The organism is Acinetobacter sp. WC-743, from assembly GCF_000335555.1.
In the GTDB taxonomy this organism is placed as follows: Bacteria; Pseudomonadota; Gammaproteobacteria; order Pseudomonadales; family Moraxellaceae; genus Acinetobacter; species Acinetobacter bereziniae.
Genome location: NZ_AMFQ01000018.1, coordinates 1 through 57671 on the forward strand (window position 1 = coordinate 1; position 57671 = coordinate 57671).

The 57671-nt window shown below is 38.7% G+C and carries 54 protein-coding genes, 2 tRNA genes and 3 rRNA genes (1 of these 59 running past the window's edge); 33 read left to right on the plus strand and 26 right to left on the minus strand.

The features are described 5' to 3' along the window. Positions 1-161 precede the first annotated feature (161 nt). The 6 genes from ACINWC743_RS02570 to ACINWC743_RS02595 all read left to right on the plus strand — a co-directional run bounded on the left by ACINWC743_RS02570 (position 162) and on the right by ACINWC743_RS02595 (position 6219). Positions 162-1699: ribosomal RNA gene (locus tag ACINWC743_RS02570) — 16S ribosomal RNA — on the plus strand. Positions 1700-1758: 59 nt separating this feature from the next. Next, a tRNA-Ile gene (locus ACINWC743_RS02575) sits at positions 1759-1835 on the plus strand. Positions 1836-1879: 44 nt separating this feature from the next. Next, positions 1880-1955 (plus strand) — tRNA-Ala (locus ACINWC743_RS02580). A 358-nt stretch (positions 1956-2313) separates the two neighbouring features. Continuing rightward, positions 2314-5204, plus strand: a 23S ribosomal RNA gene (locus ACINWC743_RS02585). A 237-nt stretch (positions 5205-5441) separates the two neighbouring features. Beyond that, positions 5442-5556, plus strand: a 5S ribosomal RNA gene (rrf, locus tag ACINWC743_RS02590). Together the 16S, 23S and 5S rRNA genes with 2 tRNA genes alongside form the textbook arrangement of a ribosomal RNA operon. Positions 5557-5907: 351 nt before the next feature. After that, a complete protein-coding gene (locus ACINWC743_RS02595; RefSeq protein WP_009584326.1) occupies positions 5908-6219 on the plus strand; it encodes an ankyrin repeat domain-containing protein in 312 nt (103 codons plus the stop codon). Positions 6220-6460: 241 nt separating this feature from the next. On the opposite strand, the gene ACINWC743_RS02600 is transcribed toward ACINWC743_RS02595, so the two are convergent. From ACINWC743_RS02600 to tssH, 6 genes are read right to left on the minus strand one after another with little or no spacing between them, the layout of a single operon-like run. Beyond that, complete coding sequence (locus ACINWC743_RS02600; protein WP_004832269.1) at positions 6461-7444, minus strand: M15 family metallopeptidase; 984 nt, start codon at positions 7442-7444, stop codon at positions 6461-6463. Beyond that, positions 7441-8019, minus strand: coding sequence for a hypothetical protein (locus tag ACINWC743_RS02605; protein WP_009584306.1), 579 nt, complete (start codon positions 8017-8019; stop codon positions 7441-7443). Before ACINWC743_RS02605 ends, ACINWC743_RS02600 begins: the two co-directional genes overlap by 4 nt. 10 nt (positions 8020-8029) lie before the next feature. Next, positions 8030-8833 carry a type IVB secretion system protein IcmH/DotU gene (gene icmH / locus ACINWC743_RS02610; protein WP_004832265.1) on the minus strand — a complete coding sequence of 268 codons (804 nt, stop codon included), beginning with the start codon at positions 8831-8833 and terminating at the stop codon, positions 8030-8032. A gap of 12 nt (positions 8834-8845) precedes the next feature. Further along, on the minus strand, positions 8846-10210 hold the full coding sequence (gene tssK, locus ACINWC743_RS02615; RefSeq protein WP_004832262.1) for a type VI secretion system baseplate subunit TssK: 1365 nt from the start codon (positions 10208-10210) through the stop codon (positions 8846-8848). A gap of 6 nt (positions 10211-10216) precedes the next feature. Beyond that, entirely contained in the window at positions 10217-11326 is a 1110-nt protein-coding gene (gene tssA / locus ACINWC743_RS02620) for a type VI secretion system protein TssA (RefSeq protein ID WP_009584296.1), read from the minus strand. A gap of 17 nt (positions 11327-11343) precedes the next feature. Continuing rightward, entirely contained in the window at positions 11344-14022 is a 2679-nt protein-coding gene (gene tssH, locus ACINWC743_RS02625; protein ID WP_009584272.1) for a type VI secretion system ATPase TssH, read from the minus strand. Between the two features lie 475 nt (positions 14023-14497). Here tssH and ACINWC743_RS02630 point away from each other — a divergent pair, with 475 nt between their 5' ends. The 20 genes from ACINWC743_RS02630 (at position 14498) to ACINWC743_RS02720 (ending at position 32593) form a co-directional block, all read left to right on the plus strand. Further along, the gene (locus tag ACINWC743_RS02630) at positions 14498-15040 is read left to right on the plus strand and encodes a hypothetical protein (RefSeq protein WP_009584290.1); all 543 of its coding nucleotides are present in this window, start codon (positions 14498-14500) and stop codon (positions 15038-15040) included. A gap of 30 nt (positions 15041-15070) precedes the next feature. After that, a complete protein-coding gene (gene tssB / locus ACINWC743_RS02635; protein WP_004832255.1) occupies positions 15071-15580 on the plus strand; it encodes a type VI secretion system contractile sheath small subunit in 510 nt (169 codons plus the stop codon). Then, positions 15573-17054 (plus strand): type VI secretion system contractile sheath large subunit, encoded by a 1482-nt coding sequence (gene tssC / locus ACINWC743_RS02640; RefSeq protein WP_004832253.1) that lies wholly within the window; start codon positions 15573-15575, stop codon positions 17052-17054. The genes tssB and tssC overlap by 8 nt, the downstream gene beginning before the upstream one ends. 47 nt (positions 17055-17101) lie before the next feature. Then, on the plus strand, positions 17102-17605 hold the full coding sequence (locus ACINWC743_RS02645; RefSeq protein ID WP_004723558.1) for an Hcp family type VI secretion system effector: 504 nt from the start codon (positions 17102-17104) through the stop codon (positions 17603-17605). 65 nt (positions 17606-17670) lie between these two features. Next, positions 17671-18144: a type VI secretion system baseplate subunit TssE gene (gene tssE, locus ACINWC743_RS02650; protein ID WP_004832251.1), complete on the plus strand. Its 474-nt coding sequence runs from the start codon at positions 17671-17673 to the stop codon at positions 18142-18144. 15 nt (positions 18145-18159) lie between these two features. Further along, positions 18160-19968, plus strand: a complete 1809-nt coding sequence (gene tssF / locus ACINWC743_RS02655; RefSeq protein ID WP_009584292.1) for a type VI secretion system baseplate subunit TssF — start codon at positions 18160-18162, stop codon at positions 19966-19968. Beyond that, positions 19932-20924 (plus strand): type VI secretion system baseplate subunit TssG, encoded by a 993-nt coding sequence (gene tssG / locus ACINWC743_RS02660; protein ID WP_004832247.1) that lies wholly within the window; start codon positions 19932-19934, stop codon positions 20922-20924. Before tssF ends, tssG begins: the two co-directional genes overlap by 37 nt. Continuing rightward, the gene (locus ACINWC743_RS02665) at positions 20925-22310 is read left to right on the plus strand and encodes a hypothetical protein (RefSeq protein WP_009584316.1); all 1386 of its coding nucleotides are present in this window, start codon (positions 20925-20927) and stop codon (positions 22308-22310) included. It abuts the gene before it with no gap. Between the two features lie 34 nt (positions 22311-22344). Next, positions 22345-26214, plus strand: a complete 3870-nt coding sequence (gene tssM / locus ACINWC743_RS02670) for a type VI secretion system membrane subunit TssM (RefSeq protein ID WP_009584318.1) — start codon at positions 22345-22347, stop codon at positions 26212-26214. Between the two features lie 34 nt (positions 26215-26248). Beyond that, complete coding sequence (gene tagF / locus ACINWC743_RS02675) at positions 26249-27208, plus strand: type VI secretion system-associated protein TagF (protein WP_004832239.1); 960 nt, start codon at positions 26249-26251, stop codon at positions 27206-27208. A gap of 4 nt (positions 27209-27212) precedes the next feature. Continuing rightward, positions 27213-27977 (plus strand): OmpA family protein, encoded by a 765-nt coding sequence (locus tag ACINWC743_RS02680; RefSeq protein ID WP_009584266.1) that lies wholly within the window; start codon positions 27213-27215, stop codon positions 27975-27977. A gap of 39 nt (positions 27978-28016) precedes the next feature. Then, entirely contained in the window at positions 28017-28283 is a 267-nt protein-coding gene (locus ACINWC743_RS02685; RefSeq protein WP_004832234.1) for a PAAR domain-containing protein, read from the plus strand. Between the two features lie 308 nt (positions 28284-28591). Beyond that, a complete protein-coding gene (locus ACINWC743_RS25170) occupies positions 28592-28939 on the plus strand; it encodes a PAAR domain-containing protein (RefSeq protein ID WP_080972005.1) in 348 nt (115 codons plus the stop codon). Beyond that, positions 28857-29165, plus strand: coding sequence for a hypothetical protein (locus tag ACINWC743_RS25175; RefSeq protein ID WP_171064855.1), 309 nt, complete (start codon positions 28857-28859; stop codon positions 29163-29165). Before ACINWC743_RS25170 ends, ACINWC743_RS25175 begins: the two co-directional genes overlap by 83 nt. Positions 29166-29183: 18 nt before the next feature. Further along, on the plus strand, positions 29184-29900 hold the full coding sequence (locus ACINWC743_RS24430) for a hypothetical protein (protein WP_009584288.1): 717 nt from the start codon (positions 29184-29186) through the stop codon (positions 29898-29900). A 4-nt stretch (positions 29901-29904) separates the two neighbouring features. Further along, positions 29905-30447: a hypothetical protein gene (locus ACINWC743_RS02700; RefSeq protein WP_009584276.1), complete on the plus strand. Its 543-nt coding sequence runs from the start codon at positions 29905-29907 to the stop codon at positions 30445-30447. Between the two features lie 24 nt (positions 30448-30471). Next, a complete protein-coding gene (locus ACINWC743_RS02705) occupies positions 30472-30912 on the plus strand; it encodes an NF045616 family extracytoplasmic (lipo)protein (protein ID WP_035300104.1) in 441 nt (146 codons plus the stop codon). 63 nt (positions 30913-30975) lie between these two features. Further along, positions 30976-31407, plus strand: a complete 432-nt coding sequence (locus ACINWC743_RS02710) for a hypothetical protein (RefSeq protein WP_009584273.1) — start codon at positions 30976-30978, stop codon at positions 31405-31407. Positions 31408-31518: 111 nt separating this feature from the next. Then, a complete protein-coding gene (locus ACINWC743_RS02715; RefSeq protein WP_009584282.1) occupies positions 31519-31974 on the plus strand; it encodes an NF045616 family extracytoplasmic (lipo)protein in 456 nt (151 codons plus the stop codon). Between the two features lie 88 nt (positions 31975-32062). After that, the gene (locus ACINWC743_RS02720; RefSeq protein ID WP_049044486.1) at positions 32063-32593 is read left to right on the plus strand and encodes an NF045616 family extracytoplasmic (lipo)protein; all 531 of its coding nucleotides are present in this window, start codon (positions 32063-32065) and stop codon (positions 32591-32593) included. Positions 32594-32873: 280 nt separating this feature from the next. Here the strand turns inward: ACINWC743_RS02720 and ACINWC743_RS02725 are convergent, their stop codons facing one another. Beyond that, the gene (locus tag ACINWC743_RS02725; protein WP_009584269.1) at positions 32874-33416 is read right to left on the minus strand and encodes an NADPH-dependent FMN reductase; all 543 of its coding nucleotides are present in this window, start codon (positions 33414-33416) and stop codon (positions 32874-32876) included. 177 nt (positions 33417-33593) lie between these two features. Between ACINWC743_RS02725 and ACINWC743_RS02730 the strand changes: the two genes are divergently transcribed. Further along, positions 33594-34160, plus strand: coding sequence for a 5'-nucleosidase (locus tag ACINWC743_RS02730; RefSeq protein WP_005034771.1), 567 nt, complete (start codon positions 33594-33596; stop codon positions 34158-34160). 103 nt (positions 34161-34263) lie between these two features. Here the strand turns inward: ACINWC743_RS02730 and ACINWC743_RS02735 are convergent, their stop codons facing one another. The 14 genes from ACINWC743_RS02735 to ubiG form a co-directional block, all read right to left on the minus strand. Next, positions 34264-34878, minus strand: coding sequence for a TetR/AcrR family transcriptional regulator (locus tag ACINWC743_RS02735; protein ID WP_004832227.1), 615 nt, complete (start codon positions 34876-34878; stop codon positions 34264-34266). Positions 34879-35377: 499 nt separating this feature from the next. Beyond that, the gene (locus tag ACINWC743_RS02740; RefSeq protein ID WP_009584298.1) at positions 35378-36175 is read right to left on the minus strand and encodes an ATP-binding cassette domain-containing protein; all 798 of its coding nucleotides are present in this window, start codon (positions 36173-36175) and stop codon (positions 35378-35380) included. A gap of 9 nt (positions 36176-36184) precedes the next feature. After that, a complete protein-coding gene (gene ssuC, locus ACINWC743_RS02745) occupies positions 36185-37006 on the minus strand; it encodes an aliphatic sulfonate ABC transporter permease SsuC (protein WP_009584278.1) in 822 nt (273 codons plus the stop codon). Next, positions 37003-38172, minus strand: coding sequence for an FMNH2-dependent alkanesulfonate monooxygenase (gene ssuD, locus ACINWC743_RS02750; protein ID WP_004832221.1), 1170 nt, complete (start codon positions 38170-38172; stop codon positions 37003-37005). The genes ssuC and ssuD overlap by 4 nt, the downstream gene beginning before the upstream one ends. A gap of 28 nt (positions 38173-38200) precedes the next feature. Further along, positions 38201-39133, minus strand: coding sequence for a sulfonate ABC transporter substrate-binding protein (locus ACINWC743_RS02755; protein ID WP_085947549.1), 933 nt, complete (start codon positions 39131-39133; stop codon positions 38201-38203). Positions 39134-39226: 93 nt separating this feature from the next. Further along, positions 39227-40186, minus strand: a complete 960-nt coding sequence (locus ACINWC743_RS02760; RefSeq protein ID WP_005034761.1) for a sulfonate ABC transporter substrate-binding protein — start codon at positions 40184-40186, stop codon at positions 39227-39229. 329 nt (positions 40187-40515) lie between these two features. Continuing rightward, on the minus strand, positions 40516-41871 hold the full coding sequence (gene argA, locus ACINWC743_RS02765; RefSeq protein ID WP_009584284.1) for an amino-acid N-acetyltransferase: 1356 nt from the start codon (positions 41869-41871) through the stop codon (positions 40516-40518). 376 nt (positions 41872-42247) lie between these two features. Beyond that, a complete protein-coding gene (locus ACINWC743_RS02770; protein ID WP_009584329.1) occupies positions 42248-42610 on the minus strand; it encodes an RcnB family protein in 363 nt (120 codons plus the stop codon). Between the two features lie 366 nt (positions 42611-42976). Then, positions 42977-43273 (minus strand): RcnB family protein, encoded by a 297-nt coding sequence (locus tag ACINWC743_RS02775; RefSeq protein WP_009584277.1) that lies wholly within the window; start codon positions 43271-43273, stop codon positions 42977-42979. A 218-nt stretch (positions 43274-43491) separates the two neighbouring features. Then, on the minus strand, positions 43492-43887 hold the full coding sequence (locus tag ACINWC743_RS02780; RefSeq protein WP_004832208.1) for an RcnB family protein: 396 nt from the start codon (positions 43885-43887) through the stop codon (positions 43492-43494). Positions 43888-44166: 279 nt separating this feature from the next. After that, the gene (locus ACINWC743_RS24435; protein WP_004832203.1) at positions 44167-44322 is read right to left on the minus strand and encodes a hypothetical protein; all 156 of its coding nucleotides are present in this window, start codon (positions 44320-44322) and stop codon (positions 44167-44169) included. A gap of 204 nt (positions 44323-44526) precedes the next feature. Next, positions 44527-45273, minus strand: coding sequence for a YciK family oxidoreductase (locus ACINWC743_RS02785; RefSeq protein WP_004832201.1), 747 nt, complete (start codon positions 45271-45273; stop codon positions 44527-44529). Positions 45274-45400: 127 nt separating this feature from the next. Further along, positions 45401-46075, minus strand: coding sequence for an HAD family hydrolase (locus ACINWC743_RS02790; RefSeq protein WP_171064857.1), 675 nt, complete (start codon positions 46073-46075; stop codon positions 45401-45403). Continuing rightward, a complete protein-coding gene (ubiG, locus tag ACINWC743_RS02795) occupies positions 46072-46785 on the minus strand; it encodes a bifunctional 2-polyprenyl-6-hydroxyphenol methylase/3-demethylubiquinol 3-O-methyltransferase UbiG (protein ID WP_009584275.1) in 714 nt (237 codons plus the stop codon). Before ubiG ends, ACINWC743_RS02790 begins: the two co-directional genes overlap by 4 nt. 449 nt (positions 46786-47234) lie before the next feature. On the opposite strand from ubiG, the gene ACINWC743_RS02800 reads away from it, so the two are divergent. Then, complete coding sequence (locus ACINWC743_RS02800) at positions 47235-47852, plus strand: thiol:disulfide interchange protein DsbA/DsbL (RefSeq protein WP_009584327.1); 618 nt, start codon at positions 47235-47237, stop codon at positions 47850-47852. A gap of 67 nt (positions 47853-47919) precedes the next feature. On the opposite strand, the gene ACINWC743_RS02805 is transcribed toward ACINWC743_RS02800, so the two are convergent. From ACINWC743_RS02805 to ACINWC743_RS02815, 3 genes are all read right to left on the minus strand, one after another. After that, positions 47920-49131 (minus strand): MFS transporter, encoded by a 1212-nt coding sequence (locus ACINWC743_RS02805; protein ID WP_009584270.1) that lies wholly within the window; start codon positions 49129-49131, stop codon positions 47920-47922. Between the two features lie 258 nt (positions 49132-49389). Further along, positions 49390-49971: a TetR/AcrR family transcriptional regulator gene (locus ACINWC743_RS02810; protein WP_009584304.1), complete on the minus strand. Its 582-nt coding sequence runs from the start codon at positions 49969-49971 to the stop codon at positions 49390-49392. 90 nt (positions 49972-50061) lie between these two features. Next, the gene (locus ACINWC743_RS02815; RefSeq protein ID WP_004832185.1) at positions 50062-50706 is read right to left on the minus strand and encodes a TetR family transcriptional regulator; all 645 of its coding nucleotides are present in this window, start codon (positions 50704-50706) and stop codon (positions 50062-50064) included. A 174-nt stretch (positions 50707-50880) separates the two neighbouring features. Between ACINWC743_RS02815 and ACINWC743_RS02820 the strand changes: the two genes are divergently transcribed. After that, positions 50881-51903, plus strand: coding sequence for a ferredoxin reductase (locus ACINWC743_RS02820; protein WP_009584300.1), 1023 nt, complete (start codon positions 50881-50883; stop codon positions 51901-51903). 119 nt (positions 51904-52022) lie between these two features. Continuing rightward, complete coding sequence (locus ACINWC743_RS02825) at positions 52023-53162, plus strand: fatty acid desaturase family protein (protein ID WP_009584314.1); 1140 nt, start codon at positions 52023-52025, stop codon at positions 53160-53162. A 119-nt stretch (positions 53163-53281) separates the two neighbouring features. Here ACINWC743_RS02825 and ACINWC743_RS02830 read toward each other — a convergent pair whose 3' ends face one another. Continuing rightward, positions 53282-54052, minus strand: a complete 771-nt coding sequence (locus tag ACINWC743_RS02830; RefSeq protein WP_009584279.1) for an AraC family transcriptional regulator — start codon at positions 54050-54052, stop codon at positions 53282-53284. Positions 54053-54155: 103 nt separating this feature from the next. Between ACINWC743_RS02830 and ACINWC743_RS02835 the strand changes: the two genes are divergently transcribed. Together ACINWC743_RS02835 and rph are read left to right on the plus strand one after the other, a co-directional pair. After that, positions 54156-55292 (plus strand): Bcr/CflA family efflux MFS transporter, encoded by a 1137-nt coding sequence (locus ACINWC743_RS02835; protein ID WP_009584268.1) that lies wholly within the window; start codon positions 54156-54158, stop codon positions 55290-55292. 184 nt (positions 55293-55476) lie between these two features. After that, the gene (gene rph / locus ACINWC743_RS02840; RefSeq protein WP_009584291.1) at positions 55477-56193 is read left to right on the plus strand and encodes a ribonuclease PH; all 717 of its coding nucleotides are present in this window, start codon (positions 55477-55479) and stop codon (positions 56191-56193) included. Positions 56194-56342: 149 nt separating this feature from the next. On the opposite strand, the gene ACINWC743_RS24245 is transcribed toward rph, so the two are convergent. Then, positions 56343-56513 (minus strand): hypothetical protein, encoded by a 171-nt coding sequence (locus ACINWC743_RS24245; RefSeq protein WP_157432063.1) that lies wholly within the window; start codon positions 56511-56513, stop codon positions 56343-56345. Between ACINWC743_RS24245 and ACINWC743_RS02845 the strand changes: the two genes are divergently transcribed. Next, positions 56512-57671: the 5' portion of a phosphocholine-specific phospholipase C gene (locus ACINWC743_RS02845; RefSeq protein WP_009584307.1), read on the plus strand. 1021 nt of this gene lie beyond the right edge of the window; only the first 1160 of its 2181 coding nucleotides appear in the window; the start codon lies at positions 56512-56514; the stop codon falls past the right edge of the window. The two genes, ACINWC743_RS24245 and ACINWC743_RS02845, sit on opposite strands and share 2 nt — an antisense overlap.

A 57671-nucleotide genomic window follows, 5' to 3' on the forward strand; every position in this document is an offset into this window, starting at 1 on the left:
TGATCATTAAGAGAATATGAAGAACAACTTGTGTGGATTTTTACTGATTGATTGATCGAAATATTATCATTGATTGTTGGTTTAAATTACTCGAAGTTTATTTGAGAGAATTTGTCAGTAATTGATGAGCCAGAATTGTGACCTTAAGTCACTAATGATTTTAACTGAAGAGTTTGATCATGGCTCAGATTGAACGCTGGCGGCAGGCTTAACACATGCAAGTCGAGCGGGGGAGATTGCTTCGGTAATTGACCTAGCGGCGGACGGGTGAGTAATACTTAGGAATCTGCCTATTAATGGGGGACAACATCTCGAAAGGGATGCTAATACCGCATACGCCCTACGGGGGAAAGCAGGGGATCACTTGTGACCTTGCGTTAATAGATGAGCCTAAGTCGGATTAGCTAGTTGGTGGGGTAAAGGCCTACCAAGGCGACGATCTGTAGCGGGTCTGAGAGGATGATCCGCCACACTGGGACTGAGACACGGCCCAGACTCCTACGGGAGGCAGCAGTGGGGAATATTGGACAATGGGGGGAACCCTGATCCAGCCATGCCGCGTGTGTGAAGAAGGCCTTATGGTTGTAAAGCACTTTAAGCGAGGAGGAGGCTCTTTTGGTTAATACCCAAGATGAGTGGACGTTACTCGCAGAATAAGCACCGGCTAACTCTGTGCCAGCAGCCGCGGTAATACAGAGGGTGCGAGCGTTAATCGGATTTACTGGGCGTAAAGCGTGCGTAGGCGGCTTTTTAAGTCGGATGTGAAATCCCCGAGCTTAACTTGGGAATTGCATTCGATACTGGGAGCTAGAGTATGGGAGAGGATGGTAGAATTCCAGGTGTAGCGGTGAAATGCGTAGAGATCTGGAGGAATACCGATGGCGAAGGCAGCCATCTGGCCTAATACTGACGCTGAGGTACGAAAGCATGGGGAGCAAACAGGATTAGATACCCTGGTAGTCCATGCCGTAAACGATGTCTACTAGCCGTTGGGGTCTTTGAGACTTTAGTGGCGCAGCTAACGCGATAAGTAGACCGCCTGGGGAGTACGGTCGCAAGACTAAAACTCAAATGAATTGACGGGGGCCCGCACAAGCGGTGGAGCATGTGGTTTAATTCGATGCAACGCGAAGAACCTTACCTGGTCTTGACATAGTAAGAACTTTCCAGAGATGGATTGGTGCCTTCGGGAACTTACATACAGGTGCTGCATGGCTGTCGTCAGCTCGTGTCGTGAGATGTTGGGTTAAGTCCCGCAACGAGCGCAACCCTTTTCCTTACTTGCCAGCATTTCGGATGGGAACTTTAAGGATACTGCCAGTGACAAACTGGAGGAAGGCGGGGACGACGTCAAGTCATCATGGCCCTTACGACCAGGGCTACACACGTGCTACAATGGTCGGTACAAAGGGTTGCTACCTAGCGATAGGATGCTAATCTCAAAAAGCCGATCGTAGTCCGGATTGGAGTCTGCAACTCGACTCCATGAAGTCGGAATCGCTAGTAATCGCGGATCAGAATGCCGCGGTGAATACGTTCCCGGGCCTTGTACACACCGCCCGTCACACCATGGGAGTTTGTTGCACCAGAAGTAGGTAGTCTAACCGTAAGGAGGACGCTTACCACGGTGTGGCCGATGACTGGGGTGAAGTCGTAACAAGGTAGCCGTAGGGGAACCTGCGGCTGGATCACCTCCTTAACGAAAGATTGACGATTGGTAAGAATCCACAACAAGTTGTTCTTCATTGATGTATCTGAGGGTCTGTAGCTCAGTTGGTTAGAGCACACGCTTGATAAGCGTGGGGTCACAAGTTCAAGTCTTGTCAGACCCACCAAGTCTACTGAACACAGAAGAGCAGATATATTAAGATCTTAAGCTGGGGACTTAGCTTAGTTGGTAGAGCGCCTGCTTTGCACGCAGGAGGTCAGGAGTTCGACTCTCCTAGTCTCCACCACTACTACGCAGTTACCTGATTAAAAAAAGATTGATTATAGAAATTAATGAACTGAAGTTTATAGAGTTTATTAACTTCTGTGATTTATCACAGTGAACTACTCGCTGACGAGGCGGTAGAGAATCATTAACAGAATATATTTGAGTTGAAATAATTGTTTAACTCGTTTTATGAAGCTTAACAAGCAATTGTTAAAGCGGAATGAAATGAGAACTAGCGATAAAACTGAATCAAGCGTTTTGGTATATGAATTAAATTGAAGCTGTACAGTGATTAAGTTCACAGGCAACAAATAGAAGTGGTTAAATCCACATTGTTGATCCTCCTTGTAGGGATTAACGACTGTTTGGGGTTGTATAGTCAAGTAATTAAGTGCATGTGGTGGATGCCTTGGCAGTCAGAGGCGATGAAAGACGTAATAGCCTGCGATAAGCTTCGGGGAGGCGGCAAATATCCTGTGATCCGGAGATTTCTGAATGGGGAAACCCACTTACCATAAGGTAGGTATCGCATGATGAATACATAGTCATGCGAGGCGAACGAGGGGAAGTGAAACATCTCAGTACCCTTAGGAAAAGAAATCAATTGAGATTCCCTCAGTAGCGGCGAGCGAACGGGGATCAGCCCATTAAGTTATATGTGTATTAGCGGAAAGCTCTGGGAAGTGCTACCGTAGAGGGTGATAGTCCCGTACACGAAAGTGCACATATAATGATGACGAGTAGGGCGAGGCACGTGAAACCTTGTCTGAATATGGGGGGACCATCCTCCAAGGCTAAATACTCCTGACTGACCGATAGTGAACCAGTACCGTGAGGGAAAGGCGAAAAGAACCCCTGTGAGGGGAGTGAAATAGATCCTGAAACCGCATGCATACAAGCAGTGGGAGCCGACTTGTTCGGTGACTGCGTACCTTTTGTATAATGGGTCAGCGACTTATATTCAGTAGCAAGGTTAACCGTATAGGGGAGCCGTAGAGAAATCGAGTCTTAATAGGGCGTTTAGTTGCTGGGTATAGACCCGAAACCGGGTGATCTATCCATGAGCAGGTTGAAGGTTGGGTAACACTAACTGGAGGACCGAACCCACTGTCGTTGAAAAGCCAGGGGATGACTTGTGGATAGGGGTGAAAGGCTAATCAAACTCGGTGATAGCTGGTTCTCCCCGAAAGCTATTTAGGTAGCGCCTCGGACGAATACCATAGGGGGTAGAGCACTGTTTCGGCTAGGGGGTCATCCCGACTTACCAAACCGATGCAAACTCCGAATACCTATGAGTACTATCCGGGAGACAGACTGCGGGTGCTAACGTCCGTAGTCAAGAGGAAAACAATCCAGACCGCCAGCTAAGGCCCCAAAATTATAGTTAAGTGGGAAACGATGTGGGAAGGCATAGACAGCTAGGAGGTTGGCTTAGAAGCAGCCACCCTTTAAAGAAAGCGTAATAGCTCACTAGTCGAGTCGGCCTGCGCGGAAGATGTAACGGGGCTAAAACTATATGCCGAAGCTGCGGATGTATACATTGTATACGTGGTAGGGGAGCGTTCTGTAAGCCGATGAAGGTGTGTTGAGAAGCATGCTGGAGGTATCAGAAGTGCGAATGCTGACGTGAGTAACGACAAAACGGGTGAAAAACCCGTTCGCTGAAAGACCAAGGGTTCCAGTCCAACGTTAATCGGGGCTGGGTGAGTCGACCCCTAAGGCGAGGCCGAGAGGCGTAGTCGATGGGAAATTGGTTAATATTCCAATACTTCTGTGTAATGCGATGAGAGGACGGAGAAAGTTAAGTCAGCCTGGCGTTGGTTGTCCAGGTGAAAGGTTGTAGGCATGCATCTTAGGCAAATCCGGGGTGCTCTATGCTGAGAACTGATAGCAAGCGAGTTTACTCGTGAAGTGGCTGATACTATGCTTCCAGGAAAAGTCTCTAAGCTTCAGTTACACAGGAATCGTACCCGAAACCGACACAGGTGGTCAGGTCGAGTAGACCAAAGCGCTTGAGAGAACTCTGCTGAAGGAACTAGGCAAAATGGTACCGTAACTTCGGGAGAAGGTACGCTGCTGACGGTGATAGGACTTGCTCCTTGAGCTATTGGCAGCCACAGAAACCAGGCCCCTGCAACTGTTTATTAAAAACATAGCACTCTGCAAACACGAAAGTGGACGTATAGGGTGTGATGCCTGCCCGGTGCTGGAAGGTTAATTGATGGGGTTAGCGTAAGCGAAGCTCTTGATCGAAGCCCCAGTAAACGGCGGCCGTAACTATAACGGTCCTAAGGTAGCGAAATTCCTTGTCGGGTAAGTTCCGACCTGCACGAATGGCATAATGATGGGGGCGCTGTCTCCAGCAGAGGCTCAGTGAAATCGAAATCGCCGTGAAGATGCGGTGTACCCGCGGCTAGACGGAAAGACCCCGTGAACCTTTACTGCAGCTTGACATTGAACTTTGATCTTACTTGTGTAGGATAGGTGGGAGGCTTAGAAGTAGCGACGCCAGTTGCTATGGAGCCATCCTTGAAATACCACCCTGGTAATATTGAGGTTCTAACTCTGTCCCGTTATCCGGGACGAGGACCATGTCTGGTGGGTAGTTTGACTGGGGCGGTCTCCTCCTAAAGAGTAACGGAGGAGTACGAAGGTGCGCTCAGCGTGGTCGGAAATCACGCGTAGAGTATAAAGGCAAAAGCGCGCTTAACTGCGAGACCCACAAGTCGAGCAGGTACGAAAGTAGGTCTTAGTGATCCGGTGGTTCTGTATGGAAGGGCCATCGCTCAACGGATAAAAGGTACTCTGGGGATAACAGGCTGATACCGCCCAAGAGTTCATATCGACGGCGGTGTTTGGCACCTCGATGTCGGCTCATCTCATCCTGGGGCTGAAGCAGGTCCCAAGGGTATGGCTGTTCGCCATTTAAAGAGGTACGCGAGCTGGGTTTAGAACGTCGTGAGACAGTTCGGTCCCTATCTACCGTGGGCGTTGGAAATTTGAGAGGATCTGCTCCTAGTACGAGAGGACCAGAGTGGACGAACCTCTGGTGTACCGGTTGTGACGCCAGTCGCATCGCCGGGTAGCTATGTTCGGAAGGGATAACCGCTGAAAGCATCTAAGCGGGAAGCCTACCTCAAGATAAGATTTCCCTAGGACTTTATGTCCTCTAAAGAGCCGTTGAAGACTACGACGTTGATAGGTTGGATGTGGAAGTGCGGTGACGCATGAAGCTGACCAATACTAATTGCTCGTGAGGCTTGACTATACAACACCCAAGCAGTTGTATTGAAGCATCATTTGATTCATAAAAGATCAAAGAAACTTGATTTAGTTGTAAAGCTAGTTACATGAGCGAGGAATAAACAAACATTAATTATGTTTGTCCGAGCGCAAGACATAAAGCTATGCTTTATGTTAAAATCAACTCAAATGTTCTTCTGTTAAACTCATTTGGAACAAAGTAAGGCATACCCATAAGACCCGAAAAAGTCCATAACAGTTTGCTGGCGACAATAGCAAGAGTGAACCACCTGATCCCTTCCCGAACTCAGAAGTGAAACCTCTTAGCGCTGATGGTAGTGTGGGGTTACCCATGTGAGAGTAAGTCATCGCCAGCTTTTAATTCTTAAAACACCCTCAACTAAAATGTTGAGGGTGTTTTTTTATGCGTAAAGAAAAGTGAAAAAGTCCCATAAAAGAATAATATAACTTGAGTTCAATGTAATCATATATTTAACTTATTGAAAATAATAAAGCTCTGCAGAGCCTTATAGAAGTAGTCCTGCCTCAAACAGTTGCGGATGACGTTTCCGAGTATCATGTTTTATCAAGATTTTTATATCGAACTCAGGTTAATATAGGATGAAAATGATAAGTCTGTGAGGGTTTACTTCCTATAGCACAGAAAATTAACATCTAATGCAAATAGTTTGATTACAATAGCCGAATACAAAGTATCAGGTGATCTTATGAAACTGAACTCATTCTCTCCCATTTCTAATGATGATGAAGAACTTTATCTTCCTGAACTGGTGTTTGCTGCTTCACTTGGCGATATTGAACAAGTCGAACAGCTTTTATCACAAGGGATTGATGCCAATCAAATGGATGAAGAAGGTTATAGTGCATTACACGCTGCTGCTGAAAATGATCATTTAGAAATTGTAAAGTTATTAGTGAGTCAGGGTGCAGATGTCCACTATAAAGCACAGTATACTGCTTTAGAGTTGGCAGAAATGGCTGGAAATAAACAAGTAGTGGCGTACTTAATACACTTTTAAATAAAATAAGCTGATAAAAAAGAAAACCCCATCATCCTGATGGGGTTTTCTTCGTATTGGTGTGTTAGATCTGACTCCTGTCGAATCTCACGTTCCTGATGCTCAGACACTTGGTTATTGTTGTTTTGTCTGGGAAACTTCCTGTTCCCTATGAGCATAGAATATAAAATTGATCACTAATCGTATAGATGACAATCGCTGTGATTGTTGTAAGCAATTTCCTACAACAATAAACTTTTCATTAATTGACCTCAATATTATTTGCCATAAGACCTTTACCTTGTGCTTCTGCAATTAAGCGTTCAGCAGATTCACGGTTTTTACGTAGCCCAGGCATTCGAAATTCAGTATGACCATAGTCATGAATTCTTGTCCAGCGACCACCCCAGGTTAAACCTACGGATTCAGCGACAACACCATACAGTTGATAACCTTTCCAAGCCCATGGATCACGTTCAGAAATCACTACTTTGCCATCACGTTTAAAGGCTACATCAGCAGCTAAACCAAATTGATGATAACTTTGATACGCTTTTGCTAAAGTGGTTGCTGTATTGCCTGATAAACGTGTTTGACGTTCAGGGCTACGATAACCTTCTAAAAGAACCATTTCATAACCGTGACGTTCTTTCATGATTTTAAAGACCATCAGCAAACGTTGCTTATAACTTGGATGCATTTTGTCCCATTTACGGTCAACCATTGCCGTATCAAAACTGCTTCTCTGGTCCCCAACTCCTTCGTTATCAATCGCTGATGGATTTACACTTGGGAATTGATGATTTGGAAGTGGATTTTCTCTCTCTAGGATTTGAGCTTGCACAATTGCGGCATCAATTAAGCTGTCATCAACAGCAGGCGGAGGGCTTAAGACCTCACCATTAAGCAATGCATAGATTTGTGGATCTGTCTGTCTTAAGTATTCTGCTTCTACTTTTGTCGGGTCAATGGGTCGAGTAAAGGCAAAAACTAAAATACTGGAAAGCAGAAAAAAACCTGCAATCAAAATCCACCATTGTTGTAAATGCCAATGGGTCTGAGTTTGATGTGCAGAAGCTGCTTGGTTCATTTGCTCTGCGAAATGTTTTGCAGAGGCTAGTTTTTTCTTACCCTGTGGTAGCAGTGCTTTTAAATAGTCTAAAGTTTTGTTTCTGATCTCATAAGACATTAAAAAAGTAAGACCAATCACCAAAAAGAGAAAACAAATAACAACAAACAAAATCATGGTTTGTTTTCTATCTCTTTTCTTTCTATGGTCATTTTGACAGTCGCTTCAGGAGAGATCTCTTGAACTTCTTCCTTTTTCGCTGGAGCTTCTTTTTCAGCTGCTTTTGCCTCAACTTTCGGTTTGGCTGTTGCAGCGGCTACAGGTTTTGCAGGTACAACTGGTGGTTTAGATGCTACTGCAGGAGCAGGCTTCACTTCTGGTTTGAGCATTTGTTCAAATGGTGAGCCGCTCTTTGGAACTGGTTGAGGTGCAGGCTTATTTTCATGTTTGAAAATTTGATTAAAGTCTTTCTCATTAATATGTTGTTTATAAGCACCAGCGCTTTCATCATGTTGATTGTTTGTAGCTTCTTCAGTATGCGCTTGTACATCTTGTTCTTGTACAGCGGATGTTGTTTCAACTGAGTCAGTTACAGTTTCAGGCTGGTTAAAATTGATAAAAATAAAGAAAAAGATCGCTGAAAGGATGATCCCGGTTAATAAGCCAAGTAAAAAGATTGATGATTTTCCCCAAGTTTTTTTAACAGGCTTACTTTGTAATATACGAATAGATGTTTGCTTTTCTTGTGTCATAATTTTACCGTCAAGGCAATAGAATCGTGATATGCGCTTGTTCTGCTGGCGCTGCAATTACATTATTAAATTTTGCAAGCGAAGCATCTTCATTCTTATTCAACATAATTTTTAATCCTGCAAAAGCAAGCACTGCAAATAACAACAGGAAAATTAGAATCCAAACAAAAGGTAATTCTCGATGAATAATATTTTTGATCTGATCAGGTAGCGCAGCAAAAGGTGAAAAAGCAGCTTTTTTACCTTTTAAGTAATCAATTTCATCACCGACTCGTGCGACTAAGTGATTTAAACTCTCAATAGATTCAATACGATACTTACCTTGAAAACCGAGCAATAAGCAATAATGATAAACTTCGAGTGACGCGAGTCTTTCTTTACCACGGGCACGAATCAGCTCTAAAAACTCAAAAAAACGATAACCCGCCAGTTGTGAACCGAACAGGGTCAACTGTAATGGGCTGATTAACCAATGATTTTGTAGATTGAAAAAAGAAGGATCTTGTTGGGTAACAATCGTTTCATCAAGTAAAGCGCAATAGGCATACTTTGCGTCTTGAATATCTTCTGCTGAAAACTGTAGTTTCTTGGCTTGATGTTCGAAGCGATTGAGTAAATCTAAAATCTTCTCTTTAAAGCGATCAGCATTTTCAGGAACGTACTGATTTCTTAATAAAAAGACGATATAAAAACCGTCGTGCAAAAGATCAACCAAATTGGTTGCTTGTGTATTTTTAGTCGGTTGAGGTAAAGAACCTGCCCCAATTTGTCCATCATCAAACAGTGAAGGGGCGATATTATTGTTCTGACTCATTTGCTCATCCTCTTAACCGTTCATCACTGCGATCAGCTCAATACTGATATCTTGGAAACCTGCTGGTACATAAATACAAATGGTTTCAGAATCAAGCATACGCTGATACATCTCGTGGTGTGGCTCAATTTCAAAATAGCTCACCCCTGATCGTACTGGAATGGCCGTTGGAATTTGTACCAAATGATGAATTGGAATTGCAGGAAGTGCTGCAACAACACGTTGTTCTACATCTACCGTATTACCAACTTTGAAACGTAAAGGTACGATTTGAATCAATTCGTGTGTCTGCATCATACCACTTGAGACTGCGATATAAAGTCTTGATTCTTTAGTAATTTTATCGGTTTCTAAGCTACCGACCCAATACGATGGACGAATTTCTTTCAATGCGATACTGATATAACGACTTGAAATAATCGTATCTAACAGTTCACGTAAGATTTTATCTAATTGAGTAAAACTATCTTGCAAGTTGTGATGTTGATATTGTGGTAAATGCTCAACTTCATATGCGGTAGAGAAGGTGAGCAATGAACCTGTTAAACGTAACAACTCAAAGAACAATTTCTCAGGATGAATCTGAGGATTTTGCAAAAGATGGTTTAATGTTGCATGAGCAGTATTGAGTGCATTCACCAACCAGAAAGACACAATATCTCCCGATCTAAATTCGATCAGTTTCTGTTCATTTTCACGGTTATTGGTTTGAATCATTTTGATTTTGGCACGAACAACATTTAAAGTTCGTTTCAAATTCGCCAACAGGGTTTCATTCGACTGAATATGTAAAATTGGCGGAATATATTTTGAATCAATTTCAAAATTACCTGAACTATGACGTTTGATTTTTCCAATCGCTAAATACAAAAAGCCATCTAAATCCTGATTCGGATCAGCTTGAATATCAAAAAGTTTGAATTCAGTACGACGTCTCAAAAAAGTAATTTCAGCAGGTGTTGCATCTGTAAACAGATCATGTGTTTCATTCAAATAAGAATGATAGCGTGCAGGTTGCTTATCCTGATCATCTGAAATGTTTTTCTTATTGGGTTGTAAGATCGGCAATGCTAAATAAATGAGCATTTCACCACGCAAATTCAATTCATCCAATAAGATCGGTTGTGGCAAAAGATCTTTAGCAGGTGCTTGATATATCTCGCCATCCTGCCAAATCATATCAATGTGTTCTAAAGCCAGTACATGTGTACCCAATTGAGTTTCGTCAAAACGAAGATTTTTAATCCCATAAGGATAGGGAATAGTAGAACGAACGGTATGATTTAAACGTTGTTCTTGATAGGTATCTTGTAGTTGGAAATGCTGTGGTCTTAAAAATAAACCTTCACCCCAAAGAACTTTTTCAGCTTTAAACATATTGGATTACCACTCAGAAGATTCATTATTTTGGTTGACGCCCAGTAATTCTTGAATAGAATCAAGGGGATTATCATTTTTAATGACTTGAGTTAACCATTCGTGTAAAGGCATTTGACTCCATTTAATGGTTTTTTGCAGCATATAACTTACAGGGCTATGTGGTTCATTGGTTTGAAAATAATCAGCAATATCTTGTAAAACACGCATTGCCTGTTCACGGTTCTGTAAGTGACTTTGAGGTTGTGGCTGAAAACTTTGTGTTTGAACCACTGGAGCTGCATAGGACTCTGTAGCTGTTGCAATGGGTGTTTGAACTTGAATATCTGTATTTTCCATAGGCGCTGTATTGGTGTTGCTGCCAAAAGATTCTGCTTTATAGATTTTTTTTAGATTCATTTGAATATTTTCAAGTTGAGAATCTACATTGGCAAAACTTGGCGCTTCCAACTCCATCAAAGAATCGAGCACTTGTTTAATGATATTCCAATGCTGCAAAATTTCCTGAAATTGCTGATAATTTTGATATTGGAATGTCCGAGATGTATTGAATAAAGCTTGGTTGAATTGGTCTAATTCTAGTGATGCTTCCACACTATCAGAATCTTCAGCTTGCTTACGACGCACATTTTGCAAATGTAAAAATTTTTCGTATTGGGCAAGAGAGTAGAATGGTTGAATGTTGATGAGTGGAACATTCTTGATCAAGCCGGGTAATTGTGTAGTGAAGCCTTGTAGCAACCCGAGACGTTGATCTAAATCATCATCTTCAATTTCAGGATGGAGCTTTAACCAGAATTGCTCTAAAACGCGATGGCTCAGTTCTAGCCCTTTAATTAAACCTTCAAAACCATATAGATTTGTCCAAGCTTCGGTCAGCCAAGTCAGTAAACGGATATCCTTAGTTTTATCTGTTAATAATTGAACAGATTTTTCAGCAACAAATGACCAATCCGCTTGCTTAGGTTCAGAGATCCAATCCCCCTGATCTAATAGTGGATCATCATGTGTTCGTGCTTTTTTTATTTCATGAAACTCATTGGAAAAAGATAAATCTTCTCCACATGGATGATCATCTGAAATAGGTTTTAGTAAGGTATCTAAATTAATATCCATTCTCTATACTCGTGAATTTAAGCTTCCACAACCTTTGGCTTCTTACTCGATTTCTTCTTTGCAGATTTGGCTTGTGGATCTAAAAGGTAAATAATTTCATCATCTTTGGTGTCGATATGAATCAATTTAGGAATTTTTTGTTCTGCTAGCGCGACCAACATTTCTGTTGCTAATGCAGGTAAGACAGAAGCATTTAAAATATTGTCAACATTACGCGCACCACTATCCACCTCTGTACAACGGCTGAGAATTAACTCGATCAAATCATCGCTATATGTCACTTTGGTTTCGTATTGTTTTTCGAGTCGTGCAGTAATTTTGCCAATTTTATGTTCAATAATTCTGACCAGAAGATCATCATGTAATGGGAAATACGGCACAATCCGCATACGACCCAAAAATGCAGGTTTAAATTGTTTATATAAACTTGGTTTAAGTTGCTCGGTAAGCTCTTCAGCGCTTGGCCACTCTTCGACAGGCTGATTTAAACATGCCTGCATAATGGCGTTTGAACCTGTATTGGAAGTCAACAAAATCGTGGTATTTTTAAAATCAATAACTCGACCTTCACCGTCTTCAAGTGTTCCTTTGTCGAAAACTTGGTAGAACAATTCTTGAACATCGCTATGCGCTTTTTCAATCTCGTCCAGTAAAACAACGCTATAAGGATTACGTCTAACAGCTTCCGTTAATACACCACCTTGACCATAACCTACATACCCTGGAGGTGCACCTTTGAGAGAGGAAACAGTATGTGCTTCTTGATATTCAGACATATTGATGGTGATTAAATGCGATTCACCACCATAAAGTTCATTGGCAAGTGCTAAGGCGGTTTCCGTTTTACCGACACCACTTGGACCGACTAGCATGAAGACACCTTGTGGTTTATTCGGATCTTCTAAGCGTGCTTTCGATGTTTTAATCCCTTGAACCAGCTGATGTAATGCATAATCTTGTCCCATTACCCGTTGTTCAAGTTTTTCTTCCAAGCTGAGAATTTGTTTAATTTCATCATTGACCATTTTCCCAACAGGAATACCGGTCCAATCTGAAATAATTTCATTGATGATTTGTGCATTTACACGTTCAAAAACCAGAGGTTCTTGACCTTGCAGTTCAGCTAAGTTATTACGAAGTTTTAGGATTTCATCTTTATGTGATGCTTGTTCCGTATCGGTACCGCTTTCTAATACTTTGATTTGCTGAATTAAATCCAATTCGGCTTGCCATTGTTGTTCTGTTTCTTGAATTTCTTGCTCAAGTGTATCTAAAGATTGTTTAAGTTGTGCTAAGCGTTCTTCATGAATTGACTCATGCTTATGCTCATTTTCAATGATATTGAATTCTAAATTTAAATTATGTTGTTGAGCTTTGAGTTGATCCAATTTCACAGGTTGGGCATTTTGTGTGAGTGCAACACGTGCAGCCGCTGTATCTAATACACTAATGGCTTTATCTGGGAGTTGACGCCCACTGATATAACGGTGTGATGAATGTACAGCCGTAACAATGGCTTCATCATCAATACGTAAGTTAAAGTGATTTGCCATCACAGGAATCATGGCACGTAACATATCGATAGCCACTTCTTCAGTTGGTTCTTCAACTTTAACCACTTGGAAGCGACGACTCAAAGCGGCATCTTTTTCAAAATACTGCTTATATTCCGCCCATGTTGTTGCTGCAATTGTTCTTAATTCACCACGCGCCAATGCAGGTTTTAACAAGTTTGCTGCATCATTTTGACCTGCTTGACCACCAGCACCAATCATGGTGTGAGCTTCATCAATAAACAGGATAATTGGGTGAGCTGATTGTTGCACTTCTTGGATGACTTGTTTTAATCGGTTTTCAAACTCACCTTTGACGCTTGCACCAGCTTGTAACAAGCCCATATCTAAAGAATGCAGTTGAACATTTTTAAGCGCATCGGGAACTTGGTTTTGTGAAATTTTAAGTGCTAGACCTTCAACTACAGCAGTTTTACCGACACCAGGCTCACCTGTTAAGATGGGATTGTTTTGACGACGGCGCATCAAAATATCCAGCATCAAACGGATTTCGTATTCACGACCAATAACAGGGTCTATTCCACCTTTTTGAGCCTTTTCAGTGAGGTTAATAGTGAACTGATCCAGTGCTGGCGTTTTTTTAAGTGCGGCTGAATGATCACCTGAATCTACTTCAGATTTGGCTTCTTTTTCTGTGGTATTCACGGGAACATTTTCGTTACTGTTCACGCAGATTTCCAAGAATTTATGCTTCATCATATCAATCGGGAAAAGATCAAATAAGCTTGAAGCTCGAAGGGCAATTTGATAGAGGTCCGAGGCAGTAAGTAACGCAACAAGTAAGTGTCCACTGCGAATCACTGAATCTTGTTCAGCTGAAGCAAGCAACCATGCTTGTTCCAGAAGTCGAACAATTGATTTTGAAAAGATTGGCGTTCGGGTATTGCCTTTCGGAAGTTGAGAAATGCATTCTAACAAATCACTTAACAATGCATCTTTTGAAATTTTGCATTTGTTTAGTAATATTTCAAGATCATTGCCATGCTGTTCAAGTAATTTGACAAAAAAATGTTCAATTTCAATTTCAAAATTTTGATGATTTACACATAGATTGGCGGATTGTTCTAAAGCTGTACGTGAAGATGCAGATAACTTTTTAATCAAAACTTTTAAATCGGTCATTTTTGTCTCTCTCAAAAACTTTACTTTGGCACAAAGTCAGTTTTTAATTTTCTAGCCTATCAATTTGGCATTTAAATTAGTATATTAAAATCAAATGTTTAATATTTTTTTAAAAATCTCAAGAAATATTTTACAGAAAAAAAAACTTTTGTGAAGATAAGATATTATTGATATTATCCAAACGCTTTAAAAAACTTTTTTTATCAATCGTTTAAAATGTTGATACGAAATTTCACTTGACTAAAAGTGTTTTTTTTAGTTTTATTTCTAAGATTTTAAACGAAGTTGCTTTAATTATATATATTTATAAAACATCAAAAGTAAATCTATTGAATAACTGAATCAAGTGAATTGAGGTTAGATTTTGAAGAATTATATCCCGTACATTTTAGTTCTTGGAGCATCATTTGCGAGCACATTTGTTAGCGCAAACGATGAGATCAAACTAAAAAGATCATGTATCAAAGACTATCCAATGGTTGAAGGCGAGACGAATCCTGAGCTTCTGGTGATTTATGCGCAATTGTGTGATAAGAAGAACAAAGACTATAAAAACAAACTGTTGGTCTCAGCTGCGGAGAAATTCCAACAGCTTGGGAAAAATGAAAAAGCGCTTCAAATTGTCAGTTATTTAGAAACATTGAATATTCAAAGCAATGAGTTGACTGATGTTAAGTTCCTTGCTGGTCTTGGTTTGGCTTCCGATGCGCTAACCAAGATGCGTACCAGTGAAATGCGTTACTTGACAGAAGCCAAAACTTATCCAGTTGCGAAAAGTTTTACAGATGCTGTTCGACAAGCAATGCCTGCAGCAGTTTTGGTTGAAAAAAATCAGGAAACTGCACCGAGCGTAGAGCGTAGTTCTCGCCCTCAGAAAGTGAGCCGTCCTCAGAAAGTGAACCGTACTTCGCCGACACGTTCTGCACCTTCTTCATCTAAGCCTGCATCATCTAAACCCGCTGCTACTCCAGCAAAACCGAAGCCGACACCAGCAGCTAGACCGAATTTCCCAACATAATTTATTTGCTCAAATTAATGGATAAAAAAAATGTCAAAACGTGAAAGTGTACAGAAAAAATTACAGCGAATCAGACCACCACGTGTTCAGCTGACTTATGATGTTGAAGTGGGTGATGGCAAGGAAGTTAAAGAATTACCATTTGTTGTTGGTGTGCTCGGCGATTTCTCTGCTGCTTCTGAGTTAGAAAGAACCAAGTTAAAAGACAAGAAATTTATCAATGTTGACTTAGAAAACATTGATGAAGTGATGGAATCATTATCTCCACGTGCAGCCTTCCAAGTTGAAAATACTTTGACTGAAGAAGGTGGTCGCATGTCAGTTGATTTAACATTTAAGTCAATGGAAGATTTCCGCCCTGAACAAGTTGTACAGCAAGTTGAACCACTTAAAAAGTTGGTTGAAGCGCGTGAGCGTTTAACAGACTTGAGAAATAAGATTTCTAATAGTGAGCGTTTGGAAGACTTGCTTGATGAGGTTTTACAAAATACGGATCAGATTCGTAAATTAAGTGCTGAGGCGGGTCCAGAAAATGAGTAATTTACAAACCAATACTGTACAAGATACAGCTGTAGAAGAAGTAAGTTTACTTGATTCTATTGTGGAGCGTAGCCGAATTGCACGTAATGATGAAGAACATGATCGTGCGAAAAGCTTAATTAGCGAATTGGCGAAAGAAGTCATGGCAGGAACAATAACTGTTTCTGAAAACATGTCTTTGTCTATTGATAAGCGTATTGCTGAAATTGATGCACTTATTTCGACACAACTTAGCAAAATCATGCACAACGAGCAGTTTCAAAAAATTGAATCGACTTGGCGTGGTTTGTACTATTTTTGCCAAGAGTCACCGTCTAATCCGTTGATCAAAATTCGTATGTTAAACACGACGAAAAAAGAGTTGATCAAAGACTTCCAAGGTGCAACAGATTTCGATCAAAGTACATTGTTTAAAAAAGTGTATGAAGAAGAATATGGTTCATTTGGTGGCGCTCCTTATGCTACTTTGATTGGTGACTTTGAGTTCGATCGTACACCATCAGATATGTATCTGTTAGAACAAATTTCACATGTTGCAGCAGCATCACATGCACCATTCATTTCTGCTGCAAGCAGCAATATGTTAGGTCTCGAATCATTCACTGATATTGATCGTCCGCGTGATGTTTCAAAAGTGTTTGAAACAGCTGAATATGTGCAATGGCGTTCGTTCCGTGAAAGCGATGATGCGCGTTATGTTGCATTGACCATGCCACGTGTTTTAGGACGCTTACCTTATGATCCTAAAGAGGGATGGGCAACTGAAGGCTTTAACTTCGTTGAAGAGGTTTCAGGTCAAAATCACGATGAATATTTATGGATGAATGCAGCTTATGCGTTCGGTACACGTTTGACCAATGCCTTTGACTTGCATGGTTGGTGTGCGGCTATTCGTGGGGTAGAAGGTGGTGGTATGGTCGAAGGCTTACCAGTGCATACCTTTAAAACCAATGATGGTGAAGTGGTATTTAAATGCCCAACAGAAATTGCTATCACTGATCGTCGTGAAAAAGAATTGAGTGATTTGGGCTTTATTCCACTGGTGCATTGTAAGAATACAGACTATGCAGCATTCTTTGGTGCACAGTCTACGCAGAAGCCGAAAAAATATGACAGTGATACTGCGAATGCAAACTCATCACTTTCTAGCCAAATCCAATACATCATGGCAGTTTCTCGAATTGCACATTATCTAAAAGCAATGATGCGAGATAAAGTCGGAAGTTTTGCATCGGCTGGAAACGTAGAAGCATTTTTAAATGAATGGCTATCACAATATGTATTGCTTGATGATGGCGCGTCTCAAGAAGCAAAAGCACAGTATCCACTGCGTGAAGCTTCTGTAAAAGTTGTAGAGAATCCTGCAGAGCCAGGGCACTACAAGTCTGTGGTCTTTTTAAGACCGCATTTCCAGCTAGATGAGTTGTCAGTTTCTCTGCGACTTGTCACTGAGTTACCTCAGTCCTCGAATTAAAATAGAGCGTGGCTAAATAATAACTTTAAAAAATAAGGGTAAATCCAATGAAAGACATATACGTTCAATTTCAAGGCAAGTACAAAGTTGATGGTGAGTCACGTGATTCTGAGCACAAGAACTGGCTAGAAGTTAATTCTTGGTCTCACAACATCCGTCAACCAAAATCTGCTACTTCTTCAAGCGTTGGTGGTCATACTGCTGAACGTGTAGAACATTCAGACATGCTGTTCGTTAAAGATTTGGATGCGACTAGTCCAAAACTTTGGGAAGCTTGTTCTGCTGGTTATACTTTTGACGAAGTTCAAATTGATTTTTACCGTGCAAACGGTGACAAACGTATCAAGTACCTCCAAATCAAATTGAAGCATGTTCTTGTTTCAAGTGTAACACCTACTGTAAATGAAGAAGGTGTTCCAACTGAAGCATTTGGTTTGAAATATGCTGCAGTTGAGTGGACTTATAATCAACAAGATATTAACGGTTCTGCTAAAGGTGCCGTTACTAAGAAATGGTCTCTTTCTAACAATACAGCATCTTACGCTGCTTAATTGTTGGTCGAGACAGATAGGGACTGCACAGTCCCTATCTGTTTCATATCATTAGAATATCAGTTATGAACTTAGATCAACTTTATCCCTATGGGTTTCGGTCTACACTCTTTGATCGTTTGATTGTTGAAGATGATTATGTAAAAGGGCTTTCCATACATGAGCTAAGAGAGTCTGTTGCTCATGATTTGGAAGATTTGTTAAATACCCGAATCGCTAAACTAGATGTGGATATTGATGATTATGCTTTAGCCAAAAAATCGATTGTACAGTTTGGGATTATTGATTTTGTCGGGCTTTCAACTGCAAATCCCACAGATCGAGATGTTATTTGCCAGTCTATTGAGCAGTCGATCGCTGCACATGAACCACGATTAAAACAGATTAAAGTAGAAATGCAGCTAGATGATCAGAATGTTGGTTCTTTATGCTTAAGCATTCAAGCCTATTTAAATATTCATCCACTTTATGAACCTGTAATTTTTGATGCCTTACTCAAGCCAACAACACAGCAATATGTAATCTCTGCCAGATCTTAAAAATGTAGGTATGTCGTGATAGAAGAACTTTTACCGTATTATGAAAAGCAACTACAAGAATTTGGTCAGCAGTCACGTGCATTTGCAGATAAATATCCTAAAATTGCGCAAAGATTATCTTTAAACCAAGAACAAATTGATGATCCTCATATTGAGCGCCTGATTCAGGCTTTTTCTTTAATTGCAGCACGTATTGATAAAAAATTAGCCGATAGCTATGACATATTTACCCGCTCATTATTTGAAGTGATGTTTCCGCAGTATTTGCGACATTTTCCTGCCTGTTCCGTGGTGAGCTTTGAAGATTTAAATAAACAAAAACAATTAACAGATGTTCATATTATTCCTAAAGGAACAACTTTAAAATCAAGAAGTTTTAAGGGGGTCCAGTGCGAATTTAATACCAGCACTGAAGTGAAACTACTTCCCATTCAGCTGGAAAGTTTAAGTTTTCAAACCACGCCAAGTGCGCATATTCATTTGAATCAAAATGCGACACTTAGTTTAAAATTTGAGTTATTAAATCCATCTAAAAATTGGTTGAAAAATGAAAAGCTTCCTATTTATTTAGATGCGATTTCTAACTTTCCATTGCAAGTTTTAGATCATATTTTTCATCAGGATACCAGCTTTAGTCTGCGTATCAATAAAAAAGTTACAGCAATAAATAATCCTTTTGAAGTGATGGGATTCCGTGAAGATGAAAGTCTATTACCTATAGATCAACATACTCATCATGCCTATCGTTTGTTGATCGAATACTTTTGTTTTCCAGAAAAATTTAGTTATCTGAATTTAAATTTAGATTTTTTAAAATTATTAAAAGATGAAAATTTAACTTTTGAAATTCAAATTCATTTGAAGCTGAATTTAAACGATCAAGCCATTATTCGAAATTATTCAGAATTGAATGTGGCGAATTTTAAATTATTTACCAGCCCAGTGGTCAACCTATTTGAAAAACAGGCTGAACCGCAAAAAATCAATCATAAAAACTTAGAATACCCTCTCATCACAGATGCACACCATCCTGAATTTTATCAAGTGTATTCAATACTTGAAATGAATTTGATTCGTGAAAAAAGTAATCAGGATCAAGTGGTTTATCCAATTTTACCATTCTTCGCAATGAGTCATTATCATGGTGAGGATATTCAGTTTTTTTATGCCTTAAATCCGACTGTTTTACAAAATCAATATGTGGAAACAGGGTATTCAATTATTTCAAAACAACTCGAGCCTCAGAGTATTAAGTCGGATTTTGTCAGTTGCAGATTACTTTGTTCAAACCGTGAATTGCCGTATGAAGCTTTAGGTCAATCGAATAATGTTTTGAATTTGAATGACAGTACAGTTGCTCGCCGTGCTTTGATATTAAAAAGACCAACTGAGCCTTATCAATTTGAAATGAATAAAAATGAACAATGGCGGATTATTTCACATCTTTCTTTAAATACGCTGGCGTTAATGAAAGGGGATGCGGTCAGTCATATCAAAGAGTTACTTGAACTTTATAACTTACCAAAATCGAAAGAAAATCATTTGATTATTGATGCGATTAAACAGATCGAATTTGAAATTACCCATAAACTTGTTGAAGCAAAACCTTTCCCGATGTTTGTACGTGGCGTTAAGGTATTGATGGATGTGGATGTTCAAGTTTTCCGTGGACATAGTCTCTATATTTTCAGTGAATTGATTAGTCATATTTTCAATTTAAAAGTACAAATGAACAGCTTTGTTGATGTTTTTGTGAGAGATTTAAATACAAAACAGGAGTTATACCAATGCGTACAGAACGTTGGTGGCAAGAAGCTTCTGTAGTTGACGAGCTTTTCAAAACCCCTACAGCTTTTGAATTTGTGCAGTCAACCCGATTATTTAGACATGCACCCACCATCACCACTTTAAAAAGTTGGTCAGATGATTTTCTTTTTGAAAGTTCACTAAATCTAAATTTCCCCAAGCATGAGATTGAATCCTTAGAACAAGTTGAGGATAAGATCCACATGACCAATTTGGTGGTAGGTTTAACGGGTATGCAGGGTGCAATGCCCTATACCTATACCAATAAAGTCAAGCAAGCACCTCGTAAACAACGTGTCGAGGTACAAAAGTTCTTAGGGCTATTTAACCATAAACTTACAGCCCAATTTGTCGATGCAAGTCTGAGTTATAACCTGCCTGTACGTTATGAAATTGAAAAAGAAAATAATTACTTAGAAATTTTACATGCGTTAAATGGATATATTCGAACACAGCATCAGCAAGATGATTTAGACGATTATTTTGCTGAGTTTTCAGGATTGATGCAGGGACAAAACAATACTGCACATGCGTTGAAAACGATGTTGACCTGTGTCTTTAATCATCCTGTTGAAGTCAAAGAATATATTACTGAGAAGTTTAAGCTAGGCGATGAGCAGAGAACCAAATTAGGGGGCAAACAACCCTTTCTTTTGGGGGTAAATACTTTTTGTGGGGAAACTATTCGACAAATAGATGGAAAAATAGAAATTCAAATTGGTCCATTAACTCATGCTCAATATTTAGAGTTTTTACCGAAGAAAAAGTTAAGTAAAAAATTAAAAAAAATACTTCAGAGTTGGTGTAGTCCAACCTTATTGGTTGATTTGCGGTTGGTGCTTGCTAAAGAAGAAGTTCAGCCTTTGCAGTTGAGTTCAACAGCACAAGTCGGTTTGGCACAAGGTGCTTTTGTGATGCCGAAGATGCAAAGTGATAATGATGAAACCTGTTATGCGCTGATTGGAGCTTCATAAATGATTAAAACAATTTTAGCAACATTGATCAGTGTCATTTTACTGGTCTCAGCAATTGTCGTATTTTATTGGCGTGATATTAAATACAATCCAAGTGGGCAGGATTTTGTTATTTTCTTTGGATTAATTCCCGCTGCAATTACATTGTTGCTTGTGACACCAATGCTATTGAAAAAGTTTTATCAAAGTCGTCAAGACAAGAAAGAGCAGCAAAAACTTGAACAAGAACAACGCTCAGAACAGCAAAATATCGTTGAAACGCTAGATGCAGAAATTGAATGGGTAAATTTAAAGGTCTATTCAACAACCAGTTTAAGTGCAATGGGTGAAAATGAAGTTCATATTGAGCAGCTGCAAGATGTGGTCAGCCCCCAACTTGATCAATCACTCATCAATAGTTATGGTTTACCCATCTTGTCATTGCGTATACAAACACTTGAAGAACAAGAAGAAGATTCATCAAGTTTATCGGGTCGTCAGAAACGAATCACAGCCTTAATTCAGCAACAGCTTGAACAGAATACAGACATGCTTCACCAAATTGCGGAGCATTTAAAGAATTCAGCACTGTTCTATGATGCTAAACTTGCACATGAATATCGTATGCATCCTGCGTGGATTAACCCGCATCAAGAATATGAAGATGAACCTGTAGAACAACAGGTTGCAGAAGCTGTACCACAATTGAATCGCCTCAATATTCATCTTATTTTGCCTGAAAATTTATTTCACACATGGGATGAAAACTCAGGTGCAGAATTGATTCAACAGTATTTTACAGAGCTTGGCATCCTTGATCAGCAGTTTCATACTGAATATCATTACTGGGGGGAAACAACGGCATATCATGATTGGATGAAATTGCTGAAAAGAACACAATCATTAGATGCAGAAGTTTCGTTATTTATTGTGGTTGATTCTGAAATTGATCAAGAAACCATTGATGATCGAACATGGATGACAGAAAAATATATTCCTTCTGAATATATCAGTACCTGTTGTATGACCAATGAAAAGGTTGAATTGCAAAATTTACAGCCAACAAAGTATATTCGAATTGCACTAAATTCTGATCAGGCATCTAGGTCCTTAAAAGAGTTGAATTTGGCTCAAGTAGAACAATTTGAACAAGAGCAACCTTTTGTTTTGGTTTTAGATGATCCTAAAGAGGTCAAGCTGTTAAAAAGATTAGAACAGAATTTTGCAGAAACACCGATTGAAGCACATCACTATCTTTATTGTAAAAGTAGTTTAGGTCATACCCAATCATTAGCCAAAGTTTTTGGTTTTATGTTGAGTCTGCACCTTAAAGATGAGTTGTATGGCTATGTTTATAGTGCTGAACATCAGCAAACCCAAGTAATTGTTGGGACTGAGTTTGCATAGAGATTACAGACAAATTTAGAAAGAAATCGAGAAAATGATACAAACAATTTTAAGCTATGCATGGCAATACATCACAAATCCAAAGCTTGTGATTGCGCTTTCAATCCTTGTTGCGATAATTTCTTCGTACAGTGTGGTACCACGTCAGTATTTCTTTATGATGCTCGCTGCCTATATCCTTGGGTTGGTGATTTACGGAATTTACTGGTTGATTCAACGCCGTAAGCATGCTGAACAAGGTGAAGCTTTGGCTGAAGCCATTGAGCAAGACAACACAGCTGAATACGGAAAACAAAAAGACAAAGAAGAATTAAACCTGATCAACCAACAGATGAAAGAATCGATCCAATTGATTCGTAAATCTAAATTGGGTGACAAAAGCGGAAACGCTGCCCTTTATGAATTACCGTGGTATATGGTGATTGGTAACCCTGCCGCGGGGAAAAGTTCAGCAATTTATCATTCTGGTTTGAAATTCCCATTCGAAGAAACCCATCAAAAAGTGGTGTCTTCAGGGCTCAGTGGTACGCGAAACTGTGATTGGTTCTTCTCTACAGAAGGAGTGTTGCTCGATACCGCAGGGCGCTATTCTGTATATTCAGAAGATCATTCAGAATGGTTAGGTTTTTTAAATATTCTGAAAAAGAATCGCTCAAAAGCACCGATCAATGGATTGATTGTGATTGTAAGTGTAGCTGAATTGGTCAGTCAAAGCCCTGAAAAATCAATTAAATTAGCGAAAAGTTTAAGAGCGCGTATCCAAGACTTAACTGAACGCTTAGAGATCTTTGCGCCAGTGTATCTGGTTTTCTCTAAAATGGATTTGATCGCAGGTTTCACCGAGTTCTTTGAATGCTATGAAGCAGCAGAATTTGATCAAGTCTGGGGTGCAACTTTACCTTATGATCCAGAATCATCACAAAATGCAGCTGAACACTTCGAGAAACATTACAACATTTTATATGATGGCTTAAAAGGTGTAAGTACAACCCATTTAAGTCGCCGTCATGCACAAAATATTTCTCCAAGTGTGATGACTTTCCCGCTTGAATTTAAGACGTTAAAACCCGTATTAAAAACTTTTATCGGGACATTGTTTGAAGAAAATCCATACCAGTTTAAACCTGTATTCCGTGGTTTCTATTTCACCAGTGCTTTACAAGAAGGTGTGATTGAAAGTCCAATGACAGAACAAATCGTTGATGATTTTCAACTGACTAAGATCCCCAACAGTGAACATGGTATTCCACAAAACTCAATCTCTCAGAATCATGGTTATTTCTTAAAGGGTTTATTCTCAGAAGTTATTCTGAAAGATAAGAATTTAGTTAAACAACATATTAATCCAAACACAAAACGTAAGCGCTACTTGGCATTTATCGCATCATTATTGGGTGTGTCGATTATTTTAGGCTTATGGGTTTGGTCTTATCGTAATAACCAGCAATTAATTGCAGATGTACAAGCAGATCTCAATAAAGTTGTTCAAATGGAACAAACCACAGGTCAAGAGCTTTCAACCCAAATTGATGCTTTACTGATTTTGCAACAACGGTTAGAGCAGCTAGATGACTTTGATCAGCATCGCCCTTTAAAGTTCTCGTTTGGTTTATATCAAGGAAATGAGTTAAAAGAAAAATTAAAAGCGGAGTATTTAAAAGGGGTGAGACAGATTGTCTTAGCGCCGAGTCAGCAAAACATTGCGCAGTATTTGCAACGTGTTAAAGGCAATGAGCAAACACTCAAGCAAAATCATGTTAATGTGGAAATTAAACAAACCTCTTCTACACAGATTGCATCAGAGCCTTCAGACACAAATCCGCAAGATGCTTATAATGCATTGAAAGCTTATCTTATGATGAGTAATCCACAATATATGGATGCCAGTCATTTAAGTGATCAAGTTACCCGTTTCTGGCGTTCATGGTTAGATGCCAACCGTGGACAAATGCCGCGTGGAGAAATGATTCAAAAAGCTGAAAAAATCTTGAGCTATTCAATGACATTAGCCAATGATAAAAAGTTCCCAGTTTTAGAGTCAGATGCTCAGCTCGTCGATCAAACTCGTCAAGTATTGCTCTCAGTGGTTCGAGGAATGCCAGCACGTGATCGTGTTTATAACGAAATCAAAATGCGTGCAGCCGTACGTTACCCTGCTGTCACTGTGGCACAAATTGTGGGTGAAACCAATCGTAACGTGATGTTGGGTGGTTATGCTTTACCAGGAATATTCACCCAGAAAGCTTGGGATGAATATGTTGACAAAGCCATTGAAGACGCTGCAAACAAACCAACAGATACCAAAGATTGGGTATTGAATAGTACGCAGTCTGACGATTTAACATTTAGTGGTAGTCCAGATCAAATTCGTAAACAGCTGACGCAACTGTATAAACAAGAATATATTGCAGAATGGAAAAAGTTTATTAACGCTACCCATTATGCAAAAGGTCCTGATTTTGTTCAGCAAGCGAAGATCATGGATGTGTTGGGTGAACCACAAAACTCTCCAATCCGAACTTATATTGATCGTGTCGCGAAAGAAACCAGCTGGGATAACCCTGTGGTTCAAGCAGAGCTTGCCGCACCACAAACAGGTTTTGTTGCTTGGTTCAAACGTAAAGTACTCGGTCAGGGTAAATCGGATGAGATCCAACGCGCGTCTAACCAGGCACAAGGACAAATTTCTCAACAGTTCCAAGTGTTCTATCAATTGGTACGTAAGCGTGATGATTTACAAGACAAATCATTGCTCGACGACTATTTACAGAACATGGCTCAAGTGAGAAGTAAACTGAATGACCTTCGTAGCGCGGGTGATTTTGGTCCAAGTGCTTTGGCTTTAGCGAAACAAACAATCAATGATCAAAGTTCAGTCTTTAATGCGACCCAAAAAGTTGTCGATGAAAAACTCACAGTAGGCTTGGGCGAGCTAGATCAGCAAATGGTTCAAAAGCTTTTGGTTAGCCCACTGACGCAATCGTTCGATAGCTTATTGACCCCAGCACAAGATGAGATCAACAAACTTTGGACCTTACAAGCGTACCAACCATTTAGTCAAACACTTTCGCAAAAAGTTCCGTTTAATTCATCAGGAACAATTCAAGCGACCAGTAATGAAATTAGCCAAATTTTTGGTGATAACGGAAGCATTTCCAAGTTTGTTAAAGAGACGCTAGATCCATTCGTGATTCGTCGTGGTTATACCTTATCTTCAAAAACTTGGAAGAATATGGGTGTGGGTCTGAACCCAGAATTTGTGATGAATTTTGAGCAATATACTACACCGATCAATGGTGCATCAGCTGGTGCGGCAGGCGGTGGTGCCCCAGCAGCCAACCAATCAAACTTCCAATTCTATCCAATTCCAAATAACAAATTGTTGTCTTATAGCATTGATATTGATGGACAGCGTTTAGTTTATGAAAATGGTATTCAACAATGGGTGAACTTTATGTGGCCAAATCCTGGAGCAATTCCGGGTGCGCGCATCACAGCAATTGATTTAGATGGTCAAACTCATACGATCTTTGAGGAACCAGGAGAGTATGGTATCAACAAATTAATTGATAGTGCACAACGTAAGCCACTCAATGGTAGTTTTGAAATGACATGGACCAGTAAACAAAACAGTGATTTGTTTGTGAAACTTCAGTTCCGTTTGATTAGTGGTAATGCTTCTAACCCAATTGGTTCAAATCGTGGTTATGTGGGCTTAAAACTGGTAGATCGAGTCACTAGCCCTAAAGCGGCATTGGTGGTTGCAGCACAGCAAGCACCTGCAACAGCGTCTAATCCACAAGCTTCATCGCCATTTGGTGGTGGCGCAGCATCATCGGCAGCAGCGCCTAAACCGCAGGCGCCTGCAGCACCGCAGCCTGCAACAAATGGGGGAGCTCAATGATCATAGGGAACGATTTAGTGCGAGGGATGAAAGTATGCAAACATTAAAGTCTACACCATTGTATTATGGAAAATGCCCTGCGCGCGGTGACTTTTTAAAAACCAAAGGACAATATGCATTGATCCAAGTGATTGATCAATGGATTACTGAAGCACTAGAAATGGCGATGCGGGAAGAAAATTTTAATGAAGCCTATCAATCTTTAGCACCATTAGATTTCTTTATTGCCAATCCGAAAGAAAAAATGTTTCTTGCCGCCAATATGGTGACCAGTGAAGACAGTTCAGGACGCCAGTTTCCAATGGTTTTGAGCCAATTATTGGAAATTGAAAATCCTTTTCAAAACTTATTGTATGCGCCGTTTAAATATAAACCTGTACTGATTGATCTTTTTCAAAAGAATCGCATGTTCAGAACCATAACTGATCCTGAGTTATTGGTGAATAAACTCGGTTTGATTGATCGCGAGGTTCAGGTACTGTCTGAGCTAAAAACACAAGACTTCTTCGAACATCATACAATGCATTCATTTGCGCAAATGATGAAGATCACGCCTTATGAATTGGCGCAAAGTATGCTGGGCTTGGGTTTATTGCTGCAACCTGTACTGAAACATGGTACCAGTAAATTATCAAAAGTATTAATTTTACCCATCAATAACCAAAGTTATTGCTATGAAATTGCTGCATTTTGGGTCAATTTAATTGGACGTTTCTTGGAAAAAAACAATACAGAGATTTTGATCGGTATTTTGCACCAAGAGTCACCGATTTTATTGTTTGGATTCCAAGGTGCTGACATTACTGCATTAAGTAATATTTTTACTCAAAATATGCAAAATGATCATTGGGTATCTTTGGTACAACCATTATGGATTGATGCTTATCTTGAACAGAATGCAGGTCTTGCAGCGCTTGAGCAATCGCTCTGCCAGCGTCAATTAAGTTTAACGCAAGGTATGAAAATTTTTCGGCAAACCTTTATAGATGAATAATGATATGAAGAATCAAAAAGTAAAAATATTGAAAAAATTTGCGATTATTTCGAGCTTATTTTATTCACTACAGGTATTTGCTGCACCGATCGTGGTTGAGGGTGTTGTACCCAATGATATGACCAAACAAGCGATTTTAGCCAAGTTAAAAGCGGTATATGGTAATGATCAGGTGGTTGATAAAATTCAAATCCGTCCTGTATCCGCGCCGAATGGCTGGAGCGATTCAGTGACCCGAGTCATCACGCCGGATCTAAAAAAAATTAGCCAAGGTAAGCTTTCGGTACGAGGTACGCAAGTTGAACTGATGGGGAAAATGGGTGTTCAAACTGATATTCAACCTACCACCACATTATTTCAGTCATTGGTTCAACCGCCTTACCGACTCAATGCACAAATTACCGTGAATGCTGCGGAGCAATCGGTTATTGATAATGCATTAAAAAATCGAATTATTGAATTTGAATCTGGTAAAGCAGTTTTGACTCCAGCAGGTACACAAATCTTAGACGAGATGGTGGTTGCATTAAATAAGGTTCAGGGTAAGAATGTTAAGATTGTTGGGCATACTGATAGTCAGGGTGATCCACAAAAAAACCAAGCATTAAGCTTGCAACGTGCTGAAGCTGTAAAACAATATTTAACCACCAAAGGTATTGCACCAACTCGCCTAAGTACTGCAGGATTAGGTTCGACTAAACCTGTTGCTGACAATGCAACGGATGAGGGGCGTAGAAAGAACCGCCGTATTGAGTTTGATGTTTTATAAAATGCTTTCTGAATAACAAAACAATAAAAGGTAAAAATTATGGCACTTCCATATATTACATTAGGATCTCCAACCACAGGTGGTGGAAAAATCATTTCTGCCCAATCATCTTTTTTGATTGATGGAAAGGCAATTGCCTGTGTCGGAGACAAAGCAACATGCCCTAAGCATAAGTGTGTAGCTACGATTGTGGCAGGTGATAATCATATGTTGGTGATGGGCAAGGCTGCGGCACAACACAATTCACCTTTATCATGTGGTTGTAAATGTATTGGTGATCAATCATTAACAGTTGGGCAGAATTGATAATTTAATCAATTGCTTATGGTTATATGTAATGATGAGGAGGGCGTTTTTATAGCGTTTACTTTGATAATGCAATTATAGTATTTGAAAGTTTATTTTCGCTAAAAATATTTTTTAAAGTTGAGAGTTTCCTCTTTGTCGGAAATGCGAATGATATAGCTATTTTATATGGTCGCTGTGTATCTATGTTCAATTAAATCTGTTGCAAAAAATGCAACAGAATAAGGTCATAGAAAGAAACCGATGTATTGATTTTGATTTTTTTATAATGATTCAACTGAATAACAGAACAATAAAAGGTAAAAATTATGGCAAATCCATATATTACATTAGGCTCTCCCACTACAGGTGGCGGGAAAATCATTTCGGGTCAGTCTTCTTTCCTGATCGAAGGGAAAGCGATTGCATGTGTTGGCGATAAAGCAAGTTGCCCTAAGCATAAGTGTGTTGCGACGATTATGGCTGGTGATAATCATATGCTGGTGATGGGCAAGGCAGCTGCACAACATAATTCTCCATTATCGTGTGGCTGTAAGTGTATTGGCGATCAAAATTTAACGGTTGGAGATAATGGTGGGGGGGGTAGGTTCAGAAACAATCAAGAGTTCAAATATATCTTCAGCAACAAGTCAAAATCAGATAGATTCTTTTGCTGATGAACAAAAAGAAATTCATAAAATTCAATTTCAAATTATAGATGAACATGATCAAAAACCTTTACAGGAATTATTATACGAAATTTATAGTAAAGATTCTGGCGAATTGTTAGTTAAAGGTTATACAGACAAAGATGGTCTTACAGCCATTTACGAAAGTGAGTTAACACCTGAATCCGTGGAGTTAATTACGCTTGATGTATCGCGAACTTTAGATCCTATATAATAAATTTTGAGAATAACTATGGCTAATACTGAAAGAAGCAATACAACAAATTTAGGTAGAATAATATTTCATTCTAAATATGATAAGAAACCTATAAGTGGCGGTGCTCTGGATAGTATAGATTTAAAAAATACTACAAATCTATGCCTTGCAGAAGACGGTTATTTAACAGCTTGTAGTGGTTGGAAAAATCTTATTAAAGTAAAGAAAACAGTGCCTTATACTTTTGGAATTACTTCCCAAGCAATTTGGGATCATATTAAAAATAAACAACCTTTTGAGTATGATATGGCTTTGCATTTTGGATTACAATTTGATTTACGTGAAATCGAAAAAGAAACGCCAGGTCTAATTTATACTGAATATTTTCATTCTTTAATGTATTTAAGATTTGCCTCTTATATCCGAAATGTTGCAGGAAGTAGAGCAGGTAAAGCTATAATGGAATTAATGAAACAAACTTTTGATATAAGGGTATCAGCGCATAAGAAAGATGTTAATGAAGTAATTAAATTAGCTCCTTCAGGTATGGGATTTTTTGATAGTGCTAGATATGCAGCTTGTGCTGAAGCAATAATTTTAAATCATGGTCCTTTCTATATAGATCAAGTTTTGTATGACACAGTGTTTGGTAATGGAAAAGTTAAAAAATGGAATAGGCAAGCCTATAATTTAGCTGTTGCCGAATATGGTTATATAAGACCAATTTCAGAAACAAATAAAATGGGAGACTAATTGAATGAATGCGACAAAAGCTAAACTATTTATAGTATTTATTTTATCTATCTTCATTTCTGCGTGCGGTCAAGCTAAGGAGCCAAAAGAAAAATTAGAAGATATTGGTCAAGCCTTTGATAAATCTAAGGAAGCATCAATATATGCCATGTATAATCAATTCATTTTAACAAACTCTGTTTTTAAGGCAGCATATAGTGAGGCCGACAGGCAATCTAAGACTAATGATGCATTACTAGATTTTGCCGGAGCTCAAATAAATATAATTAAAGTGAATTATGAGGCACTAGATAAGAACCTACTGGAGGATTTAGAATCTCTAGCGTCAGGTAAAAGAAGCATGATTACTGTACAGGCTGTAGATGGAATGTGTGTAAATAATAAATTTATAAAGAAGTACTCAAAGGTGGTCGACTTTAATAAATTTCCAAAATATGTAAAAGAATACTCTGAACAAGCTTTATCTTTACAGCCTAAAATTGAGGAAATTTTAGAAAAAGAAGCACAAAGTCCTATAGGTGGTTCTATTTGTAATACTCTTAAATAAATATAACGAAAATTGAGAGTTACAATGAAATTTTTAATTTTTATATTATCTTGTATATTAAGTCTCAGTACATCTGTCATGTCAGCAAAATATCGTGGTGGTGATATTGAAATATTAATGAAAAACAATAATATATGCTTTTATGTTGAGAAGGATAATCTTAAAGGTGAATACGAATTAAATATTTTTCATAAAGAGAGTTTTGAAAAAGTATTTCAATATGCACGTAGTTTTGAAAAAAGCTATCCTAATCAAAAAAAATGTATAGAAGTTAAAAAAAATATCTTTAATCATAAATCTATATATACAGCTGTTATTGATACAGGATATACAAATTTTGGTAAAGACTTTTGCATATTAGGTTCAAATGATAGTCGTATAGGTGAATATAATGGAAGGAGTTGTGTGCCAGAGGACAAATCTATAATTGAAAAAATAACAATTTTTATCAAAAATATTTTTTAATAAATAAGTAAGATTTATTTAGACTCTAAAGAATAAATATTTTATTGTAGGCATTAGGATGAAATGAAAAAAATATATAAGAATGGTATGTCATTGTTTTTATTGATATGTATTGCAGCATGTACGCCTAACTACTATTATTTAAAGCCAGAAATTTCAGGGCAAATTTATAATCAAAAAACAAAAAAACCTCTTTCAAATCGAAGTGGTTATATTGGTTATGATCTTGGGTTAGATGAAGATAAAATGGTAAAAACCGATCAACAAGGAAGATTCAAGATCACACCTAAGGCTGAATCGTATTATATTTTTAGACCTAATTTGAAAAAATTATCTGCTAGTGCGCCTTACATTTATATATCTTTTGATGGATATGAGTCAAAATCTTTTGATTATTCAAATATTAAGTCTATTAATGAAATAGACTCTAACCCTGGAGAAAGAATTTTGGAAAAGGGAGATGTCGGGATAATTTATTTAGATCCTGAAAAATAGATATTTAAAAATTTTATTGTAGAAATTGGATTAAATGAAATTTTGTTTGAGAGTATTTTAGTATTATTTTTATTGAAATTTATTATCATCAAGAGCTCAAAAGGTATTAAAATGCAAAAATATTTATTTCTAGCCTTTATCTCTCTTTCGTCTCATGTTTCTGCTACTTCATCTCCTTACAGAGGTGGTGAGGTGAGTATTGAACTAAAAAATAATAGACCATGCTTTTATATTGATGATACACAGCAAAAAGGGATATTTAACCTCATCATATTGAATTTATCTCAAGGTAGTACGGAATCTTGGTCATATGAAAATCATTTTGAAGATCGCTATCCTACAAAAACTAATTGTATTCTTCTTACAGAAAAAAATTTTAATAACTTTAAAAGCTTAAATGAAAATACACCATATAGTGCGACATTGGGTGGGGTGAAAAAGGCTTATAACAAAGATTTTTGTGTAAAGAAAAATTCTGGAAAGCTTGTAGTACAAGATTTTCAGGGAACTAGGTGCGTAGATATAAAGCCAAGTTTTTGGGAAAACTTAAAGAACTTCTTAAAATAGTTTCATGAACAATAAATATACTACTTTTTTTGCTTCTACTGGTTTAGATAAATACAAACATACTAAAGCAAAGCCTTTGTTTGCTTAAATGAAAAATGATCGATTATATATTTTAGTCAAAATGAGAAAGCTTGACTGGGTTATGAAATGTGATATGAAAATATACATAGGGCTATTGCTGTTATTGTTTACGATGAACTGTTACGCTACCCCAGAGTCAACTTTGTTTGCTTCAGTAAAGGGTAATAGTATTTGCCTATTTACTAAGGGTAACTATAAAAAAATTACGGATAATCAAATAGTGTTTTACATGGGAGAAATTATTCAAGATCAAGAGTTTAAAAGCTCATTTTCCCAAACATATACAAATATCCAAGATATGCCAACTTCCGAAAGTCATTGCATTCTCATCGACTCAGCAAAATTTAAACATAAAGTGCCCTATTATTTATATTTAGAATCTGACAAATCTTATTCTCAACGCATCTGTGTAGATCAGCAAAATAATAAAATTATTCTGACAAAAGTGGAGGATGTCTTTAATTGTGGCTCGAAGGAATATGATTATTCAGATAGAAGTTGGTGGCAAATCATTTTATCTTGGTTTGGATTAGATTAAAGCTATATCTGTTTTTGGATTGTTTTTATCCGTTCGATCACTTTTGATGACAATTGAATTAGATGATAAAAAAAGCCCCATCATCCTGACGGGGCTTTTTCGTATTGGTTCGTTAGGTAAACTCCTGTTCTACCTCACTTCCTGATGCTCAGACCGATTATTGTTGTTTTGTGTCTGGGAAACTTCCTGTTCCCTATGACTCTAGAATAGATAAATTCTTTAGATCGTCCAAGTCGTAAAATCAAACAATCATTGTAAGCTAAAGCGTACATTAATCACTTTAAACATTGGCATATTGAATCAATTTATTGACTACAGATTTTACAGCTTTCTGATCAAATTCATTACCTTCAAAAATTTCAGCTTTACCACGTTGACCAATATCACGAATTTCGATGACAGCATTGGAGTCGACCATACCAATAAAGGCACATACCTGTTTAATTTGATCAATAGAACGAGAGCCGTTGGTTCCACCATAACTCACAAACGCTGCAGGTTTGCTTTGCCATTCCTTATATACATAGTCAATTGCATTTTTCAGTACAGGGCTGTATCCATGATTATATTCTGGGGTAATGAAAATGAAGGCATCTCCCGAAGCGACTTTTTTTGCCCATTCCTGCTGCTTAGGTTGGTCATAAATACCAGATGCAGGTGAGTTTTTCCCTGCAAAGAAAGGCAAATCCCATTCTTTTAAATCTACGATTTCAACATTTAAAGTATTAAATTCAAGTTTGTTAATTTCTTTGTGTAGCCATTCTGCAACTTTGATTGCAACACGACCTTCTCGAATACTGCCCACAATGATTTGGATATTCATTTATTGTCATCTCTATTTATGTATTTCATCATTATGAACAATCAAAATGTAGAGTATCGTAGTGATTTGTATATGATTTTAAATTGAATGTGGTGGGCAGATTGTTTTAAAAAAGAATTAAATTGATCTAGAATAAAATTTCAATTTTAATAAGTAAAATTTTAATTTTGAACAGTGATGAAAGATAATTTAGCATTAATCATGGCTTTACCCAATGAATCTAAAGGTTTGTTTGAACAAGCAGGAATTCCCATTCACTATAGTGGAATTGGCAAAATCAATGCAGCATTCACAGCTTATGATGTCATTCAAAAAACAGGTTGTAAAACCATATTGAACCTCGGAAGTGCAGGAAGCTCAACTTTTAATGCCCATGAATTGATCGAAGTAAAAACCTTTGTACAGCGAGATATGGATGTTTCTCCACTCGGCTTTGAAGTGGGTGTGACGCCAATGGATCAGCATTTTCCTCAAGAAATTCATTTAGACTGTTATTTTCCTCATTTATCAAAAGGCATTTGTGGTACAGGGGATAGTTTTGAAACAGGGCAGCCAAAGGTCAATTGTAATTTAGTTGATATGGAAGGTTATGCATTGGCGAAAGTATGTAAAAAGCTCAACGTGCGATTAATTTCCGTGAAGTATATTACCGATGGTGCCAACGATACTGCGCATTTAGATTGGGAAGAAAATTTATTATTAGGCGCACAGAAATTATTAAAACTTTATCAGTCTTTAGATTAGAAAAACAACAAATTGAATATCTTTAGAATTTCAATTTAAGTTCAGGCGACCATAGGGAACTATGGTCGTTTGCCAAAATAACCAATATTGTTATATTGGATGATTAATTACGCGGTAAAACACCATATAAAGTCATGTGAATCGTATGCTCGATTGCACGTTGACACATACTTTTATTGCGTAAAGTTTTACCTGTAACCATTTCGATTTGAGTACTGAAATCAGCATAGTTTTGAGTCAATGCCCAAATATTGATAATCAGTAATTCAGCATCAATCTGATCTGAGATTTTACCTTGAGTTTGCCAATTCAAAATGACCTTCGCTTTGCGTTTAAATAACTTTTTAAGCGGACCTTTGAGGATGGATAAAATATGTGGCGCACCTTGAATTACTTCTAAGGCAAAAAGCTTAGAGGCTTTGGGCTGAGTTCTTGAGATTTCGATCTTTGTCATAATGTAATGTGACAAAGCCTCAGCTGGTTCCAATTCCGATTCAAGCGATTGTAATGGTGCTAACCATTTCTGCATCACGGTAGTCAGGACTTCAACGTATAAAGCTTCTTTATTTTCATAGTAATAGAAAATATTCGACTTATGCATATCTGCTAACTGCGCAATTTCGTCTAGGCTTGCACCGTTGAAACCATAGACAGAAAACACATCAAGTGCAGCACTAAGTAACTGCTGCCGTTTTTGAGCACTCTTTTTTTGTTCCATCGCATCTTTAAATCAAATAAATGATTATTAAATTGTACGGTAAAATGTTTGATTTGTGCACAGAAAGCAACATTATTTTGGTATATTTCTGATAAATAATTATGAAGTTTTATTATTAAATCAATCGTAATTCACTATTATCTAAAATTGCACTAAACTAGAGCAAAATTAATATAAAAATTATGTCAGTTATGGCTTATTATTTAAATTTTGTGACATTTTTTAGTATAAGGCTATTTTTTGAGTCACTTACAAAATAATGAACCATGAATGCTGTTATTTAATTTTAATTTAAGAAAGTCATTTTGATTTAAAAGCACTCGATTATATTTGAATGAAAAATCTCTACGGATGATTTTATTTATTTAATAATGAAGTTTTCGCCGATAAAAATGGATAAAACTTCGGTATATTGATAAAAATATAGGATTCAATCTGGAATAAGGGCACGAACTTTTATGCCCTTATATTTTATAGATAAATTTTCAGCACGCTATTTTTAAGTCGCAAGCACCGCAGCAAGCACTTGTTGTTCAAGCTCAGCAAAGGCAACTCCTTTTTGACGTGGGCGGGCTAAATCAACTTGAAACTGTTGTGCGATATGCCCTTTATCCAAAAGAATAATACGGTCTGCCAATTGCACAGCCTCACTGACATCATGGGTGACCAGAATAGTAGTAAATCCTTGTTCTAACCACAGTTTTTCGATCAGGCTTTGCATTTCTAGGCGTGTTAATGCATCCAAAGCTCCCAAAGGTTCATCAAGAAGCAATACTCGTGGTGTGTGCGACAAGGCACGTGCAAGTGCTGTTCGTTGACGTTGTCCACCTGAAAGTTGAGAAGGCCATAATCCAGACTTTTCTTTTAACCCGACTTTTTCTAATAATTGCTCAGCTTTGGGAAATTGATCTTTGGTGAGACCCAATTGCACATTTTTTAAAATGTTTTTCCAAGGTAAAAGACGCGGGTCTTGAAACATCACCCGGATATCATCTGCAATAATACCTTCACGGAAATTCAACAATGACTTAAATTTAATTTCACCGTAACTCGGTTGTTCTAAATCAGCAATTAAACGCAAGAGTGTACTTTTACCACAGCCACTGCGCCCTACGATCGCAACAAACTCTCCTGCTTCAATATGTAAGTCTAAATCTTCAAGAACTTTAACTTCACCATAGTACTTATGCAGCTGTTCAATCGAAATTTCTGCGCCAATTTTTGTCTGATCTTGTTCAATAATGTCTGGGTTTGGAAGAAGATCATTGGCATATTGGCTGATACTTAAATCGGTCATTTTAAGCTCCTATTTCTGATAACCTGCGTGCCAACGCAATAGATATTTTTCTAAGAATTGTGCGAATACATCGGCAAGCTTGCCGAGAAGGGCATACAGTAAAATACCGACAAGGACGATGTCTGTTTGTAGAAACTCACGGGCATTCATGGTCATATAACCAATTCCAGATTGAGCAGAAATAGTTTCTGCAACAATAAGTAAGACCCAAACTAAGCCCAATGAAAAACGTAAGCCAACCAAAATGGATGGCATTGCGCCTGGTAAAATAATTTCTTTATACAATTGCCAGCGATTTAAACCATAGCTTTTCCCCATCTCAATTAACTGGGGATCGACTGAGCGAATGCCATGATAGGTATTGATATAAATAGGGAAAAATACACCAACAGCAACTAGAAATAATTTTGCAGATTCATCAATACCGAACCATAAAATCACAAGCGGTATGAGTGCTAAAGCAGGAATATTTCGAATCATTTGCAAGGTCGTATCAAGTAGATTGGATGCAACTTTCGAAGAGCCATTGAGTAAGCCTAAAATCAGACCTAAGCCACCTCCAACCAATAGCCCGAGTAAGGCACGTCCTGCACTCACTTTGACATGTTGCCAAAGTTCACCGCTGACCAATAAGGTCCAAAATGCCGATACAACAGCTGTAGGTGCTGGAAGAACACGACTTTCAAGTAAGCCAGTTTTCGAAGCGATTTGCCAAATGACAATAAGTAAAATTGGAACAATCCAAGGCAGCAAGCGCTGCCCAAATTGCTTTGTTCCACATGAAACGATATGACTTTCCTTGTTAGGGTTTCGCTTGACTATGGCATTCATGCGAGCTCCTTTAAGGGCTTTTTATTTTCCTCAGGTGTGTAGTTGTTGGCAACAATTTCCCCAAATGGTCCAGTTAAATTTGGTTGGGTGAGTTTTTTACGTGTTTCTAATGGAAGCAATGGGAATACCAACTCAGCAAAACGAATGGATTCTTCCAAATGCGGGTAACCAGAAAAGATAAATGTGTTGATACCCAAGTCTGCATATTCTTGAATACGGTCTGCAACTGTTTGTGGATCGCCCACCAATGCTGTACCTGCACCACCACGAACCAATCCAACACCTGCCCAAAGGTTTGGAGAAACTTCAAGTTTGCTGCGATCACCATTGTGTAGTTCTGCCATGCGGCGCTGACCGACAGAATCCATTTGTTTAAATTTCTTTTGAGCAGCTGCGATGGTTGCATCGTCGACATACTGAATCAGTTCATTGGCCGCTTGCCATGCTTGTTCTGTGGTTTCACGAACAATCACATGTAAACGGATACCATAACTTAACTGGCGTCCTTTGGCTTCAGCACGTGCTTTAACCACTGCAATTTTTTCTTTTACCGCAGCAGGTGGTTCACCCCAAGTTAAATAAGTATCGACTTGCTCAGCTGCCAATTCGATGGCGTCTTCAGAAGAGCCACCAAACCAAAGCGGTGGGTAAGGGGCTTGAATAGGAGGATAAAGCAGTTTGGCATCATCAACACTCAGGCGTTCACCATGAAATGTAAAAGATTCACCCGTATGTGAACGCTTTAAAATTTCACGCCAAATGGTGGTGTACTCCGCTGCTGTTTTATAGCGTGTAGCATGATCTTCATATAAACCATCCCCTTTTAATTCTTGTTCATCACCACCTGTAACGAGGTTAAGTAGAACACGACCATTGGATAAACGGTCAAAAGTAGCCGCCATACGTGCTGCGAGGGCAGGTGTGGTTACACCTGGGCGTAAAGCAACCAAGAATTTTAAATTTTTAGTGGCATCAATTAAGCTTGCTGCCGTGATCCACGGATCTTCACATGAACGACCTGTTGGAATAAGTACACCTTCATAACCCAAATTATCGACTGCAACAGCAATTTGTTTCATATAGGCATGATCGACTTGTCGTGCGCCTTTGCTGGTTCCTAAATAACGACTGTCACCGTGAGTGGGAATAAACCAGAAGATTTTCATATCATGCATCCTTAAAAAAGTTCAAATACTATTTCGCAGTCCAAACAGCTTGTTTAATCTCAATGCTATTTGGAATAATTTTGAGTTCACTAAAGCGATTTGCGAGTTGTTGTTGGTCTGAAATCACTTTGGCTGAAAGTGGAGCAGCACCTGAGGGGCGAGGGCGTCGATCAATAAAAGTCTGACTGACTTGTGGTTTTAAGCCCGTGCTTTGACCAATTGATTGTGCGGTGGCAACACGGTTGGCCTGCACCCATTTATCTGCAACATTAATTTGTTGGATAATGCCTTTGACTGCTTGAGGATATTTTTTTAAAAAATCAGGTGACGCCAAGTAAAAAGTATAATTCGGACTTAAACCTTGCCCTGAAGCAAGTACACGGGCTTGATCTTCAATCTGTGCAGAAGCAAAGAATGGGTCCCAAATCGCCCAAGCATCGACGGCTCCTTTTTGGAAAGCGGCGCGTGCATCAGCAGGAGTGAGCCAAATGGGTTGAATATCCGACCATTGCAAGCCAGCTTTACGTACAGCTTGAACCAGTAAATAGTGAGCGCTCGAACCTTTTTGTAGTGCAATACGCTTACCTTTTAATTCGCCGAGTTTGGTTATTTTTGAGCTTTTCGGTACTAAAATTGCCGAAGCCAACGGTTTGGCCGCTTCATAGGCAATATAATACAAAGGCTTATTGGCTGCTTGTGCGTAGACTGGTGGCGTATCTCCTGTGACACCTACATCCAGTGAACCAACGGCAAGAGCTTCAAGAATCTGTGGTCCTGCTGGAAATTCACTCCAAGAAATTTTGGCATTGGGAAATTCCTTTTCATAGAGTTTCTGTTGTTTGGCAATTGCAAAGTTAATCGAACTTTTTTGAAAACCAATACGCAATTCTTTCACTGTTGGGTCGATTGCCCACACCGAAGTTGACCCAAGCATTGCACTACAGATCAACATTGTTGTCATTGCATGAGTAGGAGCATTGAACCATGATGATGTTTTGTGTTGTACAAAGTGTTGGGTCATTTTGATGTCCTCATTACATCGCATTGTGCGAAATTAGTGGGCTAATACAGCCGCTTGAATATTGATTTTGTTTGGAATAAGTTTTTGTTGATAAAAAGCATCAGCGACATCTTGTTGCTTTTTCACCACATCATTAGAAATCGGACTTACCCCAAAACCCATCCGTGAAATGGATGTATTGAGTACATCAAGCGGTAAGCCTGTTGGTTTTTCTAAAAGTTTTGCTGCATCAGTTTGATGTTGAGATACCCATTGTGTGGTGGTGTTCAATTCATTCACCACGACCTTTAAAACATCGGGGTGTTGTTCTGCAAATTTACGATCAGCCAAATAAAATTGATGGTTATTCACCACATTTTGACCAGTAGCAATCACTTTTGCATTGAGCTGTTTTTCAGCAGCAGCAAAGAACGGATCCCAAATAACCCACGCATCGACTGCACCTTTTTCAAAAGCAGCACGTGCATCGGCAGGCGGTAAGTAGACCACTTGGATATCATCCAGTTTTAAGTGATTTGCCTCCAATACTTTGAGTAAAAGGTAATGTACGTTAGAGCCTTTGTTCAGGACCACACGTTTACCTTTGAGGTCTTGTACCGATTGAATAGGTGAATCTTTAGGGACAATCAGTGCCTCAGCCAAAGGTGCAGCAGGCTGATTGGCAACATAGACCAGATTGGAATTTGCCGCTTGAGCAAAAATAGGAGGTGCTTCACCTGATTCGCCAAAAGATACGCTTCCCACATTTAAACCTTCCAGCAATTGTGGACCAGCAGGAAACTCAACCCATTTGACATTGACCCCTTTTTCTTTAAGCGCTTTATCTAAGTCACCACGAGCTTTGATAATCGGCAACACACCATATTTTTGAAAACCAATATTTAAAGTCGTGCTTTCTTGTGGTTTAGAACATCCAGTCAGCATCATGATGGTGGCAAGGCTAGCACTTAGAAAGGAGATTTTTTTCCATGAAGGTTGAAATAAGTGCGCCATGAGTCACGATGCCTGTGTAATGTAAAAAGAATGAGCATCAGCTTAAAAGGCTTTGTATTTTCAAAAAAATAAGTTTTTGATGATTGCTAATGAAAAAAAAAGATAAATGATTAAATGCTAAAGTTATCGTTAAATTAGAAATATAAAATTAATATTCTATAAAAATAGAAAGTTATAAGAATATGAAAAGTATAAATTTATTGTTTTTATTTAGATTAGGAATATAGATTCCATGAACATGCATAAGCAAAACATCTCAGTCATGGAATCTATTTAGATAAGTTTAGATGTAAATGTGATAATTCATAGAACTCAGTTTGCTTTGAAGATCAGGCAATCCGTTTTTTAAATACCATTGAATTACGTTGATAGTTATATAGGGCTTGCCGCGCTTCTGGTAAGTCATCAACATTCGCCAATTCAAAACCATGCTCTAAGAACCAGTGTGCTGTTCGTGTAGTGAGAACAAACAGTTGTTGAATGCCTTGCTGGCGTGCATGTTCTTCTAGGAAATGAAGAATTTGACTACCTCGATTCGATTTACGATAGCCAGGGTGGACAGCAACGCAGGCGATTTCAGCGGAGCTTACTTCATCATTTGAAGTAGGAATTGGGTAGAGTGCGGCACAAGCTAAAATTGTACCGTCTCGCTCGATGACAGCAAATTTATCAATTTCAGTTTCAAGTCGTTCGCGTGAACGATAGACCAAAATCCCTTCTTCTTCTAATGGGCGTAATAAATTGATTAAACCACCTACGTCACCGATATTTGCCATACGCACTTCTTCATAATGTGCATCTGTGATCATGGTGCCATGCCCATCTCGGGTAAAGAGTTCTTCAATTAAAGCGCCATCATATGCATATGAAAGGAGGTGCACGCGATTGACCCCTTTTAAGGATGCCTGTTTGGCATTGTGTAAATGCAGTGCAATTTCAAAATTTGAATCTTGATATTTTTCAATGTGTCTATCAAGTTGGTGTGGGGTAATTTCACGTTTTAATTGACCGTACTCATCCATCAAGCCTTGTTGACTACCCAAGAAAATCAACTTATCCGCTTGCATGTGAATGGCGGTTTTTGTTGCCACTTCTTCTGCGAGTAAATTAAACACTTCACCAGTGGTTGAATAGCCTGTTGGACCTAATAGCACAATATTTTGATTGTCTAGATGACGTTGAATCGCCTCAGTATCAATGGTTCGAACCTCACCAGTGAGCTGAAAATCAATCCCATCTCGAATACCGTAAGGTTTTGCCGTCACGAAGTTACCCGATACAACATCAATGCGAGCACCAAACATCGGTGAGTTGGCGAGCCCCATAGACAATAAGGCTTCAATTTGTAGTCGAATCGAACCTACAGCACTCATCACACAGGGTAAAGAAGCACGTGTGGTAATGCGACGATTGATATGAATCGGACTCTGAATTTTATTTTGGAGCAAATTTGCATTGATTTGCGGGCGCGCGCCGTGGACCAAAATGAGTCGGATACCTAGTGAATGCAATAGTGCAATATCATGAATAATATGCTGAAAATTTGGATGTTCAACGGCTTCACCACCAAACATCAATACAAAGGTCTTGCCCCGATGGGCATTGATATAAGGTGCAGAATGACGAAACCAATGCACATATTCTTGCGCTGTGCTTTGCGTTGTTTCTGGATTGTCAGTTTGCATACCTATCTCAGTATTGTTGATTGCTATATGATGATTCTAAACAAAAATAACTGAGAAATAATAGTCAAAATAAAAAAAGCACTCGAACGTGGGAGGACGAGTGCAAAAGGGTTATTCATTTCACAATTAAATCTTGAATATAAGATGAAAGTTCACATATTAAAAAGGAAGTGATTGACATTGCATTTGAAGCTCCGGTATCAACACATTTCCTTTCGATCTATGGATAAACTTAATCCTGAAATATAGAGAAATAATGAAGATATCCATGAAAATATGTAGTTGAAAGCATTGTTAATTCAATAGAATTGTCATGTATTTCTCAAAATATTAAAAAAACCCAAGCACAGTTGGGTTTTAGTTTATGTTAAAAATATCAGCCGATGACACGAATAATGCGGTGATTTTTTTGGTTTACCAATACATAGTCGCCATTGATTCTATACCACTGTTGATACTTTCCTGGCTTGGATAAATGACGATAGTTTTTATAGTTGACGTGATAACGAGAAGAGCCAAATTGAGAAGGTAAATACTGACCTGAACGCCAATGGCGGCTTGGAATAACGGTATTGCCATAATGCTTGTTGTTGTTCCAACGATGATCATTTCGATGATCCCAACGCTGTTGTTCATAACGGTGCTGTTGATCTCGATGGTCTACATGTGGGGCAGCGATAGCTGAAGTGGTTATCAGTGCCGCCATCGAAAGTGTGATCGTGGTTAAAATGCTTTTCATTTGATTCACCTGAATTTAACTTGTGTCCTTTAATGCTTTCAAATTACGCAAAAATTCGAGATAAATGGTGAGGATGATTTAGTTGAATTGTGAAATGTATGAAGATTTGATGAAGGCAGCCAATATCCTTATTTTTCTCGGTCCTTAGAAATCTCAAAGTCGTATCTCTGCTGTGGAAATCTACAAAATGAGAGGCTTAATACGCAAAACGATCAATTGTTCAATGAGCTTGAAAATAAAACGAACAATCTGAAGTTAATTTTAATAAAAAAACCCTCCTTGAGAAAAGGAGGGTGAGGAAGGCGTTGAGTTTTAACGGATGGATAAAGCAACTGAATAGGGACTGTGCTTTTGATCATTTTAATATTAACGGACGACTCGAATAATATGGTGGGTACGTTCGTTAACAAGCACATAACGTCCATCAACTTTATACCAACGCTCAAATTTGGCTGGTTTGTGAAGGTTTTTATAAACACGATAATCATTCACATAGTAATGATTGTCATGGTAGCGTTCAGGTAAAATTACACCTTCTCGCCATTCAAATTTTTCATGACTAGCCATAGGGCGATGATCACGACCATGATCCCAATCTGCCATTGCTGAGGTTGCGATTAAGGCACTGAGAGAGAGCGTGATTGCGCTGATAACTTTTTTCATTTGAATTGACCTTATAAAACGGATGATCTATCCGATGATTCAAAATTACTCCCGAATTTGAGATAAAAAATGGAGAAATATCATTGAATTGTGAATTTACATGCAAGTTCTATAAATTATTCTCATCGCTTGTAAAAGCAGAAATTGAGCAAAAAAAAGCTCAAACGAAAAAGGTGTTTGAGCTTATGAAATTGAAATATTGATCAGTGTTACACAGACTACATGCCACGGATACTCACAATATTATTGTTATCAGAATCAACTAGGATATAGTCATTATTAATTTTATACCATTGTTGATTACGTGAGGGTTTTGGTAGATTCTCATCCTTATAATCAACTTTATAGCTGTTTCCTCTGTAATGTTGTGGCATTACATAACCCATTTGCCATTTATGTTGCTGTAAACGCTTTACACCACGTTCTTCTCGCTCCCGACGTTGCTCTTGAATATTATCATCGTCATTCCCACGAAAATTACGCCCACGCTCACCGCGATCACGCTTACCTTGGTCATAACCATGGTCATTGTCAAAATGAGGACCTGCAATGGTAATTTGAGTCGTCAGCAGTGTTGATAGAGAGACTGCGATGATCGCTAAAATCTTTTTCATAATCATCCTCGCTTATCCAGTGTGTTTATTTTGACCTCACTACTGTACTGCTAAATTGCAGAGAAACTGTGAAGAAAATTCAGTTTTTCATTAAAAAATACAGACATAATCAAAACATATTTCTGAAAAAGTGAAAAGGGTTATCGTAATGCTTTGAACCACAAACGCTCATGTACTTTTCTTTAGTGCACATTTTATGATTAAAAAAATGTAAATATTTATAAATATTGTTTTTAGCTGAGTTGAAGCGTAGCGCTAACTCAGCTTTGATCAAACAGTCTAGTACCATTGGTCATTCATATCCTTGAGACAATTGATCGCTTTGATAATATTTTCTGCTTGATAAGCATCATCCAGTGCTTGAATAAAATCATTTGGCAGTTGTAATTGTTCGATTGAACGGATGATCTCTACTTTATATTTTAAATCAGTCATGATTCATTCCTCTCCAGATCTGGTTTTGTTGAGGAAAACTATAAAGGACCTTATGTGATTTGAAAAACTGGATATAATTATACTTTTGATTGAATAAATCGATTTAAGTGACTTTCTAAATCTAAACTTTGATGATGTTTATAAAAAATTCACTCAACAATATTTTCCCCTCACTGATCACAACCGCGGTGAGGGGAAAATCAATCAGTCTTGTGCGTCGATACTTTCGCCATTTAATGAAAGACTGTCATCACCCATCAAGTAAAGATATGCTGGCATAATTGATTCTGGTGACGGTAGCACTTTTGGATCTTCATCAGGATAGGCTTTGGCACGCATTGCCGTACGTGTACCACCGGGATTAATACAGTTATAGCGAATATTCGGATAAGTATTTTCTTTGGCAAAAATTTTACTCACCGCTTCAATCGCTATTTTTGATACCGAATAAGCACCCCATTGTGCGCGTGCTTCTCGTCCAACACCTGAGCTTGCAAAGACCACCGAGGCATGTTCAGATTTTTGCAATAAAGGCAGGAGTTCTTGGGTCAAAACAAAAGGAGCACGTAAATTCACTGCCATCACATCATCCCAAACTTCTTCGGGATAGTTTGCCAGTTCCACACGTTCACCTAAGATACCCGCATTATGTAAAATACCGTCTAAACGTCCAAATTGCTGTTCAAGCGTATCAACCAAAAGTTCGTAATCTCGAGCGGAAGCCGTTGAGAGTTGTAAAGGTAAAATCGCCGGCTGCGGCGCACCTAATGATTCAATTTCATCATAAATGACTTCAAGTTTATTGAGCGTACGACCATGTAAAACGACAGTGGCACCGTGTAAGGCATAGCTGAGTGCTGCTGCACGCCCAATACCGTCTCCCGCACCCGTAATCAGGATAATTTTATCCTTCAATAAATCTGGGCGAGGTTGATATTCTGAATATTTCATGGGAGACCTCCTATAGTTGTTATGATGTGATTTGAGTTTCAATATAAAAACATTGAAACATCATATTCAAGATGTTTCAGTGTCTTTTTATTATCTTGTTAGAACAATTAAAGAATTTTTAACAATTCTAAATGTTGACAAGTTTCTTGATAACTTGATGTAATTCATCAACATTATCCACAATACAATCCGCTTGCCAAGCACCTAAATCATCTTTGTACTGTAATGGTAAATAACCATAAGCAGCAAGGATGGTATACATCTGCGCATTTCGTCCAGCATCTATATCACGAGGATGATCGCCTACATAAATGCATTGTTCTGGGGCAATATCAATCTGTTTTGCAGCTAAATACATTGGCTCAGGGTCAGGTTTAGTCTGTTTCACGTCTTCTGGGCAAACCAGTACAGCACAACGCTCAGTTAAATTGAGTGCTTGAAGTAACGACTCACTAAGCCAACGAGGCTTATTTGTTACAATACCCCAAGGAATCTCACTGCTTTCCAACTCCGCTAAAAGCGGATACATACCTGCAAAGAGATCTGTATCAACGGCAATGTCTGCACCATATAAATCCAAAAAATGTTGGCGATGAGCGAGAAAAACCGGGTCATCAACTTCAAGTTCTGGATAAACCAGCTTGACCATCGCACGCGCGCCTTCAGAGACTTGGGTACGGATCAAATCTGCATCGACAACAGCACGCCCTTCATTTCTGCACATATCTTGGATGATACGAATAAAATCTGCGGCAGTATCAATCAAGGTGCCGTCTAAATCAAAAAGAACAGCTTGCATCAGACACCTTCATTCACGGTATATACCATATAGTTCACGTCTACATTTGGTGCGAGCCAATAGTGTTTGGTGAGCGGGTTGTAATGTAAACCTGTCATATCTTTAAGTGTTAAGCCAGATTGACGAATGTCATGAGCCAGTTCTGAAGGCTTAATGAATTTGTGATAGTCATGCGTGCCTTTTTTCAATAGACGTAAGACATATTCTGCGCCAATAATCGCAAATAAATACGATTTTGGGTTACGGTTAATGGTGGAGAAAAACACATGACCATTGGGCTTAACTAATTTTTGACATGCTTGAATAATCGAAGCAGGATCAGGCACATGCTCCAGCATTTCCATACAGGTCACAATATCGTACTGACCTGCTTGCTCTTCAGCCAGTTGTTCTACAGGGATTTGTCGATATTCAATATTATGAACATTTTCCTGTTCTGCATGTAAACGTGCCACATTGAGTGGCGCTGCACCCATATCGATACCCAAAACATCTGCACCACGACGAGCCATGCTTTCAGCCAAAATGCCGCCACCACAACCAACATCGAGGATCTTCTTGCCAGTAAGACCATTGGCATGTTCGTCAATCCAATTTAAACGTAATGGATTGATTTGATGTAAGGGTCTGAACTCAGAGTGCTGATCCCACCATAAAGCAGCTAATGCTTCAAATTTAGCAATTTCCTGTGGATCAACATTAAGTTGCGACATGTTCGTCACCTCTAAGTGAATTGTTTTAATCAAAAATTAAGTTCAGTTATGTTAGGGTCTGTTGAGATTTGATACCTTGGTTGTACTTTAGGCTAAAATTTATTCAAACAGATATGTAACCGAGTTAAGGGCTATTCCCTTACCGAGTTCCATAGCGAGGTTTGGGTGATCTTTGCCAAAAGTCTTGGAAACAATGGTATGTTTTGACATGACTCGGTGATGAATAATTTATTTAGCATAACTAAATTTCATTATGAATGCCTTGTATGACTAAAAAATACCGATTGTTGAAACCATAGATTCATTCTCGACAGACCCTAGTGTAACCATAAATCCGAAAAAAGCGATGAATCGTGTAAAAAACTTCACAGAAGGAAAACGATTTTCTCATATTTGTTTTATAGTGAATGCATAAGCTATACAAGACGACTTAGAGGACAATAAAGTCAATGAAAAAATTTATTTTAGGTGGCATGACCGCAATGGTGATGGCATTTTCTGCAAACACCATGGCCGCTGATTTTGTTGCAGGCAAAGATTATACCGTTGTTCAAAATCCTGGAAAGGTTGCAGTACCAGGTAAAATTGAAGTACGTGAATTTTTTTGGTACGGATGCCCACATTGCTTCAAATTAGAACCACATATGCAAACGTGGTTAAAGAAGATTCCTAAGGATGTTAACTTTATCCGTACACCTGCTGCGATGAATCCATTATGGGAACAAGGTGCGCGTGCATACTATGTCAGTGAAGCACTAGGTGTACGCAAACGTACACATTTGCCTTTGTTCCATACTAACTTTTCAGGTAATCAACAAGTTCTCCAAAAAGATGCCTTTGCTAAATTCTTTACGCAATATGGCGTACCTGAAGCAAAATTCAACAGCATGTATAGTTCATTTGCGATCACAGCAAAAATTGCTGAATCAAACCAGTTGGCACAACAATATCAACTTTCTGGTGTACCAGCAGTTGTGGTCAACGGTAAATATGTGGTTCAAGGTGAAGATGCTAAAGTGACACAAGTTGTTGACTATCTTGTAAATAAAGAACGTACAGGAAAATAAGCCTGATCAGTTCAGAAACCCGCAAATGTTTGCGGGTTTTTTTATATCTAAAGTGTTTAGACGATGTTTAAGCCAGTTTTCGTTGACCGCTTTTAAAAGCATGTTGATGACTCAAACTCACAATCAACAGCGCGACAATAAGCAAACCCAACATATAATGTGGAAAGCTTGAAGCCCCTGTGTGATTCAAGATCATGCCACCGAGCCATCCACCAGCTGCGACTGCTAAATTAAAAACAGTGACCAACATCGATTGTGCAACATCGGCATCTTCCTGAGCAGCATCGGCAAGTGCTGTCTGTAAGAGGGTAGGCGCTCCACCAAAGGTCATTCCCCAAATTGCGATACAGGCAAGAACGATCAGATCGTTATGGATAAAAATCAGTAATACGCAACTCAATGCAAAAACAATTAGGCTGATTAAGGTGAGTATTCTTAGATAACGATCTACCCATAAACCCACCAGCCAAATACCAAGAATGGAGGAGAAACCAAACAACATCAGCACAAGATCAAGATACTGACCTAATTCAACATGAGTTAAATAAGGTGCAATATAGGTATAGAGCATATTGTGGGCCAAGATCCAAAATAGTAAGACAGCCAGAATCGGTAAAATGCCAGCGCTCGAAACTACTCGTGTAATAGACTTGTCGTGTTGCTGGGGCTGACTTTGAAAGTCTGGAATCATGGCACGTACCCAAATGACTAGGATCAGTGCGAGTACAGACATTGCCCAAAAGACCTGATTCCAGCCAAACAAATGACCAAACCATGTTGCTAAGGGTACACCCAGAGAAAGCGCTAAAGGCTGACCGACACTGGCAATCGCCAATGCTTTACCTTGCAGATGAAAAGGAACTAAGCGCCGTGCATAACCTGCCAGTAGTCCCCAAATCACACCTGCTGACATACCTGCAAAAAAGCGTGCCACCAAGATAAAATAATAATGTGTCGAAATTGCAGTGAGACTGTTAAAGATCAGTAAGCCGATAATTGCATATAAAAATAAAGGGCGCCTGTTCCAGTCTCGTGTCAAGGTGATGACAGGGATTGCGGCAATCACAGAACCTAAGGCATAAAGCGTAATGAACTGACCCGCTTGAGCTTCGGTGATTGCTAGCCCCTGACTGATTTGTGGAAGTAATCCAGCAGGTAAGGTTTCTGTCATGATGGCGAGAAAGCCTGCTAAGGTAAAAGCAAGCAATTGCAATACAGGTAACTTTTCAACAGTATTTTTGGGTGATGGCTGCTTTTGAGATTTTTGATGATCAGACATGGGTGATTTCCTGTGCTGTGATAAGGTGGCATGCCTGTCTAGTCCATTGAGTTTGTAATGGGTTTGTTGTGATCTCCCTTGCATGATCAATAGATATTGATAAATTAAATTTATTCATATGGTTGGGGGTGAAAATTTTCATCATATTTAATCCTTGTTGTATCAAGATCACTGTGTTGTTGTGTTTTTATTGGAATGATTGTTCCAAAATGATTGAAATAAAAAGCCAAAATCTTGAAAGCATTTTGGCTTGTCGAATTAGAGAGATAGCATTGTTATATCAATGACATGTTGTAAAATTTTTTGTCTTTCTGCTAAATCACTACCTTTACCCAGTATTCGCATTCCTTGAATGGTATTGACCAAAAAATAAGCCAATGCTTCTGGATTTTTATCAATTGAAATCTCACCGCTATGTTGCCCATCAACAATGATCTGTGCTAAAGCTTGCTGAAGACGTTGAAAATTATGTTGTACTTGCTGAGCAACATCTGAGTCATGTGCAGCAAGTTCTAAAGCAGCATTGGCAACCAAACAACCTTTCTGTTGTGGATCTTTTAATTCATCCTCAAGAATTGAAAGCAATAATTGATGTATGCGTTCTTGAACAGACGCATCTCCAGTCAGTTTTTGAATATTTGCAGTAGTGATTGCCTGATAACGTTTTAATGCTTCTTGATAAAGTGTATGTTTATTTTCAAAGGTATTATATAAGCTGCTACGTGAAAGCCCTGTACCATCTACAAGGTCTTGTACAGAAGTTGCAGCATAGCCTTTTTGCCAAAAGACTTGCATGGCAGCATCGGCAATTTCATCTGGTTCAAATTCTTTGTTACGCATAGAATGTTTTTATTGGAACGATTGTTCCAATAATTTTTGCACTAACTTAAGCCAGTGTCAACCTTCGTCTAGAAATTTAAGTGATGGTGTTTAAGATGCTTTGACTTCCCAATTTTCAATCCCTTTGAAAATTAAGTGAATTTGAGTCACAGCTTGCTTTTTTAACACCATTTTCTGTAATTCAAGTTCGATACCTGAATACTGGCGAGACAGGCTAATCCAAGACATTGCCCAAGTAAAAGATAGATTAATCAGAATGTTGGTGATGACTTTTAAATCACTCTCATCTCGAAAATTATCAATCACTTCAAATTTTTTTAAATCACTGGCGAGATCATCATTCAAAAAGTCGATTTCGCGTGAAATGGCACGACGAACAATTTCTGAACCACCCCAACGTTCCGAAATCATAAAAATCCACTGTTGGGGACTACTGTCTACAGCTTCAAAGAATAGTTCCATACTGGTTTTGGTCTTGGCTTCTGGATGAGCAAGTCCTTTGCCCAATTGATGCAATACGTTTTTAAGGTATAAGGACACTTGATCGACCAACTCTTTACCTAACTCATCCATATCTTGAAAATGGCGGTAAAACGCTGTTGGTACCAAACCTACCTCACGGGCAACTTCTCTTAAACTGATACTCGAAAATGAACGACCCGATGTGCTTAAGGTTAAAGCAGCATCAAGTAAAGCCTGACGGCTCTGTTGTTTACGTTCATCGCGTATCGACATTTGGACATCCAAAGTTTTTTGTTGTGATGAGTCTATCAAAAAAAAAAATAAATTAAACGACGAATGTCAGTGTACAGGTGTTGACTGAATTAAAAAAATGATTATAGTGTACATATGTTCACTAAAAGAACGTTTGTTCACTCAATAAATAGCAAGCACAAAGAGGAACGTCACATGAGTAGCTATATGCAGTATCAGCCAGAATGGGTTCGTGAGGATTTTGTCGATTTTATCGCAGAAAAAATCAATCCTGTTTGGGCTTGGAAAAAAGTCAAAGCCACAGTGGTTAAAACACGTGCGTTGAGCGCTGACTTTTATCAAATTCAATTACGACCAAATCGTAATTTTAAACATCAGCAATTTAAAGCAGGTCAAAGTGTTTTGGTCACTGTAGAAATTGCAGGTGTACGCCAACAACGCAGTTATTCTGTCGTGAAATTTTTGAATAATGGCGACATTATTATCGCTGTTAAGCAACAAGGTAAGGTTTCTACTGCATTAAGCCAGTTAGCTTTTGGACGTGTGGTTGAACTGTCTCAACCTCAAGGTGATTTTGTTTTAGACCAAGATCGTACACCATTATTATTGGTGGCTTCTGGGAGTGGAATCACCGCAATTTACTCGCTGTTGCTTGAAGCATTGACTGATTCAGATCGTCCTGTAGATTTAATTTATTTTAGCCGGGATGAAGCATATCATGCAGATTTGGAACAGCTTTTTCAGCAATACCCACAGTTTAATTATCATTACATCAATACAGTTCAGCAAAAACAGCATTTAAACATCAAGCTATTGCAAAGTTTAGTTACTGATTTTCAGCAACGTCAAACTTATGCCTGCGGTGCGAATGCCATGATGCAAAGCATCAATCAAATTTATCAGGATTTGAATATTACAGCGCGCTTAAAACAGGAATATTTCCAGATTGCAGTAGACGAAAGCCAAGAAGCACAACCAATCGTTTTTTTACGCTCACAACAAGAGTTTGAAGCGCGTTCTAACCTTCTTGAGAGTGCTGAACATGCAGGGTTAAAACCAACACATGGTTGTCGTATGGGGATTTGCAATACCTGTACATGTACTAAAGTGAGTGGTTCAACCAAGAATATACTCACGGGTGAAATTGACCACGATAGCAATACTCAAATTAAATTGTGTATCAGTCAGGCCGTTAGTCCTGTGGTCATTAATCTGTAAATTAAAGTAATCATTTAAATAAATTTAAGCAACTTCTTGCTCTGTTGAAGCTAGGTGTAGGAAGTTGTACCCAAAATTCAGCGAAAGCTTCTAAAAATGAAGCGCTGAGGAGTAAAACAATGAATATGTCAGTCAATTTTCCAAACAGTAAATCGAAACATTTAAACCCTGAACAAACAGCAGAGTTTGGTCGTCGGGTGGATGAAATCCGCCGTGAAGTGATGGACAGCTTGGGGGAACAAGATGCCAAGTATATTTATAAAATTCGAAATTTTGTGCGTTATAGTGAAATAGCATCCCGTGGAATGTTGATGTTTGGGGGGTGGATTCCACCAGTTTGGGTCATTGGCACAGGATTGTTGGGTATTTCCAAGATCGTTGAAAACATGGAACTTGGACATAATGTCATGCACGGACAATTCGACTGGTTAAATGATCCAAGTTTGAATGGGGCAAACTATGACTGGGATACCATGGCAACAGGTGATGATTGGAAATATACCCATAATTATGTGCATCACACCTATACCAATATTGTCGGGAAAGACCATGATGTTGGCTATGGGTTGCTTCGAGTCAGTGAGTCACAAAAGTGGGAACCGCGCTTTTTATTCAATATCCCATTGGCGATTCAATTGATGGTATTTTTTGAATGGTATGTCGGTGTACAGAATCTGCATTTAGAAGATGCTTTGGTTTACAAAACCAAAACTTGGAAACAAGTTTGGGCAGATGCTACAAAATTTCGTAAAAAAGCGCGCCGTCAGATTTTAAAAGATTACGTGTTTTTTCCATTGATCGCAGGACCAAATGCTTTACCTGTTTTGGCAGGGAATGCGATTGCCAATGTGATTCGTAGCCTATGGTCTTCAGCAGTGATCTTCAATGGTCATTTCACTGAGGATGCCGAAACCTTTGAAGCGGATAATGTTGAAAATGAAACACGTGCAGAATGGTATTTACGCCAGATTCGTGGTTCGAGCAATTTTACCGGAACCGATTGGTTGCATATTTTAAGTGGTAATTTAAGTCATCAGATTGAACATCATCTATTTCCAGATATGCCTGCGAACCGTTATGCGGAAGTTGCTCCCAAAATTAAGGCGTTATGTGCAGAATATGACATCAATTATAATGAAGCGAATTTCTTTAAACAGTTTGGTAGTGTGTGGGTACGTTTAGCGAAATGTTCTTTACCTAATCACTGGACCACAAGCATTACTCAATCAGTGCAGAAAGTGAAAGGGATTTTTGCTTAGATTTTATCTTACAAAGCCCTTTTGTGGTGGTGAAAGTCCAAAAGAACCTTGTTGAGAGCGACAAGGTTCTTTTGTTTAAAATATAAAAACTCAATTTTAAAATTCAGCTTCGGGTCCAATCATGATTGATCTTTTTTAATCAGCATCCTTGGTGATTTCCCCGACATTCTTTTAAAAAAGGAGATAAAGGCACTCTCACAGGAAAAACCTAAGTGATGGCTGATCACGGATATTTTTTCATTTTTAGATAATAATTCTATCGCTTTCAGAAAACGCCATTGTTGTCGCCATTGCTGATAATTCAAACCTGTTTCGCGTAAAAAAATTCTGCTAATGGTTTTTTCACTGAGTCCAACCAGATCTGCAAATACATTTAAATGCGGTAATAGCTCAGTACCTAAAAATTTTCTTAATCGACGATCAGTTGGAAATTGTAGAATAACCGATACTGATGGTGCAGTTTCAATTTCATTCAATCCAACATTAAATAAATCCAAAAAAGGTCGTTTGCTCCAGTCCGTATCAAAATCAGCGAAAGCGATTCTCTCCAATATTTCTTTTAATAAAGCACTAACTTGCAAGACTTTGACTTCTTTAGGAAGTGCTGGGTATTGAACGGTATTAATATATACCGAGCGATAGCCGGTCACTTGGCTCATTTCAGCACGATGAGTTGTGTCTGGTGGAATCCATGCGATATGTGCAGGGGGCAGGATACATAGCTGACCAGATAAGGTAATTCTAATACTGCCACTGTTGGTAAATAGCAGTTGTCCCATTTTGTGGGCATGTTCTCCCGAATCATGTCGAGCAATTTCCGAAGCAATACCGATCACATTTAATCCGAGTTGATCGGGATTAAAATCAGCATCCGCTGCTAACCATGCCATTGTTTGTCCGATTTTATAAATAATATGTCTTTTATGATTATATCTCTCAAAATTTGATTTTGTTATTTTTCTCGATGGTTCAATTCAACGTATTCAAAAGAAAATGTTAAAGAAATCTATATTTTATTTACTGGCTGTTTTGATGATGTTTCCCCAAGTTGTTGAGACGATCTACAGCCCAGCACTGCCTCATATTGCACATGGATTCCATATAAGTTCTGAAAAGGCGAGTCAAACGATCTCTTTATATTTCATTGCCTTTGCGCTGGGTATCGTCTTTTGGGGGCAGATGTGTGACATTTTAGGAAGACGAAAATCGATATTGGGTGGATTATTGATTTATGCGATTGCCTCGATTGCTGCGATTTTATGTCGTACTTTTGATGATTTAATCATCGCCAGAATGTTCTCGGCATTTGGTGCTGCTGTGGGTTCCATCGGAACACAAACCATTATTCGAGATACTTTCAAAGGCAAGGAGCTGGTCAAGATTTTTTCCATAATTGGTATTCTGCTTGCGCTTAGCCCAGCTCTAGGTATGGTATTTGGCGCATTCATCACAACATGGTGGGGATATCAAGGTGTATTTCTAGGTTTAGCGCTATTTTCAATCCTGCTTATGTGTTGGTGTGTATTTGAGCTCCCTGAGACGCTTATTAAAAACAATAAAAAAGTTCCTATTCTTCATATTTTTATTGCCATGCTTAAAGATAATGAGATTTGGAAAAACGCATTTTTGGTTGCACTTTTTAATATCAATCTTTTTGCTTACTATCAGTTGTCTCCTTTCTATTTTCAAATATTAGAAGCCTCATCATGGGTGTTTGGATTGAGCGGTCTGTGTTTGACCTTAGGCGCCATTTTTGGCGCATTACTGAATAAATCTTTGCTTAATAAAAACGTGAATCCCCATACTTTGGTGTCCATTGCGGCATTGATTGCGATTTTTGGGAGTGTTTTGATCTGTATCACTCTAGCCATCAAGAGTTGGTTATTTATTTTTCCTGTACTGTTGATCATGGTTGCATATGGGCTTGCCATCCCTAATCTTCTTGCGACAGCACTTAAACACTATGCCGAATGTTTAGGTACAGCAGGCGCACTGTTGGGTTTGATGTATTATTTATTATTAGGTGGGGGATTAGTTTTGGCTGGTTGGGGACAAAATTTGGCAGCAGTATTATTGATTTGTAGTGTGGCGACTTTATGCATAAATTTATTTCGGCATCGTGATGTATGAAAACTTTCACATTGATCCAATTATTTTTAAGATGATGCTCTGTCGCATGCAAGTGGTTTGGACCAATCTGTCAGTCAGCAACGTAGACTCAGCAATTTCAAAAACCACCATCTTGTAATAAAACCAACACTAGAGTATCTGTTATACTTAGCCGCATTATTTCTGAATCCAATAAGGACACACTATGCGTATCGACCAACGTGCATTAGATCAATTACGTGAAGTTAAAATTACTCGTAACTACACACGTTATGCGGAAGGTTCTGTATTGGTTGAATTTGGTCATACAAAAGTGCTGTGTACTGCAAGTATTGACAATTCAGTACCTCGTTTCTTAAAAGGACAAGGACAAGGTTGGGTAACTGCTGAATATGGCATGTTGCCACGTTCTACCCATACCCGTAGTGATCGTGAAGCGGCTCGTGGAAAGCAATCAGGGCGTACTCAAGAAATTCAACGTTTGATTGGTCGTAGCTTACGTGCAATGGTTGACTTAAAAAAGTTGGGTGAGAATACGATTACAATTGACTGTGATGTGATTCAAGCGGATGGTGGGACACGTACTGCTTCTATTACTGGTGCTGCGGTTGCACTGATTGATGCGATGAATGTGTTGTTAGAAAAGAAAAAAATCAAACAAGATCCGTTGAAAGGTTTAGTTGCTGCAATTTCAGTCGGGATTTATCAAGATGAAGTGTTACTTGATCTTTGTTATGAAGAAGATTCTAACTGTCAAACTGACTTGAATGTAGTGATGACTCAAGCGGGTGAATTTATTGAAATTCAAGGTACAGCAGAAGATAAACCTTTTACCCGTGATCAATCCAATGCAATGTTAGAAATGGCTGAAAAAGGAATCCAAGAGTTGGTCAAAAAACAGCAAGAAGCCTTGGGTTGGTAATTCCTTCATCATCTAAATTGCTATAAATCTAACGCATCTTCGGATGCGTTTTTTTATGTGAAAAATATAGTGGCGTATTTTGATCGTCATGAAATTGCCATTAAAACTTCACCCTATTGTCATTGGGATCATATTGACTATGGCTACATTTATTTCATGGACAGGACAATGCGAAATTTCCTCTTGATTGCAGTGACAAGTCTGAGTGTACTGCTCAGTGCTTGTAATGATGATAACAACGAAACATCAACCACGAATCCGCCAGCACCCAATTGTAAAGTACATTGCGCACCATAATAAAAATATAAGGAAATAGACATGAAACGTCGTGATTTTTTAATCAATTCTACAAAAACTATATTCGGTACAGCCGCTTTAGCCAGCTTTCCAGCCAGCATTCAAAAAGCCTTAGCGATTGATGCCAAAGTCGAAACAGGCACAATTAAAGATGTAAAGCATGTCATCATTTTGACTCAAGAAAACCGCTCATTTGATAATTATTTTGGAACATTCAAAGGCGTTCGAGGCTTTGGTGATCGTTTTACGATTCCACTATCAGACAACCGCAAAGTGTGGGAACAATACGACAAAGATAAAAATAAAATTTTTCCTTACCATTTAGACAGTACTCGTGGCAATGCACAACGTGTCAGTGGTACACCACATTCATGGACTGATGGTCAGTTTGCTTGGAACCATGGGCGTATGGGCAACTGGGTGCAATATAAACAGCCTCAATCAATGGGATATTACAAACAAAAAGAAGTTGAATTTCAGTTTTCACTTGCCAATGCCTTTACCTTATGTGATGCATACCATTGCGCCATGCATACAGGTACGAACTCTAACCGTATGTTCTTATGGACAGGCTCGAATGGTCCTAAAGCTGCGGGTGTGGCAAGTGTGGTGAATGATTTGGATAGTATTGGTCCATCAACCACGGGCTATGATTGGATGACCTATCCTGAGCGTTTACAACAAGCAGGTATAACTTGGAAAGTTTATCAAAATATGCCAGATAACTTTACCGACAATCCTTTGGCTGGATTTAAGCAATATCGTCGTGCCAATGAATTGTCAGGTAAACCCGTCAATAATAGTACCGTTTGTCCAGCCTACGATCCTGCAATTGATGCAACACAGCCTTTGTATAAAGGGATTGCCAATACCATGCCTGATGGTGGATTTCTGGGTTCCTTTAAAGAAGATATTGCCAAAGGTCAATTGCCACAAGTGAGTTGGATGGTCGCTCCTGCAACCTACAGCGAACATCCCGGACCATCAAGCCCTGTTCAAGGTGCTTGGTATATTCAAGAAGTGCTGAATGCGTTGACCGAAAATCCTGCAATTTGGAGTCAAACCGTTTTATTGGTAAATTTTGATGAAAATGATGGTTTCTTTGATCATGTTCCTTCACCAAGTGCGCCATCTAAGGACAGTTCAGGTCAAATGCAAGGTAAAACCACATTGACCGATGA

Excerpts from the sequence above, each read along its gene's own strand:
- tssE (WP_004832251.1), top strand. The coding sequence starts at position 17,671 with ATGAACTTAGATCAACTTTATCCCTATGGGTTTCGGTCTACACTCTTT.
- ACINWC743_RS02680 (WP_009584266.1), top strand. The coding sequence starts at position 27,213 with ATGAAGAATCAAAAAGTAAAAATATTGAAAAAATTTGCGATTATTTCG.
- ACINWC743_RS02595 (WP_009584326.1), top strand. The coding sequence starts at position 5,908 with ATGAAACTGAACTCATTCTCTCCCATTTCTAATGATGATGAAGAACTT.
- ACINWC743_RS02645 (WP_004723558.1), top strand. The coding sequence starts at position 17,102 with ATGAAAGACATATACGTTCAATTTCAAGGCAAGTACAAAGTTGATGGT.
- argA (WP_009584284.1), bottom strand. The coding sequence starts at position 41,871 with ATGCAAACTGACAATCCAGAAACAACGCAAAGCACAGCGCAAGAATAT.
- ACINWC743_RS02760 (WP_005034761.1), bottom strand. The coding sequence starts at position 40,186 with ATGGCGCACTTATTTCAACCTTCATGGAAAAAAATCTCCTTTCTAAGT.
- tssH (WP_009584272.1), bottom strand. The coding sequence starts at position 14,022 with ATGACCGATTTAAAAGTTTTGATTAAAAAGTTATCTGCATCTTCACGT.
- rph (WP_009584291.1), top strand. The coding sequence starts at position 55,477 with ATGCGTATCGACCAACGTGCATTAGATCAATTACGTGAAGTTAAAATT.
- tssG (WP_004832247.1), top strand. The coding sequence starts at position 19,932 with ATGCGTACAGAACGTTGGTGGCAAGAAGCTTCTGTAGTTGACGAGCTT.
- ubiG (WP_009584275.1), bottom strand. The coding sequence starts at position 46,785 with ATGTCGCAACTTAATGTTGATCCACAGGAAATTGCTAAATTTGAAGCA.
- ACINWC743_RS02725 (WP_009584269.1), bottom strand. The coding sequence starts at position 33,416 with ATGAATATCCAAATCATTGTGGGCAGTATTCGAGAAGGTCGTGTTGCA.
- ACINWC743_RS02705 (WP_035300104.1), top strand. The coding sequence starts at position 30,472 with ATGAAATTTTTAATTTTTATATTATCTTGTATATTAAGTCTCAGTACA.
- ACINWC743_RS02735 (WP_004832227.1), bottom strand. The coding sequence starts at position 34,878 with ATGGAACAAAAAAAGAGTGCTCAAAAACGGCAGCAGTTACTTAGTGCT.
- tssK (WP_004832262.1), bottom strand. The coding sequence starts at position 10,210 with ATGTTTAAAGCTGAAAAAGTTCTTTGGGGTGAAGGTTTATTTTTAAGA.
- ACINWC743_RS02710 (WP_009584273.1), top strand. The coding sequence starts at position 30,976 with ATGAAAAAAATATATAAGAATGGTATGTCATTGTTTTTATTGATATGT.
- ACINWC743_RS24245 (WP_157432063.1), bottom strand. The coding sequence starts at position 56,513 with ATGTCTATTTCCTTATATTTTTATTATGGTGCGCAATGTACTTTACAA.
- ACINWC743_RS24435 (WP_004832203.1), bottom strand. The coding sequence starts at position 44,322 with ATGACTGATTTAAAATATAAAGTAGAGATCATCCGTTCAATCGAACAA.
- ACINWC743_RS02665 (WP_009584316.1), top strand. The coding sequence starts at position 20,925 with ATGATTAAAACAATTTTAGCAACATTGATCAGTGTCATTTTACTGGTC.
- ACINWC743_RS25170 (WP_080972005.1), top strand. The coding sequence starts at position 28,592 with ATGGCAAATCCATATATTACATTAGGCTCTCCCACTACAGGTGGCGGG.
- ACINWC743_RS02730 (WP_005034771.1), top strand. The coding sequence starts at position 33,594 with ATGAAAGATAATTTAGCATTAATCATGGCTTTACCCAATGAATCTAAA.
- ACINWC743_RS02835 (WP_009584268.1), top strand. The coding sequence starts at position 54,156 with ATGTTAAAGAAATCTATATTTTATTTACTGGCTGTTTTGATGATGTTT.
- tagF (WP_004832239.1), top strand. The coding sequence starts at position 26,249 with ATGCAAACATTAAAGTCTACACCATTGTATTATGGAAAATGCCCTGCG.
- ACINWC743_RS02720 (WP_049044486.1), top strand. The coding sequence starts at position 32,063 with ATGAAAAATGATCGATTATATATTTTAGTCAAAATGAGAAAGCTTGAC.
- ssuD (WP_004832221.1), bottom strand. The coding sequence starts at position 38,172 with ATGAAAATCTTCTGGTTTATTCCCACTCACGGTGACAGTCGTTATTTA.
- ACINWC743_RS02780 (WP_004832208.1), bottom strand. The coding sequence starts at position 43,887 with ATGAAAAAGATTTTAGCGATCATCGCAGTCTCTCTATCAACACTGCTG.
- ssuC (WP_009584278.1), bottom strand. The coding sequence starts at position 37,006 with ATGAATGCCATAGTCAAGCGAAACCCTAACAAGGAAAGTCATATCGTT.
- tssA (WP_009584296.1), bottom strand. The coding sequence starts at position 11,326 with ATGGATATTAATTTAGATACCTTACTAAAACCTATTTCAGATGATCAT.
- ACINWC743_RS02820 (WP_009584300.1), top strand. The coding sequence starts at position 50,881 with ATGAGTAGCTATATGCAGTATCAGCCAGAATGGGTTCGTGAGGATTTT.
- tssB (WP_004832255.1), top strand. The coding sequence starts at position 15,071 with ATGTCAAAACGTGAAAGTGTACAGAAAAAATTACAGCGAATCAGACCA.
- ACINWC743_RS02785 (WP_004832201.1), bottom strand. The coding sequence starts at position 45,273 with ATGAAATATTCAGAATATCAACCTCGCCCAGATTTATTGAAGGATAAA.
- ACINWC743_RS02775 (WP_009584277.1), bottom strand. The coding sequence starts at position 43,273 with ATGAAAAAAGTTATCAGCGCAATCACGCTCTCTCTCAGTGCCTTAATC.
- ACINWC743_RS02815 (WP_004832185.1), bottom strand. The coding sequence starts at position 50,706 with ATGTCGATACGCGATGAACGTAAACAACAGAGCCGTCAGGCTTTACTT.
- ACINWC743_RS02810 (WP_009584304.1), bottom strand. The coding sequence starts at position 49,971 with ATGCGTAACAAAGAATTTGAACCAGATGAAATTGCCGATGCTGCCATG.
- ACINWC743_RS02700 (WP_009584276.1), top strand. The coding sequence starts at position 29,905 with ATGAATGCGACAAAAGCTAAACTATTTATAGTATTTATTTTATCTATC.
- ACINWC743_RS02755 (WP_085947549.1), bottom strand. The coding sequence starts at position 39,133 with ATGACAACAATGTTGATCTGTAGTGCAATGCTTGGGTCAACTTCGGTG.
- ACINWC743_RS02605 (WP_009584306.1), bottom strand. The coding sequence starts at position 8,019 with ATGACACAAGAAAAGCAAACATCTATTCGTATATTACAAAGTAAGCCT.
- ACINWC743_RS02830 (WP_009584279.1), bottom strand. The coding sequence starts at position 54,052 with ATGGCATGGTTAGCAGCGGATGCTGATTTTAATCCCGATCAACTCGGA.
- ACINWC743_RS02600 (WP_004832269.1), bottom strand. The coding sequence starts at position 7,444 with ATGATTTTGTTTGTTGTTATTTGTTTTCTCTTTTTGGTGATTGGTCTT.
- ACINWC743_RS24430 (WP_009584288.1), top strand. The coding sequence starts at position 29,184 with ATGGCTAATACTGAAAGAAGCAATACAACAAATTTAGGTAGAATAATA.
- ACINWC743_RS02630 (WP_009584290.1), top strand. The coding sequence starts at position 14,498 with ATGGTTGAAGGCGAGACGAATCCTGAGCTTCTGGTGATTTATGCGCAA.
- icmH (WP_004832265.1), bottom strand. The coding sequence starts at position 8,833 with ATGAGTCAGAACAATAATATCGCCCCTTCACTGTTTGATGATGGACAA.
- ACINWC743_RS02685 (WP_004832234.1), top strand. The coding sequence starts at position 28,017 with ATGGCACTTCCATATATTACATTAGGATCTCCAACCACAGGTGGTGGA.
- ACINWC743_RS02825 (WP_009584314.1), top strand. The coding sequence starts at position 52,023 with ATGAATATGTCAGTCAATTTTCCAAACAGTAAATCGAAACATTTAAAC.
- tssC (WP_004832253.1), top strand. The coding sequence starts at position 15,573 with ATGAGTAATTTACAAACCAATACTGTACAAGATACAGCTGTAGAAGAA.
- ACINWC743_RS02715 (WP_009584282.1), top strand. The coding sequence starts at position 31,519 with ATGCAAAAATATTTATTTCTAGCCTTTATCTCTCTTTCGTCTCATGTT.
- ACINWC743_RS02740 (WP_009584298.1), bottom strand. The coding sequence starts at position 36,175 with ATGACCGATTTAAGTATCAGCCAATATGCCAATGATCTTCTTCCAAAC.
- ACINWC743_RS02800 (WP_009584327.1), top strand. The coding sequence starts at position 47,235 with ATGAAAAAATTTATTTTAGGTGGCATGACCGCAATGGTGATGGCATTT.
- ACINWC743_RS02805 (WP_009584270.1), bottom strand. The coding sequence starts at position 49,131 with ATGTCTGATCATCAAAAATCTCAAAAGCAGCCATCACCCAAAAATACT.
- ACINWC743_RS02770 (WP_009584329.1), bottom strand. The coding sequence starts at position 42,610 with ATGAAAAGCATTTTAACCACGATCACACTTTCGATGGCGGCACTGATA.
- tssM (WP_009584318.1), top strand. The coding sequence starts at position 22,345 with ATGATACAAACAATTTTAAGCTATGCATGGCAATACATCACAAATCCA.